Consider the following 56,482-nt stretch of genomic DNA (forward strand, 5'->3'; position numbering starts at 1 on the left):
GTGGCCGAACGACATACTCATCGGCCGGCAGAAGACCTGCGGCATTCTGCTGGAAGGCGAGCGTCTTGCCGATGGCCGGCAGGCGTTGGTGATCGGCATAGGCATCAATATCGCCAACAAGCCGGATGCGCCGGCCTATCCGGTGACCTGCCTTGCGGAACATGGCGCTGCCGTCGCGCCGGAAGTCCTGTTTGCCTATCTCTTCTCGGAAATGGCGGAGGTTCTCTCCATCTGGGACAGGGGCAGGGGGATCGGCGAGATTGTCGAATTGTGGCGCAAGGTCGCTTGTGGCATCGGCGAAAAAATTACGGTGAACCTGCCGGACCGTTCGATTTCCGGCCATTTTGCCGGAATCGATGATAAGGGAATGTTGATCCTCGACCGTGGCCCAGAGGGGCGCATGGCGATCGCCGCCGGCGATGTTTTTTTCGGGTGAGATGGAACTAGAAGAGTAATGGCGAAGAACGAAGAATTGGTATTTCTGCCCCTGGGCGGTGTTGGCGAAATCGGCATGAACCTGGCGCTCTACGGCTACGGCACGCCGTCGAACCGGCAGTGGATCATGGTCGATTGCGGCGTCACCTTTCCCGGTCCGGAACTGCCCGGTGTCGATCTCGTCCTGCCCGATGTCGGCTATATCGAAGCCGAGAAGAAGAACCTCAAGGCGATCATCATCACCCACGCCCATGAGGACCACTACGGTGGCCTGAACGACATCTGGCCCGGTCTAAACGTCCCGGTCTATGCTTCCGGCTTTACCGCCGGCATGCTGGAGGCCAAGCGCGACTACGAAGGCACGCGCGCCGAAATCCCGGTGACGCCGTTCAAGGCGGGCGATGTCATCAATGTCGGCCCGTTCTCGATCGAGGCCGTCGGCGTCAACCATTCCATTCCAGAGCCGATGTCGCTGGTGATCCGCACCCCGCTCGGCAATGTCGTCCATACCGGCGACTGGAAGATCGATCACAATCCGTCGCTCGGTCCGCTAACGGATGAGGCCCGGTTCCGCGCCATCGGCGACGAGGGGGTTCTTGCCCTGCTGTGCGACAGCACCAACTCCATGCGCGATGGCGTCTCCCCATCGGAAGAGGAAGTGTCCGAGGGCCTGCGCCAGATCATCGAGACCGCCGAGGGGCGGGTGGCCATCACCACCTTTTCATCCAATGTCGGCCGTATCCGGTCCATCGCCCAGGCTGCGGAAGCTGCCGGTCGCGAGGTGCTGCTGCTCGGCAGTTCTTTGAAGCGGGTCGTCGCGGTCGCGGACGATCTCGGGCTGATGGAGGGTCTCAAGCCCTTCATCGCGGAGGACGAGTTCGGTTTCATTCCCCGCGACAAGATCGTCATTATCCTGACCGGCAGCCAGGGCGAGGCCCGCGCCGCGCTGGCCAAGATAGCCCGCGACGAGATGCGCCATGTGGCTCTGACGGCAGGCGATACCGTCGTCTTCTCCTCGCGCACCATTCCCGGCAACGAAAAGGCCATTCTCGAGATCAAGAACGGTCTGGTGGAGCAAGGCATCCACATCGTCACCGACAGCGAGGCGCTTGTGCATGTATCCGGCCATCCGCGTCGCAACGAACTCCAGCAGATGTATGAATGGACGAGGCCGCAGATCCTCGTGCCCGTCCACGGCGAGGCCGCGCACCTGATGGCCCAGATGGAACTCGGCCTTCAGTCCGGCATCAAGACCGTGCCGCGTGTGCGCAACGGCGATATCCTGCGCCTCGCTCCCGGACCGGCGGAGGTCATCGATCAGGCGCCCTTCGGCCGCATCTACAAGGATGGAAAGCTGGTCGGCGATCTCGATGAGATGGGCATATCCAACCGACGAAAGCTCTCCTACGTCGGCCATGTGGCGGTCAACGTGCTGCTCGACAGCCGTTACGAGTTCATGGGCGATCCCGACGTCGTTCCCTTCGGCTTGCCGGAATACGACGACGAGGGCGAGGCCATGGAGGACACGCTTTATGATGCCGTTCTCGGTGCCGTCGAAAGTATTCCGAGGGCGCGCCGGAAGGATCTCGAAACCCTGCGCGAAGCGGTCCGCCGCGCTGTCCGCGCCGCCGCCAACGAGGCCTGGGGCAAGAAGCCTGTTGTCACCGTATTCGTGACCAAAGTCTGAGTGACGGGGGGCCGCGCGCTGGTATAGGTTCGCGCCGCTCACTTTCAGGAGATTGCCATGCTCGGACGAGTAAACCACGTCGCCATCGCCGTACCGGATCTCGGAGCCGCGACCGCATCCTACAGGGACACGCTCGGCGCCAGGGTCTCGGAACCGCAGTCCCTGCCGGAACACGGCGTGACGGTTGTCTTCGTCGAGCTGCCGAATACCAAGATCGAATTGCTGGAGCCGCTGGGCGCGGACTCCCCGATTGCAGCCTTCCTCGCCAAGAACCCGGCCGGCGGCATGCATCACATCTGCTACGAGGTCGAGGACATCCTGGCGGCCCGGGACAAGCTGGCAAGCGGCGGCGCCCGCGTTCTGGGCAGTGGCGAACCGAAGACCGGCGCCCACGGCAAGCCGGTTCTGTTCCTGCATCCCAAGGACTTCCACGGCACCCTGATCGAGCTTGAACAGGTCTGAAGTCAGCCGTTCCGTTTGCCCGCCGGCCGGAGCTGGCTTATATCTTGCCTGTTGCCGGCGGACATGATGCGCCCCGGCTGAAAACGGGAATCATATCGATGCAATTCGTTTCGGCCTTCGCCGTCTACTTCGTCATCTGGTGGATTACGCTCTTTGCCATTCTGCCGATCGGCATGAAGACACAGGCCGAGGTCGAAGAGGTGGTTCCCGGCAGCGTCGAAAGCGCGCCGGCGCGCTTCCGGGGCGGCAGGGTCGTCTTCTGGACGACGCTCGTGTCGGGCCTGATCTTTGGTGGCTGGTATGCCGCATCGACCTGGTTCGGGATCGGCATCGACAGCCTGCCGAACATCGTACCCAAATTCGATTGACCCGATTGAGGCCCGGCATCCGGCGCAGTCGAGTCGGGATGTCGCGCAAAGGCAAAAAAAAACAAGGTCCGAAGACCTTGTTCTAATTCTCGCGTGATCCTTCACCAATTAAGGGGCTGCGAACAAGCGCGCCTAAGATCTGATCCTCCCAAGACTTGACCGCGAATTAGACAAGAATTTAAGCTCCTTGCCTCTTTTGTAAGCTAAACTAGCCCAAGAAGTGCGCCTTGTCACCACATTTTTTGCAAATTTGCTACAGTTACCAAAAAAAATCCCCAACCGCGTAAATGTCGCAGCTTCGACATAAAACGCGTGCTTCGCCATCGTCTCCACAGTGCCGCAAATGTGTTCGGGCGAGGCTCCCCGACACCGGTGGACGCCTTGCCGGATGCGGGTTTTCTTCGTGAAAGGAAACCGCTATGTACGCTTCGGGAAGCACCCTCGTAATCGCTGATTCCGCCGATCTGGCGGGAAAACCAACGTCTGGAACCCTGTTATGCGTCTGTCGCGCTACTTCTTGCCGATCCTGAAGGAAAATCCGAAGGAAGCCGAAATCGTCTCCCACCGTCTCATGCTGCGTGCCGGCATGATCCGCCAGCAGTCCCAGGGCATCTATTCCTGGCTTCCGCTCGGCAAGCGCGTGCTCGACAAGGTCAACGGCATTATCCGCGAGGAACAGAACAGGGCCGGCGCCATCGAGATCCTGATGCCGACGCTGCAATCTGCCGAACTCTGGCAGGAAAGCGGTCGTTACGACGACTATGGCAAGGAAATGCTGCGCATCAAGGACCGGCAGGAGCGCCCCATGCTCTACGGTCCGACCAACGAGGAAATGGTGACCGACATCTTCCGGTCCTACGTCAAGTCCTACAAGGATCTGCCGCTCAACCTCTATCATATCCAGCTGAAGTTCCGCGACGAGATCCGCCCGCGTTTCGGCACCATGCGTTCGCGCGAATTCATGATGAAGGATGCCTATTCCTTCGACCTGACGATGGACGAAGCGGTTCATTCCTACAACAAGATGTTCGCCGCCTATCTCCGCACCTTCTCAAGGCTCGGTCTGCGGGCGATCCCGATGCGCGCCGATACCGGCCCGATCGGCGGCAATCACAGCCACGAATTCATCATTCTCGCCGATACCGGCGAATCGGAAGTCTTCTGCCACAAGAATTTCGTCAATTTCGACATTCCCTCGGAAGACACCGATTTCGACGATGTCGCCGGTCTGAAGAAGATCTTCGACCAGTGGACCTCGGTCTATGCCGCGACGTCGGAAATGCACGACGAGGCCGCATTCAATGCCATCCCCGAGACCGATCGCCTCTCGGCGCGTGGTATCGAGGTCGGCCATATCTTCTACTTCGGCACAAAATATTCCGAGCCGATGGGCGCCAAGGTGCAGGGTCCCGACGGCAAGGAACACACTGTCCACATGGGATCCTATGGCATCGGCCCGACCCGCCTTGTTCCCGCCATCATCGAAGCATCGCATGACGAGAACGGAATCATCTGGCCGGCCTCGGTCGCTCCGTTCGACGCGGTGGTTATCAACATGAAAGCCGGTGACGAACAGTGCGACGCGGCCTGCGAGCGGCTCTACCAGGCGCTTTCCAATGCCGGCAAGGACGTGCTCTATGACGACACGGACGACCGCGCGGGTACGAAGTTCGCCACAGCCGACTTGATCGGTGTGCCGACCCAGGTGATCGCCGGCCCGCGCTCGGTCGCCAATGGCGAAATCGAGCTCAAGGATCGCAAGACCGGTGCGCGCGAGACGATGACGGTCGAGGCGGCCATCAACAAACTGGTCGGCTGACGGCCGGGGCGAGGAGACCACATGACGAGTGCAGTCGCCGGCAACGCGACGGAAGCGGCCGAGCAGGGATCTGTCGGCCGGCCGTTTTCCGCCTTCGAGCGAATGGTTGCCTGGCGCTACCTGCGCGCCCGCCGAAAGGAGGCCTTCATCTCGGTGATCGCCGGTTTCTCTTTTGTCGGCATCATGCTCGGCGTCGCAACGCTCATCATCGTCATGGCGGTGATGAACGGTTTTCGGACAGAGCTGATCTCCCGCATCCTCGGCATCAACGGTCATATGATCGTGCAGCCTGTGGATGGCCCACTCGAGAATTATGCCGATCTCGCCCAGAAATTTTCCGCCATTCCGGGCGTGACCATGGCTCTGCCGCTGGTCGAGGGACAGACGCTCGCCTCCGGCCGCGCGGGCGCCGGAACTGGCGCGCTCGTGCGCGGCATCCGGCCGGACGACCTGACCAAGCTTTCCGAGGTTTCCGGCAATATCCGCCAGGGCGATCTGGTTGGTTTCGCTGCCGGGCAGGGCGTCCTGATCGGCTCGCGCATGGCCTCGGAACTCGGCGTCGGGGCAGGCGACACGATCACGCTCGTCTCCCCGGAAGGCGATGTCACCCCGCTCGGGGTCAACCCACGGGTCAAGTCCTATCCGATTTCCGGCGTTTTCGAGATCGGCATGTCGGAATACGACTCCTCGATCATCTACATGCCGCTCGAGGAATCCCAGCTGTATTTCAATGCCGAAGGCATCGTTCAGTCGATCGAGCTGTTCGTGTCCGATCCGGATGCCATCGACGAACTGCGCCCGAAGATCGAGGAGGCCGCCGGTCGCCAGATTTTCATCACCGACTGGCGCCAGCGCAACCAGACCTTCTTCTCCGCCCTGCAGGTGGAGCGCAATGTGATGTTCATGATCCTGACGCTGATCGTGCTCGTCGCCGCGCTCAACATCATCTCGGGCCTCATCATGCTGGTGAAGGACAAGTCCAGCGACATCGCCATCCTGCGCACCATGGGGGCGACGTCCAGTGCGGTGATGCGGATTTTCTTCATGACGGGAGCCGCCATCGGTACGGCGGGTACTTTTGCCGGCGTGCTGCTCGGTGTGCTCGTCTGTCTCAACATCGAATCCATCAGGCAGTTCTTTTCCTGGGTCTCCGGCACGGTCCTCTTCGATCCGGAACTCTATTTCCTCAGCCAGCTGCCGGCCGACATGAATTTCGGCGAGACGGTTTCTGTCGTCGTCATGGCGCTCAGCCTTTCCTTCCTGGCGACGATCTTCCCGGCCTGGCGCGCCTCGCGCCTCGATCCGGTCCAGGCCCTCCGCTACGAATAAGGAAACGTCCGATGGCCTCCAAGACTGTTCTTTCGCTTTCCGGCATCGACCGCCATTACGGCCAGGGGGACACCCTGCTCGGCATCCTGAAAGGGGCGGATTTCAATCTTCGTAGCGGCGAGACCGTGGCCCTGGTGGCGCCGTCTGGAACCGGCAAGTCTACGCTCCTGCATGTGGCGGGTCTGCTCGAACATCCTGATGCGGGCGAGGTCACCATCGGCGGCGTTGCCTGCCAGGGGCTCTCCGATGACCGCCGCACGGCGATCCGCCGCAATTCGGTCGGCTTCGTCTACCAGTTCCATCACCTCCTGCCGGAATTCTCCGCCCTCGAGAATATCATGATGCCGCAGCTGATCGCGGGACTTTCGAAGCAGGAGGCGCGTGAACGCGCGTCGCAGCTCCTCGATTACATGCGCATCGGTCACAGGGCCGATCACCGGCCGGCCGAATTATCCGGCGGCGAGCAGCAGCGCGTGGCGATTGCCCGCGCGGTGGCCAACGCACCGTTGGTCCTGTTGGCCGACGAGCCCACCGGCAATCTCGATCCGGAGACGGCATCCTACGTCTTCTCAGCGCTGGAGGCGCTGGTGCGCCAGTCGGGGCTCGCCGCCCTGATCGCCACGCACAATCATGAACTGGCGGCTCGGATGGACCGCTGCGTGACCCTGATCGACGGAAAGGTCGCGGATTACAGCGCCTGACGCAGGCCCCGCCGCCGGCTCGCTCTCTCTCTTTTTACATGGACCCGGCCTGATCGATCGGTCACGGCCCCGCGTGGCCGCAGATCTCTTCCTTTACGTCGCTGAGCGACCGTCATGACGTCGGCCGTCTTCCGGAACTCTGTTCCTGTTGCATTCGGCCGTCAGCTTTTTTTTGGTTGACATGTGAACATATGTGGAACAAAATAAAAACATAAAAAGTAGGAGAGAGCCATGACTGAAATTCTTCGTGATGTCGCCGCATTCGCCTCCATTACTATGTTCGTCGCCAGCATGTCGGTGTTTCTGATGGCGCTTTGACCATCGCACCATTTCTGTAGAGATCGCCGAGGCTTCGCCGAACCGGTCTGGACTTCACGGCTCGGTCGGTCGAAAATCGGACCGAGTCTTGGTAAGTTGAGGATCGGACAGAGATGGGTGATATGGCCGCCGCGGAAGCAGGTACGGGCGTCGTAAAAGGCGGTCCTGGCTTCGTCCACCTGAGGGTGCATTCGGCCTATTCCCTGCTCGAAGGCGCTCTGCCGCTCAAGAAGATCCTGGGCAAGGCCGTCTCGGATGACCAGCCCGCCATCGCGATCACGGACACCAACAATCTCTTCGTTGCGCTCGAATTTTCGCAAAAAGCGGTCGGGGACGGCATTCAGCCGATCATCGGCTGCCAGTTGTCGATCGACATGGAGGATGCCGACGGCGAAAAGCGCGTCGGTCATGGCGCAGGCTATCCGGCCATCGTGTTGCTTGCGGCCGACTCCGAAGGCGCGGAACGTCTCGTCGATCTTGTGAGTCGCGCCTATCTCGGCGGGGATTCAAGCCAGGCGGTACATATATCGGTCTCCTGGCTGGACGAGCTTGGGACCGGCGGCCTGATAGCCCTGACGGGCGCCGCCAAGGGGCCGGTGGATATGGCCTTGAAGGATGGGCATCGGCCATTGGCGGAAGCGCGGCTTTCGACTCTGAAGCGGCTGTTCGGCGACCGGCTTTATGTCGAATTGCAGCGCCATGGCGACTATGATCGCGGTCACGAGCGTCGCATGGTGTCGCTTGCCTACGCGCACGATCTTCCGCTCGTGGCAACGAACGAGGCCTTCTTTCCGACCCGGGCCGATTACGAGGCGCACGACGCCCTGATGGCGGTTGCCCATAACGCGATCGTGTCGGACGATAGCCGTTTCCGCCTGACGCCGGATCACTACCTCAAGAGCCGCAAGGAGATGTGCGAACTGTTCGCCGATCTGCCGGAGGCGCTCGACAATACGATCGAGATTGCCCGGCGATGCTCGTTCATCCTCGATACGCGCAAGCCCATCCTGCCGCGCTTCGCCGGTGTCGGCTCCGATGCGGAGGAGGCCGAAAGGGCAGAGGCCGAGGAGTTGCGGCGCCAGGCGGTCGAAGGCCTCGAACACCGCCTGTCCGCGCTCGGCATGGCCGCCGGCTTCGAGGAAAAGGATTATCGCGAACGGCTTGAGTTCGAGCTCTCGATCATCGAGCGCATGAAGTTTCCGGGTTACTTCCTGATCGTTTCGGACTTCATCAAATGGGCGAAGCAGCATGACATTCCGGTCGGCCCCGGCCGTGGTTCGGGCGCGGGGTCGCTCGTTGCCTATGCGCTGACCATTACCGACGTCGATCCGCTGCGCTTTTCGCTGCTGTTCGAGCGCTTCCTCAATCCCGAACGCGTCTCGATGCCGGACTTCGATATCGATTTCTGCCAGGACCGCCGCGAAGAAGTGATCCGCTACGTGCAGCGGAAATACGGGCGCGAGCAGGTGGCGCAGATCATTACCTTCGGTTCGTTGCAGGCGCGCGCCGCGCTTCGCGACGTCGGCCGCGTGCTCGAAATGCCCTACGGTCAGGTCGACAAGATCTGCAAGCTCGTGCCCAACAATCCGGCGAACCCGACGCCGCTTTCCAAGGCGATCGAGGAGGAGCCGAAGCTGCAGGAGGCTGCCGCCGAGGAACCGGTCGTTGCCCGCCTCCTCGACATCGCGCAGAAGATCGAGGGTCTTTATCGCCACGCTTCGACCCATGCAGCCGGCATCGTGATCGGCGACCGGCCGCTGTCGAAACTCGTGCCGATGTATCGCGATCCGCGTTCCGACATGCCGGTCACCCAGTTCAACATGAAGTGGGTCGAACAGGCGGGCCTGGTCAAGTTCGACTTCCTCGGCCTGAAGACGCTGACGGTTCTGAAAACGGCCGTCGATTTCGTCCGCCGCCGCGGCATCGAGGTCGATCTCTCGGCGATCCCGCTCGATGACAAGAAGACCTACGAGATGCTGTCGCGCGGCGAGACGGTCGGCGTGTTCCAGGTGGAAAGTGCCGGCATGCGCAAGGCGCTGATCGGCATGCGCCCCGACTGCATCGAGGACATCATCGCGCTCGTGGCGCTCTACCGTCCGGGACCGATGGAGAACATCCCGGTCTATAACGCCCGCAAGCACGGCGAGGAGGAGATCGAGTCCGTCCATCCGAAGATCGATTACCTGCTCAAGGAAACGCAGGGCGTTATCGTCTACCAGGAACAGGTCATGCAGATCGCCCAGGTGCTGTCGGGCTATTCGCTCGGCGAAGCCGACCTTCTGCGCCGCGCCATGGGCAAGAAGATCAAGGAGGAGATGGACAAGCAGCGCGCCCGCTTCGTCGACGGCGCCGTCGAGAACGGCGTGTCGAAGAACCAGGCGGATGTCATCTTCGACCTGCTCGCGAAGTTTGCGAACTACGGTTTCAACAAGTCGCATGCCGCCGCCTACGCCATCGTTTCCTACCAGACGGCCTATCTCAAGGCGCATTATCCGGTGGAATTCCTCGCCGCGACCATGACTTACGATATGGCCAACAGCGAGAAGCTGAACGACTTCAGGCAGGATGCAGGCCGGCTCGGCATTGCCGTCATCCCGCCATCGGTGCAGACGTCCTACCGTCGTTTCGAGGTCGGCGAGAACCGGATCTATTACGCCCTGGCCGCCATCAAGGGGGTCGGTGATTCCGCCGCGGAGCACATCGTCGAGGTCAGGGGCGACAAGCCCTTTGCTTCCATCGAGGATTTCTGCCTGCGCATCGATCCGAAGCAAATCAACCGGCGCGTCTTCGAAAGCCTGATATCGGCAGGCGCCTTCGATTGTTTCGGTCATGACCGCGCCCAACTGGTCAACGGTCTCGACCGCATTCTTGGTTATGCCCAGCGCGCCCAGGAGAATGCTGTCAGCGGCCAGTCCGACATGTTCGGTTCAGGTGGCGCGAGCGGACCGGAGCGCATCTCGTTTCCGGCCTACAATGCCTGGCTGCCCTCGGAAAAGTTGCTGCGCGAATTCCAGGTCCTGGGTTTCTATCTGACGGCCCACCCGCTCGATTCCTATCGGTCACTGCTCGAGAAGATGCGCGTGCAGACCTTCGCCGATTTCTCCCAGTCCGTGCGTCAGGGCGCGACGGCGGGACGGCTGGCGGGGACTGTCATCTCCCGCCAGGAGCGCAAGACCCGCACCGGTAACAAGATGGGCATTGTCACGCTGTCGGATTCTTCCGGTCAGTACGAAGCCGTGCTTTTCTCCGAGGGGTTGAATCAGTACCGGGATCTTCTCGAGGCGGGCAAATCGCTGGTCATCACGGTCCAGGCCGACGAACGCCCAGAGGGTATCGGTCTGCGCATCCAGACGGCGCAGTCGCTCGAGGAAAAATCCGTGCAGATGCAGAAGACGCTGCGTGTCTATGTGCGCGACAGCGGACCACTGAAGACGGTAGCGGCGCATCTCAACACGCGCGGCGACGGCCTCGTCTTCTTTATTGTCATCAAGGAGGACGGCAAGCGGGAGATCGAGGTTGAACTGAACGAGAAATACCGGATATCCCCGGAGATCGCGGCGGCCATGCGGGCCGCCCCCGGCGTGGTGGATGTCGAACTCGTCTGACCGATAGCCGGGGGCCCATACGGACACGCAAGGGTCCCGACGGGCACGGTCAGCCGGCCTCCGAGTCCTCTCCGACTTTCACGACGATCTGTCTTTTCCGTGCGGGTCGCTACCTCAACCTTTTCGGGCGAGATGGGTGATCGTGATGAAATCGGTTCCTGGGCCGGTTTCCGGGCTGATACCGTTGTCGGAAATGGTGATCGAACTGCCTTCGCTCAGCATTTCCTCGATGCGCCGACGGATGTCGTCGGGAATCTGGATGCGATCGAGGGCGCTCGCCGCATCGTGGATGGCGGTATCGCCGGCGGGAGCCGTGATGCCGAGACGCTTCATCATTTTCGGCGGCAGATCGTTTTCGAGCGTCACCGCATGCCATTCCGCCTTGCCCGAGAGCCGGTTGACGTCGGTCGCCTCGATGAAATGCGTACCGAGCGCGATTTCGGGATCGCTGATACCGATGGGAGCCTCGAAGACGGGCTTGAAATCCCGCCGCACCATGATCTGGCCCCTGGGCGGCTCGCCGCGGCCGGCGCTTTTGTAGAGCGCCTCGACGAATTCCGGCGTGATGAGTTCGCCCCTCGTCGAAAGTCCTTTCCAGCGCTTGAAGCCATTGACCGCCGAGATCGTCAGTTCGCCGATATGGCCGTCCGGCAGGCCTGCATCGAAACCGAGTTCGCGCAGAAGCGTCTGGGCGTCGAGAACCGTTTCGCGCATGCCGCGGCGCGTGATGAGTATCCGCAGCGGCGAGGATTGCTCTTCCAGTACGACCTTGGCGGATGCGCCGGCTTTCGGCAGAACGTCAGCCATCGCCACCTGCACGGGTTTCAGCGAGGCGTCGATGGTGGTCGGCCGCAGCTCTGCATCCGACAGAAGCATGCCGTCCGGGGCGGGTATGCGCGGTGAAAACAGCGTTCTGTGGCTGATGCTCACGGGTTGCACGGGTTCGTCGGTGATGATGACATGCGCGCCCCGCTCGGTCATGGAGAACAGCGCCTTGGCGAAGGCGGCGGGCAGGCGCACGCAGCCATGGGATGCGGGATAATTCGGCACGCTGTTCGATTCATGCAGCGCCACGCCGGACCAGGTGATACGCTGCATCCACGGCATCGGCGCGTTCGAATAGAGGTTGGATTCGTGATATTTGCGCTTCTCGAGGATCGAGAAGATGCCGGATGGGGTCGTATGCCCTTGCTTCCCGGTCGAGACCCTCGACGTCGCCACGACCTGTCCGCCGTCATAGACGACGAGCGACTGATCGCTCTTGGAAACGAAGATCTGCAGGGTGCCGCCATTTCCCGCCAGGGCCGGAGAGGTGAGCGCGGTCGCACAAAGAAGGCCGATGGAAACGGCAAGGGACTTGAACATACGAAACGATCCCATACGCAATACAGTTCCGGCTAAAATAATTGCCGAAGTTTAAGGAAAGTTTGAAGGGGTTGCGGCCATCACAACCTTGTGTTCCGGCACGCCGCTGGCGCGCTCATCCTGCCCGGGGACTGCAAGATCGGCTCGCGACAACTCGATCTTCCTGTCGAAACGCATTGTTCGGGCGAATGAGCTGAGCCGTTCTACTGCAATGCTTAATTTGGTGCGGTTTTTCTATGCCGGGCGGCCGGCGACAGGAGCTGGGGGCTTGCGAGAACAAGAAGAAGCGCGGCAAGCGGCATGGAGAAGCCGTAGCCGAGATGCTTGAAGCCCAGGGCACCAACGAGGCCTCCGAGGAAGAACATCGCGACCACGCGCAGGAGGATCCTGAGCTTGCGCATATCGGGCTGAACGCGCGGCAGCGCCGATTGCCGGCCGAAAAAACGGTAGGTGAGCTTGCCGAGTTCGATCCCGATGTCGGTTACCATGCCGGTCATATGCGTGGTGCGGATGCGGGCGCCCGAGATTTTCGTGATCGTGGCGTTCTGCAGGCCCATGATGAAGCAAAGCAGGGCCGCCACCCATATCCCGGCCTGCGGAATATGGCCGATCACCGGGCCGATGGCCCCGAAATTCAAAAGCAGGACGGCCTCGAATGCAATTGGATAGGCATATTGCTTGCGCCGGGCATTCCTGCGCCCCCAGTTGATGAGGATCGCCGAACCGCCGGCACCCGCCGTGAAGCTGAAAAGCATTATCAGCCCGGCGCCGACCAGCGTGAAAAGGCCGAGCGCCAGATTGTCGGCAACCGCCGAGATAACCCCGGACATGTGCGAGGTATATTGCCCGATCGCGAGAAAACCGCCGGCATTGGTTGCGCCCGCCACGAAAGCCAGCAAGGCTCCGAGGAGAAGATCGCTCGGCCCGGTGCGGCTATGGGCGGTGACGGTTCTGAAAATGCGAACTGGCAGGTGTCGATGCGGTGGCTGGCTCATGGGATCAGGTTGCCGACTCAGGCTTGTCGATGAAATGCGGAAGATCGCTGCCAAGATATACGACGGCGGCCCGTGCAGGAAATTCAAGTTTTGCCGTTTGTCATCCGTACAACGAAATGGAAGCGTTTTCCCGAGCCGGTGCCGATGTGCGTCGAGGCTGTGCGGCAAGCCCCATGCCGTTGCCGGCAGTCAGAGCTGGCATTACTTGTTGCCGCGGTCGAAGGTGTAGCCTGTCTGCACCGTGCCCTTTCCGAACTTGTCGCGAAGCTTGTCCATGGCGGCTTCCGCCTTGGCGCGTCGGCCGGCCTGTGCGTCGATCAGGTCGGGCGGGTCGGCGGTCGCGGCATCGGTAAGGTCCGTCACGCCGATGCCGATCAGGCGGTAGCGCGTGCCATCCGTTTCCTTTTCGAGCAGCGAGAGGCCGGTCCGGAAAATTCTGTCGGCAAGCTGCGTCGGATCGTCCAGCCGCCGGTTGCGCGTCCGGCCTTTGAAATCCGCTGTCTTGAGTTTCAACACAACGGTCTGGCCGGCAATCCCGCTTTTCTTCAGTCGCCAGGCGACCTTCTCGGACAAGGAGCGCAGGTGAACGACAAGATCCTCGTGGCGCCAGATATCTTCGAAGAACGTCGTCTCGGCCGAAACGCTCTTGGCTGGCTCGTTGAGATGGACCTCACGGTCGTCGATGCCGCGCGAGAGGCGGGAAAGCCTTTGGCCGATGGTGCCGTAGCGGCGCATCAGATCGGTTTCGTCCATCTCCTGCAACTGGCCGATGGTGCGGATGCCGTCCTTCTCCAGCGTCGCGGCAAAGGCTTTTCCGACGCCCCAGATCGTGGTGACGGGTCTCGGGGCCAGGAAGGAGAGCGCCTCTTCCTGGCCGATCACCGAGAAGCCACGCGGTTTCTGCAGGTCGGAAGCGACCTTGGCCAGGAACTTGCAATAGGAAAGGCCGATGGAAACGGTGATGCCGATTTCCCGCTCGACCTTGCGGGCGAAACGGGCGAGCACGCGCGCCGGCGGATCGTGATGCAGCCGCTCCGTACCCTTGAGTTCAAGGAAGGCCTCATCAATCGAGAGCGGCTGGACGAGCGGCGTCAGCTCCTCCATCATCGAGCGGATCTGTCGCCCCACACGGACATACTTCTCCATGTCCGGCTTGATGACCACCGCCTGCGGGCAGGCTTCCAGTGCCTTGAACATCGGCATGGCCGAGCGGACGCCATGGATACGCGCAATGTAGCAGCAGGTGGAAACGACGCCGCGTTTGCCGCCGCCGACGATGACGGGCTTGTCCGCAAGCTCTGGATTGTCGCGCTTTTCCACGGACGCATAAAACGCATCGCAGTCGATATGGGCAAGTGTCAGCCGATAGAGTTCCCGGTGGTAGAGAAGCCGCGGACTGCCGCAGGCTTTGCAACGCCTCAATCCTTCCGGCTGCCCGCGCAGGCAGTCGCGACAGAAGCCCGGAAAATCTGCATTGTCGGTCATCATTGCGAGAACAAAGGTTGAACATCGGAAGATTAGGCGCTAGCCTCCATCCTGACAAGTGAGGAGAGCGGTCTATGCAGCGGGATTTCTTCGCCCGAGCTTTGACACCGGATTTCTGGCCGGATTTCGAAAAGGTGATGGGACCCCAGGGGGCATGCTATGGCTGCTGGTGCACATATTTCCGGATGCCCGCGCCCGAGCGTCAGAAGGCCTCGGCCGATGAGAAGAAGGCTTTCATTCGCGCTCGGGTTGGACGGGAGCCGCCTCCCGGTATCATCGGCTACATCGATGGAGAACCCTTCGGATGGGTGCAGGTCGGGCCGAGGGCGGATGTACCGAACTGGAATTCACCGAGAACCGTGTCCCGCCCGCTGGAGGAGGCGGATGCGAAAGATCCCCGGGTATGGGCCGTTAGCTGCTTCATGATGACCAGCAAGAGGAGGGGGCAGGGTCTGAGCCATGCCTTGCTCGGCGCTGCCGTCGACTTCGCCAGGAAGAGCGGCGCCCGTCTTTTGGAGGCCTGTCCCATGCAGCGGGCCAAGCAGTCGAAATCGGTCAGTCTGTTTGTCGGGCCGGCCAATATCTTCGCAGCCGCAGGCTTTCGGGAGGTGGCCCTGCGTAAGGCCGGACGTCCGCTGATGCGGCTCGTGCTTGCCGACCCGGATCAGCCGGCGATGTGAGCGGCGACGAGGCTGCTGGCTTCCGCCCAGTCGCGCGCCTTGCGGACATGCTCGCCGGCGGCGGGGGCGAATTTGTGGATCTCGACCGGAGGGGGAAGATGGACGAGAAGGCATTCAGGCACATGCTCGCCGACAGAATGCAGATTGGACACCATGTCGTCGATGAAGGCGAGGGGGAGGGTTCGTCTTTTGTGAAGGCGTTCGACCAGGGGCCCCTTGGCTTCATCTGCCGCAATCATGGGATAGCGAAGGTCAAATCGGTCGAGCAGCCGTCTGCGGGCGGCGGCGTGTTTCGGCGGCATGGCGGTGAGAAACACGAGATCGGCCTGCCGGCTGATCCGGCCCAGCGCACCGACGGCTTCGGCAAACAGCGTTTGCCACGCTTCCTGGTCGGCAAAGAAGGCCTCGATCAGGGCGGTTACCACATCGTTCTCGAGAACGGTGTCATCAGCGGCGCTGACAATGTTGCCATGCAGCCGGAAGGAGCGGTGGATGAGGCGATGCCCACGGCTCTCGAGAAAGGTCTGGAAGGGGGTGACGAACTCAAGCACGACGTCGTCCACGTCGCAGACGACGAGCGGGCGGTCGGTGAGCGCTATGCCGTCGAGATCCGGCGCCATTCAGTATTCTCCCGAGCCGAGGGTCGGGCCGGTATAGTGCTGCGAGGCGCGGACCACGTCCTCCGGTGCCGTTCCCGTCGCTTCGCAGAAGGCGAGCAGCGTCGGTTCATGCGCCATCAGGAAATCCAGCATGCCGGCAAGGAAGGCCGGGTCCTTGATCGACTGGCGCAACTGATCGGGCCGCGTTCCGGACAGCGCAAGGAAACGCCCGAACATGTCCGGTTCGCCCGCGAGCCATGTCAGCACCGAGACTGCCGTTTCTTCGGCGGGAACGCCTATATTACTGTTTTTCATCGTTGCTTTCCGTATTGCCCCGGCGAGTTACCTATTTCTCAACCAAATCACCTTAGCATGTCGGGATACGGAAAGTGCAGACTGCTATCGGGAATTGACCGCTGGCGGGGCGCTGGAAGGGATCGAAGGACTGGTTTATGCCCAAGAAGGTAATGATTGTCGAAGACAACGAGCTGAACATGAAGCTCTTCCGCGATCTTATCGAGGCCTCCGGTTACGAGACGATCCAGACCCGCAACGGCATGGAAGCGCTCGATCTCGCCCGCAAGCACCGGCCCGACCTGATCCTGATGGACATCCAGCTTCCGGAGGTTTCGGGGCTTGAGGTAACGAAATGGCTGAAAGAGGACCCGGAACTGCATGTGATCCCGGTCATTGCGGTCACAGCCTTTGCCATGAAAGGTGATGAGGAGCGCATTCGTCAGGGCGGTTGCGAGGCCTATGTCTCGAAGCCCATCTCGGTGCCGAAGTTCATTGAGACGATCAAGACATATCTCGGTGACGCTTGAGGGGATGGTGAAGGATGACTGCGCGAATTCTTGTCGTCGATGACATCCCCGCCAACGTGAAATTGTTGGAGGCGCGGCTTCTTGCCGAATATTTCGACGTACTGACCGCCGACAATGGCCGCGACGCCCTCGATATCTGCGAGCGCACTCAGGTCGACGTCATTCTTCTCGATATCATGATGCCGGAAATGGACGGCTTCGAAGTCTGTGAACGGTTGAAGGCCAGCCCCCGAACTGCGCATATTCCGGTCGTCATGGTAACTGCGCTCGACCAGCCCTCCGATCGTGTGCGCGGCCTGAAGGCGGGCGCTGACGATTTCCTGACGAAACCCGTCAACGACCTGCAACTCATCTCCCGCGTCAAGAGCCTGGTGCGGCTGAAGACGCTCAGCGACGAACTCAGGATGCGTGCGGAAACCGCGCACGACATCGGCATGTTCGACCCCGTCCGCTTGAGTGACGGCCGGCTGGAAGAACAGGCGCAGATCCTGCTGGTCGACAGCCGCGCCGCCTCCCAGGAACGCATCATCAAGACCCTGAAGCCGATCGCGGTCGTCAGCGCGATGTCCGATCCCCAGGCTGCGGTCTTCGAAGCGGCGGAGAATTCCTTCGATCTGGTGATCGTCAACGGCAATCTGGAGGACTACGATCCGTTGCGCCTTTGCTCGCAACTGCGGTCCCTGGAGCGCACCCGCTTCATTCCGCTGTTGCTGATTACCGAGCATGGCGACGAACCTACGGTCATCCGGGCGCTCGATCTGGGCATCAACGACTATATCATGCGCCCCCTGGACCCGAACGAACTTGTCGCGCGCTGCCTGACGCAGATCCGCCGGAAGCGTTTCAATGACAGGCTGCGAAACAGCGTCAAGCAGACGATCGAGCTTGCCGTCACCGACGGGCTGACGGGCCTTCACAACCGTCGTTATCTCGACAATCATCTCAAGATGCTTTTTGCGCGGGCCAAGGCACGTGGCCGTCCTCTTTCCATCTGCATGACCGATATCGACCGCTTCAAGCAGGTCAATGACGGTTATGGCCACGATGCGGGTGACGAGGTGTTGAAGGAGTTTGCCTCCCGCATCCGTTCGACAGTCCGCGGTGCCGATCTCGCCTGCCGTTACGGCGGAGAAGAGTTCGTGGTGGTCATGCCCGACACGCCGCCGGATATTGCCGCGATGATTGCCGAGCGTTTGCGCGGCATCATCGAATCCCGGTCCTTCGCCCTGAAGTCGGCGGAAGGAAGCCTCGACGTTACGGCATCCATGGGCATCGCCTCGCTGGGGCAGGGGATCGAGACGCCCGAACAACTGCTGAAGCAGGCCGACCGCGCGCTCTATCAGGCCAAGGCTGGCGGCCGCAATCGCGTCGTCACATCGGCAGCCGCCTGAGAAACAGCCTCGCACTCCAATTTAAGCGGTTTCGATCCGTCGAGGGCTGTCAACCTCCCGTATTGGGGGATTGCGTCCGCGTTTTCCTTGAACCACTATCTTGAAAAGCAATGTGTCGCGCGATTTCCAGCCTTGGTCATCGCAAGGAAAATGACGCCGGTACAGTATCCGATGCCGACTCGATAAGCTCGCTTACTGGTTGTTTTTAAATTTCAGCTTTCTCGTAAGTCTTTCTCACGATTTTTTATGCATTTCGGAGTTTCTCCGGCATTTATTTGTGCTGGGAAATCGGTGCCATGTATCTGTATGGCGCTTCGAAACTGTGTCGTCGTGGCACGACAATGCGTTTTTTCTCAGATTTGCCCGAAAGTATTTTGGCTGAATATCGATGTGATCGGGAATATACCTATGTATTCGCCTTAATAAGAATAGTGCCGTTAGTGATGATTTTAACCATAGCGGTAACTCCAATTTAAAAGAGTTAAGAAAATGTTGATTTTTCGTCCGATTTGGAGGAAGTTGTCCTTAACAAGGAAAACGCCTCTGAAGAGGCAAGCGATACCCCATGATGCTCAGGTCCGCCGCATCTCCTGGGTCGTGGGGTCGGTCGGTTGACATGCAATATCAAAACGGTTCCTCGTGCCGTTTTTGCATGTTGACCGGCCCCCAATACGAAAGGCACCGCAGCCGATGAGGCGCGGTGCCTTTTTTGTTGGGCCGGATTTATTCCGGGGCAAATGTCGCGTGCCGGGCAGGCCCAGTTCATGTCCCGGTCCTGAAACGAAAAAAGCGCGTTGTCAGACAACGCGCCCGTTCCGCTGAAACCTGTCGGATCAAGTCTTACTTGATCTTGGTTTCCTTGAATTCGACGTGCTTCTTCGCGACCGGGTCGTACTTCGTCTTCGTCATCTTTTCCGTCATCGTACGGCTGTTCTTCGTGGTGACGTAAAAGAAGCCCGTGTCGGCCGTCGACAGCAGCTTGATCTTGATGGTTGTAGCCTTGGCCATGGTCGTCCTGCCTTTAATAAACGAAGCCGTGGACGACCGAGGTCCACGGCAAATCTGGCGCGAAACTACAAATCGCGCTCGAAAAGTCAAGTCCGTTTGGGTTTAAAAAACAATCTGCCCAGAGAAACAAGCACATAGAGAGCGAAGAAGCCCGCAATCGACCAGGCGAATCCGTGACTGCCCGAAATATCGATGGCAACGCCGATGGCTTGAGGCCCCGCAACCGTTCCAACCGCATAGCAGAAGACGAAGGCTGCATTGGCGGCCGCGAGGTCGGAGCCGGTGAGTCGCGAACCCAGGTGGCTGAGGCCGACCGTGTAGAGACCCGAGACGCTGCCGCCCCAGAAGAACAGGACGACGGCCATCAGCAGCCAGCTCTGGGACAGCCAGGGAAGCGCCAGCGAACCGGCAAGACCGACTGCGGCCATGCAGCCGAGCAGCACGCGGCGGTCCTTCATGTGGTCGGACAGCATGCCGAGCGGAATCTGGAAGACCATGTTGCCGATGCCCATCACGGTCAGCAGCAGAGCCGCCTGCGACTCGCTGAAACCGGAGCGGGTCGCGTAGATGGGAAATAGCGAAAGGCCGCCCGCTTCCACCGCACCGAAGACGAAGACAGCCGCCGTCGCAGTCGGTACCAGGAAGATGTAGCGGAAGAAATGCCGCTCCGGCTTTGTGTCGAGCGCCGGGCTCTCCCGCCTTGCGATGAAGATCGGAATCGCTGCGACGAGGATGGCGATCGCGCCGACGAGGAAGGGCAGAACGCCCTCGCTGCCGATCAGCGAGAAGAGAAGCGGACCTGTGGCGAAGCCGACGGACAGGACTGTCGCGTAGATCCCGAGCACAAGTCCCCGTCGTCGGGGCGGCGCTGCGGCGTTGATCCAGAATTCGGAGAGAATGAAGAGAGTGGTGGTTGCACCGTGAAAGGCGATGCGCAGCGGGAACCACATCCAGAACTGTTCGGCGTAATAGAAGCCGAGGCCGCTCAGCGCCGAGATGAGAACCGCCCAGAGCATGGTTCGGGCAACGCCGTAGCTATGGGCAAGCTTCATCGTCACCGGTGCGGCGGCCATGGCCGCTACACCCGCCATGGCGGAATTGAGCCCGATCAGGGTGGAGGGTATCCCGCGCTTCTCGAGAATGATGGACAGAAGGGGCAGTCCCAGACCGATGGCAATGCCGACCGACGAAATAGAAGCGACAGCGGCGATAAGAGAGGGCCAGTGGATCTCTTCGCGATGGCAGTTGTCGCCGTTGGACGGCTTTGTCATGAGGTGGCCCTTAAATCGTATCGCGGAAGAATCGCCCATGCCGGGAGAAGTAGAACGGTCCGTCGCTTCCAAAAGGTAAAGACGGATCGTCTTTCATCTGCAGTTTGACATCTTCCAGGATCGTCCTGGTGATGGCTGGCATGTTCAGACCGGAAACATCGTGCATGTCAAGCCATTGCAGGTCATGCAACTCGGCGGAATCGCGGATTGCGCCAGGGTCCACCTCGGCTTCGTCGCAGAACGTCAGGAAAAAGCGGGTATCGAACCGCCGGATATTGCCGGGCGGCGTGATGGCGCGTGCCACATAACGAAGGGTGCCGAGGTCGGCGTTGAAACGGCCATGCCTGTTGCCGCCTTCATCGATGCGCCCGATGACGAGCCCGGTCTCTTCGTCGAGTTCCCGCAACGCCGCCAGCGCCAGCGCGCGGCATCGACCGGCAAGCCGGGGATCGGAGGCCCCTCCCGCAAGCCTTGTCAGGACTGAAGGCTGCAGGTCGCGCAGGAAGGGCAGGTTGCGATCCTGTCGGTCGCGCCGGCCGCCGGGAAAGACGTAGAGGTCCGGCATGAAGGCATGTTTGCTGCCGCGCCTGCCGACGAGAACCCGGGGGCGGCTGCCGGCCCGGTCAATGAGGATCAGCGAGGCGGCATCCCTCGGCCGCAGCCTCGCATTGGAGGCCGAAGCCTTGTCCTGGGCCTCGAAGGGATGCGATGTCATGAACCGGTCTTCTGGCCAAATTCTCCCGGCTCGCCGGCATCGTCTCCGAACCCATGCATTCGCAGCGCCCATTGCAGGCCGATGACTCCGCCTTTGATCGGCTGGATCGTCAGAAGCGACGTGATGATGGCGATAGGCACCCAGATCGCCAGGTGCACCCAGTCGGATGCCGGAAAGACGAGATCGGTCATCATGAAACCGCCGAGCAGAACGTGGCCGAGCACGATGATGACGAGATAGGGCGGCAGGTCGTCGGCTCGATGGTGGAATATCTCCTCGCCGCAGGCCGCGCAGGTATCGACCGGTTTCAGATAGGCGCGGAACAACTTGCCGCTGCCGCAGGCCGGGCATGTATTGAGAAGGCCGCGTTTAATCGACTGCCAGAGTGGGCGTTCGGGCCGTGCCTCTTCGCCGAAGCGCATCGCCTCCTGCGTGTTTCCTGCCGTCATCCTCTCTCCCTCCATTTATTACCTCCGTGGCCGGTTGGGCCGTGTACCGGGCTTCCTCGCGGCGGCGCGCCGCGTCGATTTATGGAAGGAGCGGACCGCAACGGGCATGGGCCGGCCTTCGCTCAGCATTTCAAAGCGCAGGGCGCCGGCCAGAGGAATGGCCTCCACCAGCCTTACCTCGACGGCATCTCCGAGGCGGTAGCCGAGGCCCGTCCTCTCGCCGGAAAGTGCCTGATGCGCTTCGTCGTAGATGTAGTAGTCACGCCCGAGCGTCGAGACGGGAATGAAACCGTCCGCACCGAACTGCGGCAGGGCGATGAAAAGACCGGCCTTGGTGACGCCCGAGACCTGGCCTGCGAACTCGTCGCCGATCCGTCCGGCGAGATGATGGGCGATCAGGCGGTTGATGGTGTCCCGCTCGGCCGCCATCGCACGCCGTTCGAAGGTCGAAATCTCCGCCGCGATATCGTCGAGAGCCGCCTCTTCTTCGGGCGTGATGCCGCCTTCGCCGAGGCCGAGCGACCCTACCAGCGCCCGATGCACGATCAGGTCGGCGTAGCGACGGATCGGCGAGGTGAAATGGGCGTATTTCATCAGGTTCAGGCCGAAATGGCCGATGTTTTCCGGGCTGTAGATCGCCTGGCTCTGTGAGCGCAGCACCATCTCGTTGACCATCGTCTGGTGCGGCGTGTCGAGCGCTCTTGCAAGGATGCCGTTGAACGAGTTGGAGCGCAGGTTGCCCTTGGCGAGCGACAAGCCGATCGTGCCGAGAAACTCGCGCAGCGCCTCCTGCTTGGAGAGCGCCGGCGCGTCGTGGACGCGGTAGACCAGCGGCTGGCGTTTTTTCTCCAGCGTCTCGGCGGCGGCGACGTTCGCCTGGATCATCATCTCCTCGATCAGCTTGTGGGCATCGAGCCTGTCCGGCACATGCACCCGGTCGACGGTGCCGTCTTCCTTAAGGATGATCTTGCGTTCCGGCATGTCGAGTTCCAGCGGCTGGCGGCGATCGCGTCCGCGCTTCAGGATCGCGTAGGCGTGCCACAGCGGCTTGAGGATCGGCTCCAGCAGCGGTCCCGTCTTGTCGTCGGGCTTGCCGTCGATGGCAGCCTGCGCCTGCTGGTAGGACAGCTTGGCGGCGCTCTTCATCATGATCCGGTGGAAGGCATGTCCCGCTTTGCGTCCTTCCTTCGAGAACACCATGCGGACGGCAAGCGCCGGCCGGTCGACGCCTTCGCGCAGCGAGCAGAGATCGTTGGAAATTCGCTCCGGCAGCATCGGTACGACCCGATCAGGGAAGTAGACCGAGTTGCCGCGCTTCAGCGCCTCCCGGTCGAGCGCCGATTTCGGCCGTACGTACCAGGAAACGTCGGCGATCGCGACCGTGACGATCACGCCGTCCGGATTGTCGGGCGAGGGGTCAGGCTCCGCATAGACCGCGTCGTCGTGGTCCTTGGCGTCCGCCGGGTCGATGGTAATCAGCGGCAGGTCGCGCCAGTCCTCGCGATGCGACATGGTCGCGGGGTTGGCAGCCTCGGCTTCGGCAATGACCGATTGCGGGAAGATATATGGAATGCCGTGCGCATGTATGGCGATCATCGAAATCGCCTTTTCAGTGGCGACCGAACCGATCACCGAGAGCACGCGGGCGCGGGTCAGGCCGAAACGGCCGGAACGCAGGACTTCCACTTCGACGAGGTCTCCATCCTTGGCGTCGCCGAGATCGGCCCCGTCGATCTGCAGTTCCTCGCCGCGCCGGTCGATCGGCATAAGCCGTCCGCCGTTCGTGCCCGGCATCTCGCGATAGACGCCGAGCAGGGCGTTGCGGTGCTTGTCGAGGACCTTGATGATCCGGGCCGTATAGGCGGGGCCTGCCCGATCCTTTGACGGGAATATCTTGGCGAGCACCCGATCTCCGAGGCCGCCGACCGGCGCCTTGCCCTTGGCGCGGTCCGAACTCGACTGGCGAATGGCGACGGCCGGCGCGACGCCCAGTTCTTCGTTCCATTCAGCCGGGCGACCGATCAGCTCGCCGTCCTTGTCGCGCGTGGTGATGTCGAGAACGGTGACGGGCGGCAGCGCTCCGGGACGGGCTAGCGACTTGCGGCTTTTCTGCAGAAGGCCGTCGTCTTCCATCGCGCGCAGCAGGTCCTTGAGCTCGACGCGCGCCTCTCCCTTCAGGCCGAACGCCTTGGCGATCTCGCGCTTGGAAGCGCGGTCGGGATTGTCGGCGATGAATTCCAGCAACACTTCACGCGGCGGCACGGCCCCATGGATGATGGGTTGCTTGCCGTTCTTGGCAACGCCGGCTGCCTTCTCCGCGCGCCGCTCCCGCCGGTTGCGGGGAGCGGTGTCAGTGTCGGGATCGCGCGGTGGTCTTTTCAATTTCAGCTCTTCTTCGTCTTCGGTGCCGCCTTCGCCTTGGGCTTGGCGGCGGATTTCTTCTTGGGCGCGGCCTCGTCGGCATCCGCAGCCTTGGCCTTCGCTGCCTTGGCGGGAGCCTTCTTGGCCTTGGCCGGCTTGCCGCCGTCCTTGGCGGCCCGCTCGGCGATCAGCGCAAGCGCCTCTTCCATCGTCACGGACTGTGGGTCCTTGCCCTTCGGCAGCGTGGCGTTGACCTTGCCCCAGTTAATATAGGGACCATAGCGGCCATCGCGAACAGTAATTGCACCGCCATCCGGATGTTCGCCGATTTCTTTGAGCGCGGCAGGTGTGCCCCGCCCGCGGGCGCCGGCCCCCTTGCTCTGCTTTTCGGCGAGAACCGTGACGGCGCGGTTGAGGCCGATCGACAGAACGTCCTCGATGCTTTCCAGATTGGCGTAGGTGCCGTCATGCAGCACGAAGGGTCCGTAGCGGCCGAGACCGGCCGATATCATCTTGCCGGTTTCCGGATGCGCTCCGACGTCGCGGGGCAGGGACAAGAGCGCCAGCGCCTTCTCGAAATCGACGGTCGCCGGCGTCCAGCCCTTGGGCAGCGACGAGCGCTTCGCATCCTTCCCGTCGCCACGCTGGACATAAGGTCCGAAACGGCCGCTCCGAAGCGTGATCTCTTCGTCCGTGACGGGGTCCTTGCCGAGCGCCTTCGGTTCGTTTGCGCCCGAAGCCTCGGCCTCCCCGCCGTTTTCGGAGGAAAGCTGACGGGTATAGTTGCACTCCGGATAGTTCGAGCAGCCGACGAAGGCGCCGTACTTGCCGAGCTTCAGCGACAACTGGCCGGTGCCGCAGACCTGGCATATGCGCGGATCGGAACCGTCCTCGCGCTTCGGGAAGACGAGCGGCGCCAGGGCCTCGTTCAGCGCATCGAGCACATTGGTGACGCGCAGTTCCTTGGTGTCCTCGATCTGGGCGAAGAAATCCTGCCAGAAGTCGCGCAGCACCTGTTTCCAGTCGAGTTCGCCGGCGGAGATCTTGTCGAGTTTTTCCTCGAGATCGGCGGTGAAATCGTATTCCACATACTTGGTGAAGAAGCTCTCGAGGAAAGCCGTCACCAGCCGGCCCTTGGCCTGCGGAATGAGCTTGCGCTTGTCGATCGTCACATAGTCACGGTCGCGCAATGTGGCGAGCGTCGCCGCATAGGTCGAGGGGCGGCCGATGCCGAGCTCTTCCATCTTCTTGATGAGCGAGGCTTCCGAATAGCGCGGCGGCGGTTCGGTGAAGTGCTGGCTGGCGTTGACCTTCTGCTTGGCCAGCGCCTCGCGGGCGTTGATCTCGGGCAGGCGGCCGTCCTCGTCGTCGTCTCCGCCTTCGCCGTCTTCCCGCTGGTCCACATAGGCCGCGATGAAGCCGTCGAAACGGATGACAGAGCCGACGGCGCGAAGGCCGGCCTTCTCGCCGTCGCGGGTTGCAAGGATCTCGACCGTGGTCCGCTCGATCTCCGCCGATGCCATCTGGCTGGCGATGCCGCGCTTCCAGATGAGATCGTAGAGCTTCAGCTGGTCGGCGTCGAGGAAGCGGCGCACCTGATCGGGCGACCGGTTGAAATCGGTCGGACGGATGGCTTCGTGGGCTTCCTGTGCGTTCTTCGCCTTGGTGGAATAGAAGCGAGGCTTGTCCGGTACGTAACGCGCGCCAAACTGTTCGGCGACGGCGGCGCGGGCGGCATCGATGGCTTCGGGCGCCATCTGCACGCCGTCCGTACGCATGTAGGTGATGAGACCCACCGTCTCCCCGCCGATGTCGATGCCTTCATAGAGCTTCTGGGCGACCTGCATGGTGCGGGAAGCGGAGAAACCGAGCTTCGACGATGCTGCCTGCTGCAGGGTGGACGTGGTAAAGGGCGGGCCGGGATTGCGCTTGACCGGCTTGGCCTCGACGCTGTCGACGGCGTAGCGCGCGCCCTCCAGCATCTCCTTGATCCGGCCGGCATCTGTGCCGTTGGTAATGGAGTTGCGCTGGATGCGCTTGCCGTCGGCGGAAACGAGCTTCGCTTCGAACTCGTCGCCGCGGGGCGTCTTCAGGAGCGCCGAAATGTTCCAGTATTCTTCCGCGACGAAGAGCTCAATCTCGTTTTCGCGGTCGCAGACGAGGCGAAGCGCCACCGACTGCACGCGGCCTGCGGATCGGGCGCCGGGCAGTTTGCGCCACAAAACAGGGGACAGGTTGAAGCCGACGAGGTAGTCGAGGGCGCGGCGGGCGAGATAGGCATCGACCAAGGGAATGTCGATGTCACGAGGATGCGCCATCGCGTCGAGAACGGCCTTTTTGGTGATCGCGTTGAAGACGACGCGCTTCACCGGCTTGTCGCCCAGAACCCGTTTCTTCTTCAGCAGGTCGAGCACATGCCAGGAGATCGCTTCTCCCTCGCGATCCGGGTCGGTTGCAAGAATGAGGCCGTCTGAGGACTTCACGGCATCCGCAATGTCCTTGATGCGTTTCTGGGAGGCGCTGTCGACCTCCCAGAGCATTTCGAAATCTTCCTCGGGTCGAACGGAACCGTCCTTCGCCGGCAAGTCGCGCACGTGGCCGAACGAGGCCAGCACCTTGTATCCGGAGCCGAGATACTTGTTGATCGTCTTGGCCTTGGCGGGAGATTCTACGACTACGACATTCATTGTTTTTCTCTGCACCTCGATCAGTGCTTCCAATCCGGCGGCGTTCTTGCAGCCTGGCTTCGGGAACCCGTCCCGAAACCGGTTCCCCGAAATGGACAGGGATTCGGTCGCGGTCAAGGGGTAACGGACATTTTCTGCAGTATGCAACGCAATACAACCTATTGGAGATTAACTTGTGATTGCAATTTAGGATAAATGGGCTATCGTTTTCCGCAGATGTTTTGAGGGGGTGTTCGGTCGGCTCCGGACACAAATTGCGAGCTATGGAATGGTTTCGAAAATAAACGGTGCGGGCCGCGCGGACACGCGGGAGAACATAGCCTATATCAGGCAGATGCTCGGTGAGTTGCGCTCGGTCGCTGAGAGCGAGGGCGCCGAAATGCTCTGCTATCTCATCGAAATGGCTTATGTCGAGGCGGGCGACGTGCAGGCCGGCCGCCGTTCCCTGTCAATCCATCATGGAAATGGAAACAAGGCCACCGGCATGCCGGTGTAAGCGCCCGGCGATGTCGAGTTCGAGAAGCACCAGATAGACGGACTGCGCGGGCAATCCCGTGTGGCGGATGATGTCGTCCACCTCCACCGGTGTCGGCCCGAGCGCATCTATGATCCGTGTCCGGTCGGTTTCGCTGGGCGGCGGCGTCATCGGTCGCTCATGTTCTCCGCCGTCCGGTTCGTTTGCTTCCGGTTGGGAGAAGAGGTCGATCGCCGAAATCGGAGCGAGCGCTTCCAGAACATCCCCGGCGCGGGTCGTCACCGTGGCGCCATCCTTCAGCAAACCGTTGGTGCCCTCGCAGCGCGGGTCGAGCGGCGAGCCGGGGACGGCAAAGACCAGCCGGCCGAACTCGCCGGCGAGCCTTGCCGTAATCAACGAGCCCGACCGGGCGGCGGCCTCGATCACGACAACGCCGAGCGAGACACCGGCAATCAGCCGGTTGCGACGGGGAAAGTCCCGCGCCCGGGCCTCCCAGCCGAAGGGCATTTCCGAAATCGCAAGACCTCGTCCGTCGCAGATTTCCCGGAAGAGATCGAGGTTTTCGGGAGGGTAGGGCTGGTCGAGGCCGCCGGCCATGGCGGCAATCGTTCCGGTATCGAGACTGGCGCGATGGGCGGCCGTATCTATGCCGCGGGCCAGGCCGGATATGATGGAATATCCGGTACGCCCGATCTCGCGGGCCATCATGGCTGCAAATTTAGCACCGCTGATCGAGGCATTGCGTGAGCCGACGATACCGACGCTCGGCAGCGTCGCCGTCGCAAGATCGCCCTTGACGGCCAGCAGGGGAGGCGCCCCGTCGATCTGCCGCAATGCGGGAGGATAGTCGGGTTCGCCGATGCCGAGAAAGCGGGCGCCGAAACGCGCGGCCGTCTCGAGTTCCCTGAGGGCTTCGCTTTCGGAGGCGATCCGGATCGCGCGGGTCGATCCGCCGCGCCGGGAGAGCTCCGGCAGAGCTTCGATGGCGGTTTCCGCCGAACCGAAATGATTGATGAGGTCGCGGAAGGTGGCCGGGCCGACATTGTCGCTGCGAATCAGCCGAAGCCAGGCGATCCTTTGCCGGTCGGTGAGCGCAATCCCTTTTCGTCTTGCGCCGCCTGCCGGCATGCAGTCATCCCTTCTGCCCGATCTTGCTTTCCGTCCCGGCGATCAGCCGCTCGATATTCGGTTTGTGCCGCCAGTAGGTGATGACGGTCATGGCCGAGGTGACGAGAGAAGCTTCATGCGCGCCCAGTATCCACAGGACAACCGGAATGACAAGGGTTGCAACCAGAGCGGATAGTGACGAGTAGCGGGAGAGATAGGCGATCGACAGCCAGACGATGGCGAAGACCACGACCATCAGCGGCGCGACCCCGAGCAGGGTGCCGATATAGGTTGCGACACCCTTGCCGCCCTTGAAGCCGAGCCAGACCGGGAAGAGATGGCCGATGAAGGCGGCGAAGCCTGCCAGCAGCCCGGCATTCTGGCCGAACACGGCCTGCGCGATCACGGCGGCGGCCGTCGCCTTCAGTGCGTCGAGCAGGAGCGTCGCGGCGGCAAGTTTCTTGTTGCCGGTTCTGAGCACATTGGTCGCGCCAATATTGCCCGAGCCGATCGAGCGCAGGTCGCCGAGGCCGGCCATACGCGTCAGCACAAGGCCAAAGGGAATGGAGCCTAAGAGATAGCCGAGGCTGAGCACGGCGATCAGCGCCGGCCAGCCGATGGCGAGATAGTTCACTTCGGGCACGATTTTCTCCCCCTTCGCTTACATCGTTAGAGCGAATGCACGCACTTGCCGGCGACATAGGTCGCAACCGCCCGGCCCGAGAAACGGGCGTCCTCGAACGGCGTGTTCTTGGAGCGCGACAAGAGCAGGTCCTTCGCCACCAGCCACGGCTCATCGAGATCGACGAGGGCGATGTCGGCATTGGCGCCGGGCTTCAGCGTACCCGCGTCGAGCCCGAAAATCTGAGCGGGACGGGTCGACATGGCGTCGATCAACCGCATCAGCGGAACCTGGCCATTGTGATGGAGGCGCAGTGCCGCAGACAGCATGGTCTCGAGCCCGATGGCGCCATCTTCCGCTTCCCCGAAAGGCAGGCGCTTGGTATCGACACCCTGCGGGTCATGCGACGAGACGATAATGTCGATCTTGCCTTCGGCCAGTGCCTGAACCATGCCCATCCGGTCATCCTCGGAACGAAGCGGTGGATAGAGCTTGAAGAAGGTGCGGTATTCGCCGATGTCGTTTTCGTTGAGTGTCAGATGATTGATGGAGACTGCGCAGGTGACGTTCGCGCCACGCTTGCGGGCCGCCTCGATGGCCTCGACCGATTCCGGTACGGAGATCTGCGCCGCATGGTAATTCGCCCGGGTCAGGCCGGCGATCCTGAGATCGCGTTCCAGCGGAATGATCTCGGTTTCCTTCGGCACGCCCGACAGCCCGAGCCAGCTCGCCAGAAGTCCTTCGTTCATCACGCCGTTCGCCGCGAGATATTTCTCCCGCGTTTCGAGCGCGATGATGGCGCCGAACTCCCGCGAATAGGTCATGGCGCGGCGCAGCACCTGCGTATCGTACAGTCCGTGGCGGCCATTGGTGAAGACGACGGCGCCGGCTTCCCGCAAAAGGCCCATCTCCGTCATCTCGTTGCTGGTGAGCCCCTTGGTCAGGGCCGCTGCCGGATAGACGTTGACGACGGCCTTGTCGCGGGCGGTCTTGCGGACGAATTCCACCAGCGCGATGTCGTCGATCACCGGATCGGTCTCGGGCATCATGATGAAGGAGGTGACGCCGCCGGCGGCGGCCGCGCGGCTGGCCGATGCGATGGTTTCGCGGTGTTCCGAGCCCGGCTCTCCGACGAAGACGCGGGCGTCGACAAGACCCGGAATCGCGGCGAGGCCGGCGCAGTCACGGACGTCCGCACCGGTGGGGATGCCCTGATTCTGCGCGTCGCTGCTCGCTGCCGCGATGCGGCCGTCTGCATCGACAATGATCGTGCCGATTTCGTCGAGATCGCGCGAAGGATCGACGATCCGGACATTCTTCAAGACGAGAGGCCTGCTCATGCGCCCATTCCTTCCGTGCGCGGACCCTGGTTCTGGGAAACGAGCAGCGCTTCCATGACGGCCATGCGGACGGCGACGCCCATTTCGACCTGTTGTTCGATCACGCTCTGGGGGCCATCCGCCACTTCCGAGGCGATCTCGACCCCGCGGTTCATGGGGCCGGGATGCATGACCAGCGCATCTTCCTTCGCCGCCTTCAGTTTCTCGGCATCTAGGCCGTAGAAATGGAAGTATTCGCGCACCGAAGGCACGAAGGCGCCGGACATGCGTTCGCGCTGCAGGCGCAGCATCATCACGACGTCTGCGTCCTTCAGGCCTTCTTTCATGTCGTGATAGACCTCGACGCCCATGTCGGCGATCCCGGTGGGAAGCAGGGTCGCAGGAGCGACGACCCTAACCCTGGCGCCCATGGCGTTCAGCAGCAGGATGTTGGAGCGCGCGACCCGCGAATGCAGCACGTCGCCGCAGATAGCAACGATGATGCGGGAGAGCTTGCCCTTGGCGCGTCGGATGGTCAGCGCGTCGAGCAGCGCTTGCGTCGGATGCTCGTGCTGTCCGTCACCGGCGTTCACCACCGAGCAGGCGACCTTCTGGGCAAGGAGCGCTGCAGCGCCGCCCGAGGAGTGCCTGACCACCAGAACGTCCGGCCGCATGGCGTTGAGCGTCATCGCCGTATCGATCAGGGTCTCGCCCTTTTTGACGGAGGAATTGCCGACCGACATGTTCATCACGTCGGCGCCGAGGCGTTTTCCTGCCAGCTCGAACGAGGATTGCGTCCGGGTAGAGGCTTCGAAGAAGAGATTGATCTGGGTAAGGCCGCGGAGCGTGGAAGTCTTTTTCTCGCGCTGGCGGCTGATTTTGACGGCTTCGTCGGCCTTGTCGAGCAGATAGGTAATATCCTGTTCGGTAAGGCCCTTGATGCCAAGAAGATGGCGGTGGGGAAAGAAGACCATGGACGTCCTCCTGAGATGTCACGCGGTCTATAAAGATTGCCGGGCCAGGGGGCAAGCATATGCTATGTGGATAGTGAAGCCCTCCCCATGTTAAACGAGCGCTTTTCCGCTAGAAGATCGGCATGACCCCAATGAACCGGACTGAAGAAAAACTCGCTGCCCTGAACCAGCCGAAGCCCTGGTCCGGTGTGAATGCCTATCGTTCCGATCCGCTGCTCGTCGATCTGACGGCTGGTCTGCCGCGCAGCCTTCGCGAGGAATATGACGTCATCGGCAAATATGTGACCTCGCATGAGGCGCAGGAACTCGCCCGCATGGCAAACCAGAGCCCGCCGGTGCTGCGCACCCATGGCGTGCGCGGCGAGCGGCTTGACGTGGTCGAGTTCCACCCCGCCTGGCATGCGCTGATGCGGCGCTCCATGTCCGTCGGCCTGCATTCCTCGGTCTGGGAGAACGTCGCGGACGCCCGCGGGCGCGAGCACAAGGCGCGCGCCACCCGCTTCTTTCTGACCGCCCAGCTCGAATGCGGCCATCTTGGACCGTTGACCACGACCAGCGCATCGGTTGCAGCCCTCGTGTCCGCGCCGCATATCCAGAAGGAATGGGCGCCGAAGATTCTGTCGCGGAAGTATGATTCGTCCAACAAGCCGCCGTTGCAGAAGACGGCCGTGACGCTCGGTATCGGCATGACGGAAAAACAGGCCGGCACCGATGTCCGGGCGATTTCGACCTCGGGAGAGCGGGTCGGCGAGGGCATCTATCGCCTCTCGGGCCATAAGTGGTTCATGTCCGCGCCGATGAGCGACGGTTTCGTCATGTTGGCGCAGACGAAGGACGGCATGGGCTGCTTTCTCGTGCCGCGCCTGCTGGAGGATGGTTCCGCCAACGGCCTGGAGTTCCAGCGACTGAAGGACAAGATCGGCAATCGTTCGAACGCAACGGCCGAACTCGAATTTTCCGATGCCTTCGGCTATCTGCTCGGCACGCCGGGTGACGGCATCCGCACCATCCTCGACATGGTGACGCTGACGCGGCTCGACTGCGCGCTCGCTTCTGCCGCCATCATGCGGGCTTCCATGGCGGAAGCCGTGCATCATGTCCGTGGCCGCTCGGCCTTCGGCAAGAAACTGATCGACCAGCCGATCATGACCCGCGTTCTCGCCGACATGGCGCTCGACGTTGCCGCCGCCACGACGCTGGCCTTCAAGCTTGCCGACACCTTTGACCGCGCCCGGGAGAACCCGGTGGACGCAGCCTATGCCCGCGTCATGACGCCAGTGGTGAAATACTGGATCTGCAAGATCGCGCCTGCGCTGATCTACGAGGCGATGGAATGCATCGGCGGCAGCGGCTATATCGAGGAAAGGCCGATTGCCCGCCATTATCGCGAGGCACCGGCGACTGCGCTCTGGGAAGGCGCGGGCAATGTCATGGCGCTCGACGTGCTGCGCGTCCTCGAGCGCGGCAAGGATCTGATCGACACGCTCTTTGCGGGTTTCGAACGGGATCTCGGCCCTTCCGGCAAGAAGACCGTCGAAGTCCTGCGTGCGGCGACCGCGCTTGCGGAGCGGGACGAAGGCGCGGCGCGCCTGCTGATCGAGCAGATGGCCCTCGTCGCCGCGGCGGCCGAACTTTACCGGCTGGGCGCCGGCAAGATCGCGGATGCCTTCCTCGAATCGCGGCTTGCGGGCGGATGGCGTCACACCTACGGCGTGCTCGATGCCCGTTTCGACGCGCACTACGTCCTCGATCTTCTCTATCCGGCCGCGAGTTAACGGCTTCCGGAGCCTTTCTCATCTTGTCTCTGTCGTGGACCGGGGATAGTCTTTCCGGTGTCCGAGCGCATGTGCCGTCTCCGGCCCTTTGGCGCCTTTTCCCCCGATGATCCGATCGCAATCGCCTGTTGCCGTGCCGGCGAAGGAGACATTCATGAATCATGTTCTGAACGAAGGCGAATATCGCCTTGAAAACATTGCTGCCCGCCGCGACGATCTCGTCATGATCTCCGGCTGCTCCGGCGGGGGCAAGTCGACATTGCTCGAAGAATTGTCGCGGCGCGGCTTTGCCACATGCGACGAACCGGGGCGACAGGTGGTCCGCGAACAGCTTTTCATCGACGGTGACGCGCTGCCATGGACGAACCTTTCCCTCTTTGTCGAACTGACCGTCTCGCGTTCGATCAATTTCATGACGGAAGCGAGCCGCAGGGGAGGGCGAACCTTCTTCGATCGCGGGATCGTCGATCAGATTGCCGGGTTGGAACAGGCTGGGCATGCCGTTCCCCCGACATACCTCCGGGCAGTGGAAAGCCTGCGCTACCGTCGCCAGGTCTTCCTGCTGCCGCCATGGCCGGAGATCTACAGGAACGATGCCGAGCGGCGCCACGATCTCACCGCCGCCATTGAGGCATTTCACCATCTGGAGAATGCCTACCGTCGCTTCGGCTACGATCTGGTCGAGGTGCCGAGAATGGATGTCAGGCAACGGGCGGACTTCATTCTTTCCATGCTCCCGTAACGGGAAGGAGGGTGCGAGTTCGCCATGCCCACACTCTGCTTTCCCCTGTAACGACCGGTGGATTTCCGGCTTTCCTGATGGACGCTCTTGCGTTATCCCCAGGCGCCGTTAACCTTAACAAATGGTTTACGTTGCGTCGCTCCGGTTAAGGGGTCAGTTTCCGGACAGGGACAGGCCGGACCAGCGGGGCGCGACAGAGCGGAATGACAAGAGTGACTTTGGTTTTGGTCATGATGGCGTTTTTCGCGGTGCTTGCGCTGGATATCGCCGTTCCGGCCATGGTTCTGAGCGCAATGGCTCTGCTGCGGGGGACCGTGTGCTACTGGCCGTCGCCACGGCTGTATGAGGAGAGGGCGGCATGAAGACCTTCCTGATTCTGTGGGCTGCCCCCATCGTTCTGCTCGGTAGCTGGTACGGGCTTTCCTACTACGACATGAGCTTCGGTATCTTCATGCTCACCCGGCAGGCGCATGATCTCGTCTTCCAGGTCTACGGCCAGATCCTTGGCATTCCGCCGGAAACCATTCCGCCGCTGGTCGCGCGCGCCATCGCCTTCGACAGCCTGCTGGTTTTCGCCATTATCGGCTTTCGTCGCCGCAGGAAGATCCTCGCATGGTGGAAGGCCCGTCAGGTCTCTTCGGTTCGTGAGGATCTGCGCAGTGTCGACAACCTGTCGAGTGCGCCCTGAAGGATGAAGCTTGCTGCAGCCGAGTCGATCCGCTCGCTGCGCTTGGCCCTGGAAACGTCCATTTCCAGAAGCGCCCGTTCCGCTGCCACCGTCGATAGCCGTTCGTCCCAGTAGACGAAGGGAATATCGGTCTTTTCCGACATCGAACGCACGAAGGCGCGAGTGGCCTGGACGCGCGGTCCGGCCGAGCCGTCCATGTTCATCGGCAGTCCGATGACAAAGGCGGCGATCTTTTCCCTGACGGCGAAATCGATCAGGATTTCCGCGTCCTTCGTGAATTTTGTCCGCTTGATTACCGGACGTGGGCTTGCGAAACGAAGACCGATATCCGACATGGCAAGACCGATGGTCTTGGTCCCGAGATCCAGTCCGGCGACCGGTCGTCCGGGTGGAAGGGTTTCGGCGAGTTCCTCGATTGTCAGTGTCGTCATCGCCTTTTCCTTGCCGCGCGCCGCGGTCGCTACTTTCCGTCACGGCCATATGCCATATTTTTATCCGACGAAACAATTTCGCCTTCCTGTCCCCCAAAGGAGAATTCCATGAAAATCACCTGGCTCGGCCATTCCGCCTTCCGTCTCGATACGGCCAAGGCAAGCATCCTTATCGATCCGTTCCTCACGGGAAACCCGGGTTTCGCCGGTCTCGACCTCAAGGATGCAACGGCTGGCGTCACCCATATCCTTCTGACCCACGGTCATGGGGACCATGTCGGCGATGCCATTCGTCTGGCCAATGAAACCGGCGCAACCGTGCTCGCCAATGCCGACCTTGCCGCCTGGCTCGGTTCCAAGGGCGTTTCGAAGATCGAGGCGGGCAATACGGGCGGCACGGTCGCCTTCGACGGCTTTACCGTGACCTTTACCAATGCTCTGCATTCCTCCGCCCAGATCACCGAGGACGGCGTTTCCCACGCGCTCGGCAATGCCAACGGCCTGATGCTGCACATCGATGACGAGCCCTCGCTGCTGCACATGGGCGATACCGATATCTTTTCGGACATGAAGCTCATCAACGAACTGCACCAGCCGGATATCGGCCTCGTGCCGATCGGCGACCGCTTCACCATGGGTGGCGCCGTGGCGGCGCTCGCCTGCCAGCGCTTCTTCGATTTCCACACGGCAATTCCCTGCCACTACGGTTCCTTCCCGATCATCGACCGGACGCCGGAGAAATTCGTGGCCGGCATGGAGGGAACGAAGACGAAGGTGGAGACGCCGAAGCCCGGCCATAGCCTTGAAGTCTGAGAAATCCCCGTTGCGCCATGGCCTGCCGGCCATTATAGCGAAGGAAACATAAGACCTGGAGAATACCGATGTCCGTTGATCTCAAGACCGTCAAGCGTGTGGCACATCTGGCCCGCATCGCCCTCAACGAGGAAGAAGCACAGCGCATGATGGGAGAGCTCAACGGCATCCTCGGCTTCGTCGAACAGCTTTCCGAGGTCGACGTGACGGGCGTTGAACCGATGACATCGGTTACTCCCATGGCGATGAAGAAGCGCTCCGACGTGGTGAACGACGGCGACAAGGCCGAGGACATCGTCGCCAACGCGCCGGAAACGGATCGCAACTTCTTCCTGGTGCCGAAGGTCGTCGAATAGGCCTTTGCGCTTCGCGACAATCGCATCCGCCCTGCATTCCATCTCTGGCCGCTTCCCGAGCGCCGCTATTTTGAAGTGAACCGACATCATGAGCGAACTGACCAGCCTTACCATTGCCGAAGCCCGCGCCAAGCTGGCCGCGAAGGAGATCAAGGCCCTCGAACTGACCGAGGCCTACATTCAGGCGATCGAGGCGGCCAATGACGTCATCAATGCCTATGTCACCGTCACGCCGGAAAAGGCGCGCGAGATGGCCAAGGCTTCCGACGAACGCATTGCGGCCGGCAAGGCTGGCGCGCTGGAAGGCATTCCGCTCGGCATCAAGGATCTTTTTGCCACCAGGGATATCCACACCCAAGCCTGCTCCGACATCCTGAACCGTTTCAAGCCGAAATACGAATCGACCGTGACTCAGAACCTCTGGGATGACGGCGCGGTCATGCTCGGCAAGCTCAACATGGACGAGTTCGCCATGGGCTCTTCCAACGAGACCTCTCACTACGGGCCGGTGGTCAATCCGTGGAGGGCGAAGGACTCGAACGAGAAGCTGGTTCCCGGCGGCTCGTCCGGCGGTTCGGCCGCTGCCGTTGCAGCACAGCTCTGCGCCGGCGCCACTGCAACCGACACAGGCGGTTCGATCCGCCAGCCGGCCGCCTTTACCGGCACCGTCGGCATCAAGCCGACCTATGGCCGCTGCTCGCGTTGGGGCGTCGTTGCCTTTGCATCCTCGCTCGACCAGGCCGGCCCGCTCGCCCGTGACGTGCGCGATGCCGCCATCCTGCTGAAGTCCATGGCCTCGACCGATGCCAAGGACACGACGTCCGTCGACCTGCCTGTGCCGGATTACGAAGCCGCTCTCGGCCAGTCGTTGAAGGGCATGAAGATCGGTATCCCGAAGGAATACCGCGTCGAGGGTATGCCGGACGAGATCGAGACGCTCTGGCAGCAGGGCATCGCTTGGCTGAAGGAGGCCGGTGCCGAGATCGTCGATATCTCCCTGCCGCACACCAAATACGCGCTTCCCGCCTATTACATCGTCGCTCCCGCCGAGGCCTCTTCGAACCTGGCGCGTTACGACGGCGTGCGCTACGGCCTGCGTGTCGACGGCAAGGATATTGCCGACATGTACGAGAAGACCCGCGCCGAAGGCTTTGGCACCGAGGTCAAGCGCCGCATCATGATCGGTACCTATGTGCTTTCGGCCGGCTACTACGATGCTTATTACCTGCAGGCCCAGAAGGTCCGCACGCTCATCAAGCGCGACTTCGAACTTGCCTTCCATGCGGGTGTCGACGCGATCCTGACGCCGGCAACCCCGTCTTCCGCCTTTGCCATCGGCGACAAGGAACTCGCCGCCGATCCGGTGAAGATGTATCTGAACGACATCTTCACGGTGACGGTCAACATGGCGGGTCTGCCGGGCCTTTCCGTTCCGGCCGGTCTCGACTCGAAGGGCCTGCCGCTCGGCCTCCAACTCATCGGAAAGCCTTTCGAGGAAGAAACGCTGTTCCGGACTGCTCACGTCATCGAACAGGCGGCCGGAAAGTTCAGCCCGGCCAAGTGGTGGTAATCGACCGATCCTCCGTTCTGAAAGAATTGCGGCGCCGGAAGGCGCCGCTTTGGTTTGGTCACCTGTTGTCGGGCTGTGACCTGACCAGCACGAGACCGCGTTCGGTGATGCGGTAGGGTTTGCCGCCTTGCGACTTGATCGCCTTCTTCTGCTTGAGCTTGCGAAAGGCGATGACGTCGAGGCCGCTGAACACCCAGCCTTCGCGGGTGAAGAGCTGGATCTTCTCGATTCTGCGGTTGTCGTCCCGGATAAGTTCTATGCGCCCGCCCTGAGCGAGCAGGTGCAGGATGCGCTGTTCGGCGCGGGAAATGTCCATGGTCGTGTGATTCCGTAAAGGCGCTCTTTCGCGAGCGCACACAAAAACGATCCGGCGCCATCAGGCGTCGGGGCTTCGTTTTCGGGCCCTTGCGCGCGGATCGGCAGCGATCGCGGGCAGGGCCTTTACCGGGACTCGGACGAACCGAACATCAACACTCCATAAGTTGCATCGTGAAGATGCGTATCGGGATGGCGCAGGTCAAGCCGGTCGGCTTCCGTGGCGCTTCTTTTCCGCTTCTGCGGCTCGCCGGCCACACTATTCGTGACATCAATACATTGAATGATTAGCTAATTAACTAAATAGAAAAATCTAAGATTGCAGGGAGGGGTGACGACGCTGCCGGGTCGCGGACTGGAAAATCCCGCGTTGCAATGCTCTACTGAGTGAGGAAGGGTGGGACGTGGATGTTTACGATACGCAATGCGCGCCGCGACGAGGCCGATCTCCTGGCGCTGATCGGATTTCGGGCCTGGGAGAAGGCGATGATCCCTGTCGGCGAGAGCAGGGCCATGGTCGATAACGCCCGAACGGCCTTTCTGAATTTCACCCGCTCCGAATGGCTGACCATTTCCGTTATTGAGAAGAGCGGAGTTCCCGCCGGCTGGGCCGCGCGCGAGGAACTGGACGAGAATATCACGGATCTGTGGATCGATCCGGAGCATCAGCGTCAGGGGCTGGGCTCTGCGCTTCTGGAGGAGGTGGAGCGCGAGATCGTGCGCCAGGGGTTCGCCCGGGCAAGCCTTCAGACCCATGCGAGGAATCAGGAGGCCGTCGATTTCTTCGAGAAGCATGGTTATGCCGTGCACTGGCTGACGACCGCCTACAATCCGAAGCTCGATCGCGACGTTCAATCGGTCGGCATGTCCAAGCAACTCGTGGCCGTCGAGCCGCGCGGATACGGACAGGAGTTTTAGCTGCGGCCCAGCAATCGATGCAGGACTTCCGCCGCCGCGCCGCTTTCGCGGGCGACAAGCGCGACGGACAGGGCGAACATCTGCAGGATGAAGAATGCCGGCAGGGCTGCCGGAAACGGCGATTTGCGCGTCTTGTGGCGAAGCAGTCTCTGGGCGAGCAGCGCCCCGGTGCCGCCACCGAGAAAGGCGAGCGCGAGCAGTGTCGTTTCCCGCACGCGCCAGTCGCCGGTGCCGGCCGCCCGCTTGTCCCACCAATAGATGCAGAATACGCGCCATTGTAGAGCGCGGCGACGGCAAGCAATATCGGGATCGTTTCGTTGGTCATCCGTCGATGCTGCCTGAGGCCGATTAATGTTCGGTGTCCGGGCCGGCTTCATCTATTCCCCGCAGGCCGGAGAAGCCTTGCGCCACCGCCACATTTGTTCTACCTCACGGGCTTGAAAACTCCACATGACACGAGCATCCGATGACCCTAGTTGACACGCGCACGCCCGATCCGAAACGCCTCATTCCCGGTGCCACCGGCGACTGGGAAGTGATCGTTGGCATGGAGGTCCACGCCCAGGTGACGAGCAATTCGAAGCTCTTCTCCGGCGCCTCGACCACCTTCGGCAATGCGCCGAATTCCAACGTGTCGCTGGTGGATGCTGCCATGCCCGGTATGCTGCCCGTCATCAACGAGGAATGCGTCAAGCAGGCGGTTCGCACCGGCCTTGGCCTCAAGGCGCAGATCAACAAGCGTTCGATCTTCGACCGCAAGAACTACTTCTATCCGGACCTGCCGCAGGGCTACCAGATCTCCCAGTTCAAGGACCCGATCGTCGGCGAGGGCAAGATCACCATTTCGCTCGGACCGGACCGTCAGGGCCAGTTCGAGGACATCGAGATCGGCATCGAGCGCCTGCATCTGGAACAGGACGCCGGCAAGTCGATGCACGACCAGCATCCGACCATGTCCTATGTCGACCTCAACCGCTCGGGCGTCGCGCTGATGGAAATCGTCTCCAAGCCCGACATGCGCTCCTCGGACGAGGCCAAGGCCTACATGACCAAGCTCCGCTCGATCGTCCGCTACCTCGGCACCTGCGACGGCAACATGGACGAAGGCTCCATGCGTGCCGACGTCAACGTCTCCGTGCGCAAGCCGGGCGGCGAATTCGGCACGCGCTGCGAAATCAAGAACGTCAACTCCATCCGCTTCATCGGTCAGGCCATCGAATACGAGGCGCGCCGCCAGATCGCCATCCTGGAAGACGGCGGTGTGATCGAGCAGGAGACCCGCCTCTTCGATCCCAACAAGGGCGAGACACGCTCCATGCGCTCCAAGGAGGATGCGCACGATTATCGCTACTTCCCCGATCCGGATCTGCTGCCGCTCGAATTCGACGACGCCTTCATCGAGGAACTGAAGAAGGATCTCCCGGAACTGCCCGACGACAAGAAGGCCCGTTTCGTGCGCGAACTCGGCCTGTCGATCTACGATGCCTCCGTTCTGGTGTCGGAAAAGGCGATCGCCGACTATTTCGAGGAAGTCGCGGCCGGCCGTGACGGCAAGACGGCGGCGAACTGGGTCATCAACGACCTGCTCGGAGCGCTGAACCGTACCGGCAAGAGCATCGAGGAAACGCCGGTATCTCCGGCCCAACTCGGCGCGATCATCGACCTCATCAAGGCCGAGACCATCTCCGGCAAGATCGCCAAGGATCTCTTCGAGATCGTGTTGGCCGAGGGCGGCGATCCTGTCGAGATCGTGGAAACCCGCGGCATGAAGCAGGTGACCGATACCGGCGCCATCGAAAAGGCCGTCGACGAGATCATTGCCGCCAACCCGGATCAGGTCGAGAAGGTCAAGGCCAAGCCGACGCTCGCCGGCTGGTTCGTCGGACAGGTGATGAAGGCGACCGGCGGCAAGGCCAACCCGCAGGCCGTGCAGGCGCTGGTCAAGGCCAAGCTCGGCATCGAGGAGTAATCCCTTGTATTTCGTTCGCACCGCGAGCGAGCGTGACGTCGGGCAGGTGAGAACCCTGCTCGACGAAACTTTTCATGCGACCTACGATCCGTTCTACGGTGCCGACAGGGTGCGGCAGATGGTCGATGGCTGGCATTCCGCAAACGCCATTCGCGCGCGCATCGGCAAGCCTGGGGCAGAATTTCTCGTCGCCGATAGCGGCCGGGAGATCGGCGGCCTCGGCTATGCCGCCATGTATCCCAAGATGGCGAAGACCGTCATGCTGCATCAGCTCTATGTCCGGCCGTCCTGTCAGAACGAGGGGATCGGCCGCGACATCTTCGCGGAGTTGGAGACCTGCTTTCCCGAAGCTGAAATCATGCGGGTCGAGGTGGCGTTGCCGAATGTCCGGGCAATGTCCTTCTACGAGCGTCTCGGCTTTTCCGAGGTCGACCGCATGGAGGAGTGGGGCGCACCGAATTCCGGCCTGCCGGCGATCATCATGGAAAAACGGCTGGAGTTCTGATCCAGCCCGCACGACTGTTTTCCGGTGGCGCCTAGGGGCTTCGCGGGCGAAAATTGTCGTGCAAAATCCGTTGTCGTCACACAACCGTCCCGTAGCGCTCTATAGCTTCGCCAAAAACGGACGGGAAAGGAAGACCGCATGCAGGCGCCGGATATCACGATCAGGGAAGCAGATAGGCATGATGTGGCCGCCATTGCCGCCATCCTGGCGGCAGACACCCTCGGTGGCCATGGGGATTCGACGGACCCGGCTGCGCTTCCGGGCTATCTTGCCGCCTTCGACCGCATTGCCGCTTCCCCCTGCGAGACGCTCTATGTCGCCGAGCGGAACGGGGAGGTTGTCGCGACCTGCCAGACGCTGGCCACCACCACGCTGTCCGGCCGCGGCGGTACGTCGATGATCGTCGAAACCGTCTTCACCCGCCCGGATTGCCGGGGGCAGGGCATCGGGGCGATGATGATCCATCACTGCGTCGATCAGGCAAGACGTCAGGGCATGCGTCGCGTGCAACTGACATCCAATGCGGCGCGCAAGGATGCCCATCGTTTCTACGAACGGCTTGGTTTTACCCAGAGCCATCTCGGCTTCAAGCTGCAGCTGAAATGACCTTTCGTGCCTCGCGAATCACTAGACAACGGCGCTGCAAGGCTGCATAAGCGGAAGACGTTTTTAGCAAGCGCCTTGCCCGTCGGCAAAGCCCAAGGAAAAGACATGAAGCAGCTTCTGTTGGAACTTTTCACCTGGTGGAACGGTCAGACCATGGGAACGCGTTTCTTCACCTGGCGCCATGGCAAGCGCGTCGGCGAAGACGAGTTGGGAAATGTCTACTACGAGGGTGGTACCACGTCTTTCGGCCTTCCGCGCCGCTGGGTCATCTACAAGGGCTATGCCGACGCTTCCAAGATTCCGACCGGTTGGCATGGTTGGATGCACTACCGCACCGACGTGCCACCGACCAAGGAAGACTACAAGGCTCGTGAATGGCAGAAGCCGCACCGTCCGAACCAGACCGGCACCGCACTTGCCTATCGTCCGCCGGGCTCTCTCGCCGTCCCGGGCGAGCGTCCGCGGGTCACCGGCGACTATGACGCCTGGACGCCCGGCAACTGACACCCGATTTGGCCACAATTGGACTCTAGGGCCAAGGTTACGCGGCCCTTTTTCTTTATGGGTCGTCGGAAAACGAGAAGCGGGAGATTGGCGGATATGAAGCGTTCCGGGTTGGGCTCGGCCACTGGTGTCATCTGCGCGGCGGTCATGGCCGTCGGCGTCGTTGCTCTGGTCGGAAACGAGCCCGCGAGAGCGGCCCGCATCACCAATCCCGTGGCTGAATTCGCCGGCATCGACAAGATTACCGGACGCATCACGTCCTTCGACGTCTATATCGACGAGACCGTGCAGTTCGGTGCCCTTCAGGTCACGCCCAAGGTCTGTTATTCGCGCGACGAGACCGAGGCACAGAAGATCGATGCCTTCGTCGAGGTCGATGAAATCACCCTGGACCGCAAGATACGCCGCATCTTTTCCGGCTGGATGTTCGCCGACAGTCCGGCGCTCAACGCCGTCGAACACGCGATCTATGACGTCTGGCTGACCGGCTGCAAGCAGGCTTCGGACGTTCCGGCACCGCCAAAGACCAACTGAGCAGTTGCCCGAGGCCGGATTGGCGCCCTGGTACCGTCAGAAGGGCAGGGTCTCCGACTGCATCGCCTTGTCCAGCAGTTTCAGATAGTCTTCCTTCGGCACATCGATCGCGCCGAATGTCTTCAGGTGTTCGGTGGTGAACTGGGTATCGAGCAGGGTAAAACCGCGCGCCTTCAATCGCTCCACCAGATAAACCAGGCAAATCTTCGAGGCATTCGTCCGGCGTGAGAACATGCTCTCGCCGAAAAAGGCCGAGCCCAGCGATACGCCGTAGAGGCCTCCGACCAGTTCATCGCCTTCAAAGGCTTCGACCGAATGGGCATGGCCCAGCCGGTGGAGTGCGCCATAGAGTTCGCGGATTGTCTGGTTGATCCATGTGCTTGGGCGGTCTTCGACCTCCTCCGCGCATTTGGCGATCACGGTGTCGAAGGCCGTGTCGAAGCGGATGTCGAAGGGTTTCTGGCGGATGGCCTTGGCGAGGCTTTTGGAAACATGGAACTGCTCCAGCGGCAGGATGCCGCGCAGTTCCGGCTCGACCCAGAAGATCTCCGGATCGTCGGCCGCGTCCGACATGGGGAAGAGGCCGATGGAATAGGCGCGCAGCAGAAGTTCGGGGGTTATCCTCTGATCCCTGCTGCGGCGCCCTGCCATTCTTCTTTCACCTCATGCGGAGGTCCTGGCCAGATAATCTTCCAGCCAGTGGATGTCGTAATCGCCGTTCGCGATGTCCTGGTTGGCCACCAGGTCCTGGAAGAGCGGCAATGTGGTCTTGATGCCGTCCACGACGAATTCGTCGAGCACACGGCGCAGACGCATCATGCATTCGACACGGGTCCGTCCATGAACGATCAGCTTGCCGATCAGGCTGTCGTAATAGGGCGGAATCTTGTAGCCGGCATAGGCACCGGAATCGACGCGAACGCCAAGCCCGCCGGGAGCATGGAAATGCGTGATCGTGCCCGGTGAAGGAACGAACGTGCGCGGGTCCTCGGCGTTGATGCGGCACTCGATCGCATGGCCGGAGAAGGTGATCTCGTCCTGCGTGACGGAGAGGCCCGCGCCGGAGGCGACTCGGATCTGCTCATGCACCAGGTCGATGCCGGTGATGGCCTCGGTGATCGGATGTTCCACCTGCAGGCGGGTGTTCATTTCGATGAAATAGAACTCGCCGTTTTCATAGAGGAACTCGATCGTGCCGGCGCCCCGGTACTTCATCTTCTTCATGGCGTCGGCGCAGATCTTGCCGATCTTCATGCGTTGCTCGACGTTGAGCGCCGGGGAGTTCGCCTCTTCCCAGACCTTCTGGTGGCGGCGCTGCAGTGAGCAGTCGCGTTCGCCCAGATGGATCGCATTGCCTTCGCCGTCACCGACCACCTGGACTTCGATATGACGCGGCTTGCCGAGGTATTTTTCCATGTAGACGGCCGGGTTGCCGAAGGCCGCAGCCGCTTCCGTCCGTGCCGTATTGAAGGCCTCTTCCAGTTCGCCCTCGGTCTTGGCGACCTTCATGCCGCGGCCGCCGCCGCCTGCGGTTGCCTTGATGAGGACCGGGAAGCCGATCTTGCGGGCGGTTTCCAGGACATTTTCAGACGTGACCTCGCCATCGGAGCCCGGAACGACGGGGATACCGAGTTCGACGGCTGTCTGCTTGGCCGTGATCTTGTCGCCCATCAGGCGGATATGTTCGGCAGTCGGCCCGATGAAGGTGATGCCATGGGCTTCCAGGATGTCGGCGAACTTGGCGTTCTCGGACAGGAAGCCGTAGCCGGGATGCACGGCGTCAGCGCCAGTGATTTCGCAGGCCGCGACAATCTGATGGATGTTCAGATAGCTGTCACGCGACGGTGGCGGGCCTATGCACACGCTTTCGTCGGCCAGGCGGACATGCATCGCATCGGCGTCGGCCGTGGAGTGAACGGCAACGGTGGCGATGCCGAGTTCCTTGCAGGCACGCAGGACGCGCAGCGCGATTTCGCCGCGATTGGCTATGAGGATCTTGGAAATGGTGCTCATCGGCTTACTCGACGACGACCAGCGGCTCGCCATATTCGACCGGGCGACCATCTTCCACGAGGATCTCTACGACCTTGCCGGAGCGCGGTGCAGGGATCTGGTTCATGGTCTTCATGGCTTCGATAATCAGGAGGGTCTGGCCTTCCTTGACGATCGAGCCGACTTCGACGAAGGGACGGGCACCCGGTGCCGGGGCGAGATAGGCGGTGCCCACCATCGGAGCCGTCACGGCATTGGCAAGGTTGCGGGCCGGTTCGGCGACAGCTGCAGCTGTGGCAGCCGCAACGGGGGCGGCAGCCGGAGCCGCGACCTGGTACGACGGCATCTGCGGCATTGCCATCATCTGCGGTGCTGCCCGCGATACGCGGATGCGCAGGTCTTCCTGCTCGACTTCGATCTCGCTGAGATCCGTCTCGTTGAGGATGTTGGCCAGATCACGGATCAGAGCCTGATCGATTCCCGATTTCTTTTCAGCCATGGAATGGGGTCCTGTATTCTTGTTATTGCGTGATGTTCTTCAGCGCGTGCAGCGCCAGGATATAGCTATGGGGGCCGAAGCCGCAGATCATGCCCTTCGCGGCGGGCGCTATCATCGATTTATGGCGGAATTCCTCGCGCGCATGGATGTTGGAGATATGGACCTCCACCACCGGTATCGAAACGGCCCGGATCGCATCGTGGAGCGCGATCGATGTGTGGCCGTAGGCGCCGGGATTGATGGCGATGCCTGCGGCCTTGTCTCCGGCTTCGTGAATCCAGTCGACGAGTACGCCTTCATGATTCGATTGCCGGAAATCGACGGCGAAGCCGAGTTCATTTCCGGCCGTCTTGCAGTCCGTCTCGATATCGGCAAGCGTCTTGCCGCCGTAGATCCCGGGCTCCCGCTTGCCGAGGGCATTGAGATTAGGGCCGTTCAGGACGTAAATGATCTTGCTCATAGGCGGTTCCGTCGACTTTCAACCGCCTCCTATAGACTGGCAGACCCGCAAGGGAAAGCCCCTTCCGGGCAAACGACGGAGCGTTCCCCCGGAAAACACGGGATGCGAGCGGAGAAGGCGGCGTTGACGCCCGTCAGCAGGTGGCCTTGCCGCAGGTGCGGACATTGGCAAGCTTCTGTTCGATCGCCTCGGAGCCGATGGCGCCGAACACGGCCTCGTTGCCGACGATGTAGGACGGTGTGCCGGTGATGCCGAGGCTGGTGGCCAGCTGGTAGGCTTCCTTCACCTGGTCGTCATTGGGGCTTGCCGCCATCTTCGCGCGGATCTGCTCCTCGCTCACGCCGAGCGAGGCGGCGACGTCGAGGGCGGCCTGTTCGTCCGCGCGTCCCTTGCCACCGAGGAGAGCGCGGTGGAAGTCGCCGTATTTTTCAGGTGCGATCTGGCGGAATGCGTAGGAGACCTTGTGCGCGGCGAGCGAATCCGGTCCGAGGATCGGGAATTCCTTGAGCACGAAACGCACATTCTTGTCCTTCGACAGGATGTCGTCCATGTCGGAGAGCGCCCGCTTGCAGTAACCGCAGTTGTAGTCGAAGAACTCGACCACAGTCACGTCGCCCTTCGGATTGCCGAGCGAGATGTCGTGCTCGGAGGAGAACAGCGCATCCTTGTTGTCGCCGACGGCGGCCGAGGCCTGCTGCTGGCGCGCCTCGTACTGCTTCTTTTCGAGAGCGTCCTGCACGTCCAGCATGATTTCCGGGTTGGCGATCAGGTATTCCTTGATGAATTCGCCGATTTCCTTCTTCTCGGCGTCATCGAGTGCGAGCGCGGCTGTCGGCAGTATCGCCGGCAGGATGACGAGCGCCGTCGCGGCGAGATTCCTGAACGTCAGGGTCATGTCTTTCCTCTTGATCCTTTTCCGCCGCAGCGGTGTCTGGCTGTCGGAGCGCTTGTCGGGGGAGCGCTGCGTTGTGCAATAGCGTAGCGGCGGCCCATGGCAAGGGAAATCGGAAAAATGGCCGCAGCGTCGCGCTCTCACCATTGTGAACACCGGAATAATGCGGCAAATGTCTGGCGCCCAGAAGAAAGAGTTGAAGACGTGATTTCCATTTCCAGACGCAGTGCAGTCGAGCCCTTCCATGCCATGGATGTCCTTGCCGAGGCGACGAGACGGCGCCAGGCCGGTGCGCCTGTCATCTCCATGGCTGTCGGCCAGCCGGGCCATCCTGCGCCCCAGGCAGCACTGGCCGCGGCCCGCGAAGCGCTTGCCCACGGACGTATCGGCTACACCGACGCGCTCGGCCTCCTCGAACTCAGGGAAAAGCTGGCCGGTTACTACCGGCGTCGCCACGGCGTCTCGCTCGACCCCTCCCGGATCGCCGTCACGACGGGGTCCTCGGCGGGCTTCAATCTCGCCTTCCTGACGCTCTTTGATGCGGGCGATGCGGTCGCGATCGCAAGGCCCGGCTATCCTGCCTATCGGGCCATCCTTTCGGCGCTTGGCCTCAAGGTGGTGGAAGTTCCGGTCAATGCCGGCACCGGCTTCACTCTGACGCCGGAAAGCCTGGAGGCGGCCCAGAGGGAAGCCGGGCTGCGCCTCAAGGGCGTTCTGCTCGCAAGCCCTGCCAACCCCACGGGCACGGTGACCAGCCCCGCGCAATTGCGCGCGGTCTACGATTATTGCAAGGGGCAGGGTATCAGCCTGATCTCCGACGAGATCTATCACGGCCTCACCTACGCCGGCGAAGAAGCGACGGCGCTCGAATTCGGCAATGAGGCCATCATCATCAACTCCTTCTCGAAATATTACTGCATGACCGGTTGGCGGATCGGCTGGATGGTCCTTCCGGAAGAGGCGGTCAGGCCGATGGAGTGTCTGGCGCAAAGCCTCTATATCTCCGCGCCGGAGCTCTCGCAGGTGGCCGCGATTGCCGCCCTGGAGGCCGGGGGGGAACTGGAGCATTACAAGGCGAGTTGTGCCGCAAATCGCGAGTTTCTGCTGAAGCGCCTGCCCGAACTCGGCATGCCCTTGCTTTCGCCGATGGATGGCGCCTTCTACGCTTACGTCGACGTGTCCCGCTTCACCAATGACAGCATGGCTTTTGCGCGCCGTATGCTGGCGGAAATCGATGTAGCGGCGACGCCCGGCATGGATTTCGATCCTGTCGACGGCCATCTTGCGCTGCGCATGTCCTATGCCGGAACCATGACTGAAATGGTCGAGGCCACCGACCGTATCGCCCGCTGGATTACCTAAAAGAGTCAGCATTCAAGGCGTTACCGCCGTTTCCGGACTCATTTTGTGAGGCTGTTTTGCTAGCACAAGCCTGAATAAAGAAAAGGCCCCGCATTGCGGGGCCTTTTTTGTTCTGTTCATTCGCCGGCTTCGGCTCAGAAGAAGCCGCGCTTCTGCCACCAGCCGCCCTTTTTCGGCTTCGGCGGCTCTTCGCCATCTTCGGACGACTTTTGGGACGTTACGACCGGTTCGGAGGAGGTCAGGTTCGATCCGCGATTGGCGCGAGCCGGCTTGGCTTCATCCGGGATCTCGGCCGTCTCCGCGGCGTCTTCCTGGGGCTCTTCCGCCGCTTCTACCGGAACATCCGCGGTGGCTTCCTGCTCTTCCGCGATTTCCGGCAAGGGAGCGGGCGTTTCCGCCGCAATGACCGGCTCCTCGACAGGGGAGGCGGTGACCTTGGCCTTGCGGCTCCGGCGCGGCTTCGGCGCCACCGGCTCCTCGGCGGATTCGACTGCCGCCATGGCAGCGGGCTCCTCGGCCGCGCTCTGCTCGGCGATGTCCTCGATCAGTGCGGCTTCGGTGTCGGAATCGTCGGCCTCGCCTTCGTCATCCGTTTCGCCGGATGCCTCGGCGCCTTCCTCGCCCGGACGGTTGCGACGACCGCCGCGCTTGCCGCGACGGCGGCGCTTGCGCTTCTGGCTATCGTCACCGGAGGTTTCGCCATTGGCGTCGGTGGCCTCGACGGCTGCGTCGGACGCACCTTCCTCGTCGCCTTCATCCTCGGCGCCATCGCCTTCGTCGGAAAGGCCGTCCTCATCGCCATCGCCGGCCGATGCCGCAAGGTTGCCCTGGCCCTGGCCGTTCTTGTTACGGCGGCGGCGACGGCGCTTGCGCTTGCGGCCGCCCTGCTGCTCTTCGCCGTTCCCGTTGGTCGAGGGCTGCGCTGCCGAAGCGGCTGCAACGACTTCCTCTTCCTCTTCGTCCTCCGGTTCCGGCACGTATTCGTCTTCCTCCGGCTCCGGCAGAAGCTGCATCAGGCTTTCGATCCTGACCGGATTGGCGACGGCTTCGCCGCGGTCGATGGCGAAATGCTGGTGCCCGACCGATTCGTCGGAATCGATGGTGATCGTCACCCCGAACCGGCGCTCGTAATCGACGATCGTGCCGCGCTTCTGGTTGAGCAGGTAGAGAGCGGTTTCCGGCGTCGTGCGCACGGTAATGTCGTGGGTCGTGCTTTTGAGCAGGAACTCCTCGACACCGCGGAGCACATGCAGGGCAACCGACGACTGAGAGCGGATGAGACCGGTGCCGCCGCAATGCGGGCAAAGCTGGGTCGTCGATTCGAGAACCGAAGCGCGGATACGCTGGCGCGACATTTCGAGCAGGCCGAAATGCGATATCCGGCCGACCTGAATGCGGGCGCGGTCGTTCTTGAGGCAGTCCTTGAGCTTCTTCTCGACGGCGCGGTTGTTGCGCTTTTCTTCCATGTCGATGAAGTCGATGACGATCAGACCGGCAAGGTCGCGCAGGCGAAGCTGCCGCGCCACTTCTTCCGCCGCTTCAAGATTGGTCTGCAGCGCGGTGTCTTCGATCGAGTATTCCCGCGTCGAGCGGCCGGAGTTGACGTCGATCGCAACCAGCGCTTCGGTCTGGTTGATGATGATGTAACCGCCGGATTTCAGTGTCACCTGCGGCTGCAGCATGCGGTCGAGCTGGGCTTCGATGCCGGAGCGAGAGAAGATCGGGTGAAGATCGCGATAGGGCTGAACCACCTTAGCGTGGCTCGGCATCAGCATCTTCATGAAGTCTTTCGCTTCGCGATAGCCTTCCTCGCCGGCGACGATGATCTCGCTGATATCCTTGTTGTAGAGGTCGCGAATCGAACGCTTGATGAGCGATCCTTCTTCATAGACGAGGCAGGGAGCCGTCGAATTGAGCGTCAGGGTGCGGACGTTTTCCCAAAGACGCATCAGATATTCGAAGTCGCGCTTGATCTCGACGCGGGTACGGTTTGCGCCGGCGGTGCGGAGAATGACGCCCATGCCCTGCGGCACGTCCAGCTCGCGGGCGATTTCCTTGAGGCGCTTGCGGTCCTGCGGATTGGTGATCTTGCGGGAAATGCCACCGCCGCGCGCCGTGTTCGGCATCAGCACGGAATAACGGCCGGCCAACGACAGGTAGGTGGTCAGCGCCGCACCCTTGTTGCCGCGCTCTTCCTTGGCGACCTGCACCAGCAAGATCTGCCGGCGCTTGATAACTTCCTGAATGCGGTATTGCTTGCGCGGCTTGCGTATGACGCGGTCCGGAACCTCTTCCATCGCGTCTTCGGCGCCGACGGATTCGATCTCTTCCTTCTCCTCGACGTGATCGTCGTCATCGTCGTCGAAATCGTCGTCGCGGCCCCGGCGGCCATCCGCATCCTCGGAGATTTCGTCCATGTCGACCATCGCCGCCATGGTGTCGCTGCCGCCTTCGTCTTCGGAGGAGGCTTCGGCAGCCTGCGCTTCCGGCTCGGCAGTCTTCTTGGCGCGCGGCTTGCGGGTGCGCTTCGGCTTCGCCTTGGGCTCCGGCGCTTCCTCGGCAACGGCTTCCGCCGCAACCTCTTCCGTCTTGATTTCGGACTGTTCGTTATCGGCGGCCGTAGCGGCTTCTATCGTTTCGATGACCGAAGCAATGCCGGTATCGGGCTGGTCCTGGGTGGAAAGATCGACCGGAGCCGGCAAAGGCTCGTCGCCCTCGACGTCGTTCTCCTTGCGATGCTCCTCGGCCTCGGCGTGGAGGAGGGCCTGCCTGTCGGCGAGCGGGATCTGGTAGTAGTCCGGATGGATTTCTGCAAAGGCCAGAAAGCCGTGGCGATTGCCGCCGTAATCGACGAAGGCCGCCTGGAGCGAGGGTTCGACCCGGGTCACCTTGGCGAGATAGATATTGCCTCTGATCTGCTTCTTGTGCTGTGACTCGAAATCGAATTCTTCAATGCGGTTACCGCGTACGACAACAACGCGCGTCTCTTCTTCGTGAGACGCGTCTATTAACATTTTGTCTGCCATTTAAGCTGTGCTCCTCGGCGCTGCCGAAAAGGAGATCACCCGCTCGCTGTACTATGGTGCGGATGGTGCTTTGCGGGCTTTGCGCCGGATATAAAGGTCTCCGTCCGGAGGAGTGTGCTGCGAGCAATTGAACGGCTTTCGGGAGACTGAGGTGTCCCGGCTCGCCCAATTTGTTCAATCCCTGCTGCAACGACATTAATGACCGAACGAAAACGACAATGACATAGGCCCCTCGGGACCCGATGAGTGCTCTGGTGAAGAGCTTTTGGTGGAAGCCACCTGTTACAGGTGCCGGCCGGGCCGGCGTGTTGAACCAGTTTCAGGACAAAAGTGCAGAAACGGCGGATGAATGTCCGGCTAACCAGGCGCCAAGTCCTTGCAAGGTTGGCAGCCGCTGCGGCGATTCTATCCCGTGGGCACTCTTAACCCTCATGTGCGTTGTATGTTTTCTCTGTCACAATAGCAAGGGGAAACGGAATTATGCCATAATATCGATTGATTAGCGGGCAAGACTGCCAACCGGTCGATTCTATACCTGGATACGGCCACGCGCATTGCTGGGGACAATGGCGGCGGACGGTCGGAAACCCGGTTGAACGCCGGTCGATTTTGATGGTTTACAAGGTTGTGGCGGATCGCGGCGGCATGGTGATCCGCGGCGATCGTGACGGGGAAACGGATTGTCAGTCATTCGAACCTTTGCAGGCCGGTTCCTGCCCGCTTTCGGTCCAGGTCGGGCCGGGTTCCTCAGGGGCTTACGGCTGGCTGCCGTCGTGGCGCTTTTTGCCGGTGCCGGGGCCGATGCGATGGCCGTACAGGCCGGGCAGGGCGATCCTTTGCTCGCCTATGCCGCACGCATTGCCGGCGACCGTGCCCGCACCCGCATCGTCATCGATTTCGATCGCAAGCCCGATGTCGAGGTTCGCTATATGGCGAAGCCGGACAGGATTGTGGTCGACATGCCGGCAACCGCGTTTACTTTCCCGAATGCGGACCTGAAACCGACCGGCCTTTTCCGCGATATCCGTTTCGGCGCGATGGATGCGAATTCCGCGCGTCTGGTGCTGACGGCTGAGCGACCGGCGAAGCTTGCGGCCGCGGAGATCAAGGAAGACGAGGGCGGCAACGGTTACCGGTTGGTGCTCGACGCGGAAATGGTGTCGCAACCGGATTTCGATGCTCTCGTCGCCTCCCAGTCCTGGGCGGTCGGGGCAACGGCCAAGGCGGACCTGCGCGGCGATCGCGTCGCGGCTCCCGATCCTGCGGAAGATGACGATTTCGTGATCGCGATCGACGCGGGACACGGCGGCATCGATGCGGGGGCTGCCGGCGCAGAGACGAAGACGCCCGAAAAGGAGATCACGCTTGCCTTCGCAAGGGCGCTGGCGGAGCGGCTGAAGAACGAAAAGGGGATCAAGGCGTTTCTGACACGCGAGGGCGACGAGTTTCTGTCGCTGTCGGAGCGCGTCACCATCGCCCGCCAGCATAAGGCCGATCTGCTGATTTCCTTTCATGCCGACACGCTGCGCCAGAGCGGCATTCGCGGCGCCACGGTCTACACGATTTCCGATACGGCTTCCGACCACATGGCAGCGGCGCTGGCGGAGCGAGAAAACCTCTCCGATGCGGTCGCCGGCGTCGATCTGACGAGTGAGCCGACCGAGGTCACCGATATCCTGCTCGATTTGACGCGGCGCGAGACACAGGCGTTCTCCGTCTCGCTGGCGAATGCCGTCATCGGCTCTTTCGAGGGGCAGGTGCAGCTTATCAACAATCCGCATCGCTCCGCCGGTTTCAGGGTTTTGCAGGCTCACGATGTCCCCTCGATCCTGCTGGAACTCGGGTTTCTTTCCAACAAGGATGATGAGAAGTTGTTGCTCGATCCCCAGTGGCGCGAGAAGATCGCGACATTGCTGGCCGATGCGATCAGGCGCTATCGGGCGCCGGTCGTCGCCAATGGCGGCTAGGTCCGCCATCCTGTGGGTGAAACGGGGGGAAGGGGATGCGGCCCTATTTTCCTCACAATCGGGCCGTTACTCGCAAATGAAGCGGCGATTGCCTTGATGCGCAGGAATCAATGCTTGTCGCTGTGTCTTGCCAAGCTGGGCACGACGTGCAAAACGCCACGGCATGTGCGATGCTTGCCATTGCGCTCCGAACCGAAGTCATCGCGGTAGCTCGAATATGATCAGACTGATTGGATATTTCTTCGGACTGGCATCCGTCCTCGCCCTCGGCGTCGCGGCTGCCGCTGCCATTTATCTGGCCGGCGTGACGAAGGATCTTCCCGACTATGAAGTCCTGTCGAGCTATGCGCCACCGGTGACAACGCGATTCCATGCCGGTAACGGCGCCCTCATGGCGGAATATGCGCGCGAGCGGCGGCTGTTCTTGCCGATCCAGGCGATTCCGGACCGCGTCAAGGCGGCCTTCCTTTCCGCCGAGGACAAGAACTTCTACAATCACCCGGGCGTCGACATCTACGGTCTCGGTCGCGCCATCCTCGTCAACCTGCAGAATTTCGGCTCCGGCCGCCGCCCCGTTGGCGCTTCGACGATCACCCAGCAGGTCGCCAAGAACTTCCTCCTGTCGGCGGACCAGACGATCGACCGCAAGGTGAAGGAAGCCATTCTGTCCTTCCGCATCGAGCAGACCTATTCGAAGGACAAGATCCTCGAACTTTATCTGAACGAGATCTTCTTCGGCATGAATGCCTACGGCATCGCCGGCGCGGCTCTGACCTATTTCGACAAGTCGGTGACGGAGCTGACGATCGCCGAAACCGCCTATCTCGCCTCCCTGCCCAAGGGGCCGTCCAACTATCATCCGTTCCGCCACACCGAAGCCGCTCTCGAGCGCCGCAACTGGGTCATCGATCGCATGGTGGAGAACGGTTTCGTCTCCCATGACGACGGCGAGGAAGCCAAGAAGCAGCCGCTCGGCGTCACGCTGCGCCGTTCCGGCTCTTACCTGTTTGCCTCGGATTATTTCTCCGAGGAAGTGCGCCGCCAGATCATCGAGAAATACGGCGACAAGGCGCTCTACGAGGGCGGTCTGTCGGTGCGGACCTCGCTCGATCCGAAAATTCAGATCGCCGCACGCAAGGCGTTGCAGGACGGTCTGCTGAGCTATGACGAACGGCGCGGTTATCGCGGCCCCGTCAAGACTATCGATATGGCCGGCGACTGGGGCGTGGAACTGTCCAAGATCGATGGCCTGAGCGATGTCCCGGAATGGAAACTCGCCGTCGTCCTCGAGACTTCCGCGTCGCGGGTCGACATCGGCCTGCAGCCGGCCAAGGCGGCCGACGGCAAGGTCGGAGCCGACCGCCAGACCGGCCGTATTGCCGCCGAGGACATGGACTGGGCCTATCGCTCGGCAACCGGCGACCGCAAGACGGCCAAGTCGCCGGAAGGCGTCCTGAAGCCGGGCGACGTCGTTTATGTCGAAGCTCTCGGGGATGCCAAGCCGGGCAGCTATCGGCTGCGCCAGCCGCCGAAAGTTCAGGGCGGACTTGTCGCCATGGATCCCCATACCGGCCGCGTGCTCGCCATGGTCGGCGGCTTCTCCTATGCCCAGTCGGAATTCAACCGCGCGACCCAGGCCATGCGTCAGCCGGGCTCCTCCTTCAAGCCGTTCGTCTATGCCGCCGCGCTGGACAATGGCTATACTCCGGCTTCCGTTATCATGGACGCGCCGATCGAGTTCGTGTCCGGCGGCCAGGTCTGGAGACCGCAGAACTACGGTGGCGGTTCTGCCGGCCCCTCGACGCTTCGTCTCGGCATCGAGAAGTCGCGTAACCTGATGACGGTTCGCCTTGCCAATGACATGGGCATGAACCTCGTTGCTGAATATGCGGAGCGCTTCGGCATCTACGACAAGATGAACCCGGTTCTCGCCATGTCGCTCGGCTCCGGCGAAACGACGGTACTGCGCATGGTGTCGGCCTATGCCGTGCTGGCCAACGGCGGCAAGCAGATCAAGCCGACGCTCATCGACCGTATCCAGGACCGCTACGGCAAGACGATCTTCCGTCACGAAGAGCGCACCTGCGAGGGCTGCAATGCGGACGAGTGGCAGAACCAGGAAGAGCCGACCGTTGTCGACAACCGCGAGCAGGTCCTCGATCCGATGACCGCCTATCAGATTACCTCCATCATGGAGGGCGTCATTCAGCGGGGCACGGCTGCCGGCAAGATCAAGCTCGACCGTCCCGTCGCCGGCAAGACCGGCACGACCAACGACGAAAAGGACGCCTGGTTCGTCGGGTATACTCCGGATCTGGTGGCTGGCCTTTATATCGGCTTCGACAATCCTGCACCGCTCGGCCGTGGCGCGACTGGCGGCTCGATGTCCGCTCCGATTTTCAACGAATTCATGCAGGTAGCCGTCGCCGGCACGCCGCCGGGCATGTTCCACATTCCGGAAGGCATGAGCCTTATCCCGATCAACCGGAAGACCGGGATGCTGGCCGCGGAAGGCGATCCCGACACCATCGTCGAAGCCTTCAAGCCGGGCACCGGCCCGGCCGACACCTTCTCCGTCATCGGTATGGACGGTTATGTCGCGCCGGAAGAGATCCTCAGGGATTCGCCACAGGCCAACCAGGCCGTAACCTCCGGTTCCGGCGGCCTGTTCTGATCCGTCTCCAGATCCTGAATGCCGAGGCCGCCTCTTTACATCGGGGGCGGCCGACACTATTCACCCCTCAGCAATTCGATCCGAGGTGAAATCAAGCGAAATGCGTGCAGAAATCGAGAATGTAGTCGACGAAATCAAGCAGGCCATAAGCCTGCTGAGGAGGCATCTTTGACTGGGACCAGGCGATAAGACGACTGGACTGGTTGAACAACAAGGCAGAGGACCCGAACCTCTGGAACGATGCCCAGGAAGCGCAGAAGCTCATGCGCGAGCGCCAGCAGCTCGATGAGAGCATCGCAGGCGTGAAACGTCTTGAACAGCAGATGAAGGACAACATCGAGCTGATCGAGATGGGCGAGGAAGAGGGTGACGAATCGATTGTCACCGAGGCCGAGCAGGCGCTGAAGGCGTTGAAGGCTGAATCCGGCCGCCTGCAGGTCGAGGCCATGCTATCCGGCGAAGCCGACGGCAACGACACCTATCTGGAAGTTCATTCCGGCGCCGGTGGCACGGAGTCCCAGGACTGGGCCAACATGCTGCTGCGCATGTACATCCGCTGGGCGGAAAAGCAGGGCTTCAAGGTCGAGGTGCTGGAAGTGCATGACGGCGAAGAAGCCGGCATCAAGTCCGCGACGATCCTCATCAAGGGCCACAATGCCTATGGCTGGGCGAAGACCGAGTCCGGTGTTCATCGTCTCGTGCGCATCTCACCTTATGACTCGAACGCGCGTCGGCACACGTCCTTCTCGTCGGTCTGGGTCTATCCGGTCGTCGATGACTCGATCACCATCGAGATCAACGAAAGCGATTGCCGCATCGATACCTATCGTTCG

At 61.7% G+C, this 56,482-nt stretch carries 53 protein-coding genes (2 of these 53 running past the window's edge); 29 read left to right on the forward strand and 24 right to left on the reverse strand.

All coding sequences use genetic code 11. The features are described 5' to 3' along the window. The 8 genes from J5N58_RS11785 to dnaE all read left to right on the forward strand — a co-directional run. Window positions 1–436 carry the 3' portion of a biotin--[acetyl-CoA-carboxylase] ligase gene (locus J5N58_RS11785; RefSeq protein WP_244710960.1) on the forward strand. The gene continues 326 nt to the left of window position 1, outside the view, so only the last 436 of its 762 coding nucleotides appear in the window; its start codon lies beyond the left edge, outside the window; its stop codon occupies window positions 434–436. A gap of 18 nt (window positions 437–454) precedes the next feature. After that, window positions 455–2,122 (forward strand): ribonuclease J, encoded by a 1,668-nt coding sequence (locus J5N58_RS11790; protein ID WP_112828917.1) that lies wholly within the window; start codon window positions 455–457, stop codon window positions 2,120–2,122. 57 nt (window positions 2,123–2,179) lie between these two features. After that, window positions 2,180–2,584, forward strand: coding sequence for a methylmalonyl-CoA epimerase (gene mce, locus J5N58_RS11795; protein WP_112828916.1), 405 nt, complete (start codon window positions 2,180–2,182; stop codon window positions 2,582–2,584). A gap of 98 nt (window positions 2,585–2,682) precedes the next feature. Then, window positions 2,683–2,952: a DUF1467 family protein gene (locus J5N58_RS11800; protein ID WP_112828915.1), complete on the forward strand. Its 270-nt coding sequence runs from the start codon at window positions 2,683–2,685 to the stop codon at window positions 2,950–2,952. A 496-nt stretch (window positions 2,953–3,448) separates the two neighbouring features. Beyond that, a complete protein-coding gene (gene proS / locus J5N58_RS11805; protein WP_112828914.1) occupies window positions 3,449–4,771 on the forward strand; it encodes a proline--tRNA ligase in 1,323 nt (440 codons plus the stop codon). Window positions 4,772–4,792: 21 nt separating this feature from the next. Beyond that, window positions 4,793–6,100: a lipoprotein-releasing ABC transporter permease subunit gene (locus J5N58_RS11810; RefSeq protein ID WP_244710886.1), complete on the forward strand. Its 1,308-nt coding sequence runs from the start codon at window positions 4,793–4,795 to the stop codon at window positions 6,098–6,100. 11 nt (window positions 6,101–6,111) lie between these two features. Continuing rightward, complete coding sequence (locus J5N58_RS11815) at window positions 6,112–6,801, forward strand: ABC transporter ATP-binding protein (RefSeq protein ID WP_113444039.1); 690 nt, start codon at window positions 6,112–6,114, stop codon at window positions 6,799–6,801. A gap of 440 nt (window positions 6,802–7,241) precedes the next feature. Then, window positions 7,242–10,724: a DNA polymerase III subunit alpha gene (dnaE, locus tag J5N58_RS11820; protein WP_244710962.1), complete on the forward strand. Its 3,483-nt coding sequence runs from the start codon at window positions 7,242–7,244 to the stop codon at window positions 10,722–10,724. A gap of 114 nt (window positions 10,725–10,838) precedes the next feature. On the opposite strand, the gene J5N58_RS11825 is transcribed toward dnaE, so the two are convergent. The 3 genes from J5N58_RS11825 to J5N58_RS11835 form a co-directional block, all read right to left on the reverse strand. Continuing rightward, on the reverse strand, window positions 10,839–12,089 hold the full coding sequence (locus J5N58_RS11825; protein ID WP_113444038.1) for a L,D-transpeptidase family protein: 1,251 nt from the start codon (window positions 12,087–12,089) through the stop codon (window positions 10,839–10,841). Between the two features lie 215 nt (window positions 12,090–12,304). Beyond that, the gene (locus tag J5N58_RS11830) at window positions 12,305–13,084 is read right to left on the reverse strand and encodes a YoaK family protein (RefSeq protein WP_112828910.1); all 780 of its coding nucleotides are present in this window, start codon (window positions 13,082–13,084) and stop codon (window positions 12,305–12,307) included. Window positions 13,085–13,285: 201 nt separating this feature from the next. Beyond that, window positions 13,286–14,572: a DNA polymerase IV gene (locus J5N58_RS11835; RefSeq protein ID WP_113437992.1), complete on the reverse strand. Its 1,287-nt coding sequence runs from the start codon at window positions 14,570–14,572 to the stop codon at window positions 13,286–13,288. Between the two features lie 71 nt (window positions 14,573–14,643). Here J5N58_RS11835 and J5N58_RS11840 point away from each other — a divergent pair, with 71 nt between their 5' ends. Continuing rightward, a complete protein-coding gene (locus tag J5N58_RS11840) occupies window positions 14,644–15,249 on the forward strand; it encodes a GNAT family N-acetyltransferase (protein WP_113448712.1) in 606 nt (201 codons plus the stop codon). On the opposite strand, the gene J5N58_RS11845 is transcribed toward J5N58_RS11840, so the two are convergent. Next, window positions 15,234–15,869 (reverse strand): hypothetical protein, encoded by a 636-nt coding sequence (locus tag J5N58_RS11845; protein WP_244710888.1) that lies wholly within the window; start codon window positions 15,867–15,869, stop codon window positions 15,234–15,236. The two genes, J5N58_RS11840 and J5N58_RS11845, sit on opposite strands and share 16 nt — an antisense overlap. After that, the gene (locus tag J5N58_RS11850) at window positions 15,870–16,163 is read right to left on the reverse strand and encodes a DUF3572 domain-containing protein (RefSeq protein WP_244710890.1); all 294 of its coding nucleotides are present in this window, start codon (window positions 16,161–16,163) and stop codon (window positions 15,870–15,872) included. It lies immediately after the preceding gene. Window positions 16,164–16,300: 137 nt separating this feature from the next. Between J5N58_RS11850 and J5N58_RS11855 the strand changes: the two genes are divergently transcribed. Together J5N58_RS11855 and J5N58_RS11860 are read left to right on the forward strand one after the other, a co-directional pair. Next, window positions 16,301–16,672, forward strand: a complete 372-nt coding sequence (locus J5N58_RS11855; RefSeq protein ID WP_099057498.1) for a response regulator — start codon at window positions 16,301–16,303, stop codon at window positions 16,670–16,672. Window positions 16,673–16,686: 14 nt separating this feature from the next. After that, window positions 16,687–18,063, forward strand: a complete 1,377-nt coding sequence (locus J5N58_RS11860; protein ID WP_112828905.1) for a PleD family two-component system response regulator — start codon at window positions 16,687–16,689, stop codon at window positions 18,061–18,063. An 840-nt stretch (window positions 18,064–18,903) separates the two neighbouring features. Here the strand turns inward: J5N58_RS11860 and rpmG are convergent. The 6 genes from rpmG to topA all read right to left on the reverse strand — a co-directional run bounded on the left by rpmG (window position 18,904) and on the right by topA (window position 26,554). Continuing rightward, entirely contained in the window at window positions 18,904–19,071 is a 168-nt protein-coding gene (rpmG, locus tag J5N58_RS11865; protein WP_006727600.1) for a 50S ribosomal protein L33, read from the reverse strand. Between the two features lie 86 nt (window positions 19,072–19,157). Further along, window positions 19,158–20,342 carry an MFS transporter gene (locus tag J5N58_RS11870; protein ID WP_113466731.1) on the reverse strand — a complete coding sequence of 395 codons (1,185 nt, stop codon included), beginning with the start codon at window positions 20,340–20,342 and terminating at the stop codon, window positions 19,158–19,160. A 10-nt stretch (window positions 20,343–20,352) separates the two neighbouring features. Next, window positions 20,353–21,057 (reverse strand): NUDIX hydrolase, encoded by a 705-nt coding sequence (locus tag J5N58_RS11875; protein WP_244710892.1) that lies wholly within the window; start codon window positions 21,055–21,057, stop codon window positions 20,353–20,355. After that, a complete protein-coding gene (locus J5N58_RS11880) occupies window positions 21,054–21,506 on the reverse strand; it encodes a DUF983 domain-containing protein (protein WP_112828902.1) in 453 nt (150 codons plus the stop codon). Before J5N58_RS11880 ends, J5N58_RS11875 begins: the two co-directional genes overlap by 4 nt. An 18-nt stretch (window positions 21,507–21,524) precedes the next feature. After that, on the reverse strand, window positions 21,525–23,783 hold the full coding sequence (rnr, locus tag J5N58_RS11885; RefSeq protein WP_244710965.1) for a ribonuclease R: 2,259 nt from the start codon (window positions 23,781–23,783) through the stop codon (window positions 21,525–21,527). Window positions 23,784–23,890: 107 nt separating this feature from the next. After that, the gene (topA, locus tag J5N58_RS11890; protein WP_113437997.1) at window positions 23,891–26,554 is read right to left on the reverse strand and encodes a type I DNA topoisomerase; all 2,664 of its coding nucleotides are present in this window, start codon (window positions 26,552–26,554) and stop codon (window positions 23,891–23,893) included. Between the two features lie 268 nt (window positions 26,555–26,822). Between topA and J5N58_RS11895 the strand changes: the two genes are divergently transcribed. Next, window positions 26,823–27,050 carry a hypothetical protein gene (locus J5N58_RS11895; protein WP_112828900.1) on the forward strand — a complete coding sequence of 76 codons (228 nt, stop codon included), beginning with the start codon at window positions 26,823–26,825 and terminating at the stop codon, window positions 27,048–27,050. Here the strand turns inward: J5N58_RS11895 and dprA are convergent. The 4 genes from dprA to J5N58_RS11915 are packed head-to-tail and all read right to left on the reverse strand — an operon-like array spanning window position 27,003 to window position 31,051. Beyond that, complete coding sequence (gene dprA, locus J5N58_RS11900; RefSeq protein ID WP_112828899.1) at window positions 27,003–28,157, reverse strand: DNA-processing protein DprA; 1,155 nt, start codon at window positions 28,155–28,157, stop codon at window positions 27,003–27,005. The two genes, J5N58_RS11895 and dprA, sit on opposite strands and share 48 nt — an antisense overlap. Window positions 28,158–28,161: 4 nt before the next feature. Further along, window positions 28,162–28,779: a glycerol-3-phosphate 1-O-acyltransferase PlsY gene (gene plsY / locus J5N58_RS11905; RefSeq protein WP_113425970.1), complete on the reverse strand. Its 618-nt coding sequence runs from the start codon at window positions 28,777–28,779 to the stop codon at window positions 28,162–28,164. A 26-nt stretch (window positions 28,780–28,805) separates the two neighbouring features. Further along, on the reverse strand, window positions 28,806–30,098 hold the full coding sequence (locus tag J5N58_RS11910) for a dihydroorotase (RefSeq protein ID WP_113425969.1): 1,293 nt from the start codon (window positions 30,096–30,098) through the stop codon (window positions 28,806–28,808). Next, window positions 30,095–31,051, reverse strand: a complete 957-nt coding sequence (locus tag J5N58_RS11915; protein WP_112828896.1) for an aspartate carbamoyltransferase catalytic subunit — start codon at window positions 31,049–31,051, stop codon at window positions 30,095–30,097. The genes J5N58_RS11910 and J5N58_RS11915 overlap by 4 nt, the downstream gene beginning before the upstream one ends. 122 nt (window positions 31,052–31,173) lie before the next feature. Here J5N58_RS11915 and J5N58_RS11920 point away from each other — a divergent pair, with 122 nt between their 5' ends. The 4 genes from J5N58_RS11920 to J5N58_RS11935 all read left to right on the forward strand — a co-directional run bounded on the left by J5N58_RS11920 (window position 31,174) and on the right by J5N58_RS11935 (window position 34,256). After that, entirely contained in the window at window positions 31,174–32,826 is a 1,653-nt protein-coding gene (locus J5N58_RS11920) for an acyl-CoA dehydrogenase family protein (RefSeq protein ID WP_244710894.1), read from the forward strand. Window positions 32,827–32,980: 154 nt separating this feature from the next. Further along, on the forward strand, window positions 32,981–33,568 hold the full coding sequence (locus tag J5N58_RS11925) for an AAA family ATPase (protein WP_244710896.1): 588 nt from the start codon (window positions 32,981–32,983) through the stop codon (window positions 33,566–33,568). A 212-nt stretch (window positions 33,569–33,780) separates the two neighbouring features. Further along, on the forward strand, window positions 33,781–33,930 hold the full coding sequence (locus J5N58_RS11930; RefSeq protein WP_244710970.1) for a hypothetical protein: 150 nt from the start codon (window positions 33,781–33,783) through the stop codon (window positions 33,928–33,930). Then, window positions 33,927–34,256, forward strand: a complete 330-nt coding sequence (locus tag J5N58_RS11935; protein ID WP_112828893.1) for a DUF6105 family protein — start codon at window positions 33,927–33,929, stop codon at window positions 34,254–34,256. Before J5N58_RS11930 ends, J5N58_RS11935 begins: the two co-directional genes overlap by 4 nt. Here the strand turns inward: J5N58_RS11935 and ruvX are convergent. Next, window positions 34,196–34,687: a Holliday junction resolvase RuvX gene (ruvX, locus tag J5N58_RS11940; protein WP_113456924.1), complete on the reverse strand. Its 492-nt coding sequence runs from the start codon at window positions 34,685–34,687 to the stop codon at window positions 34,196–34,198. The two genes, J5N58_RS11935 and ruvX, sit on opposite strands and share 61 nt — an antisense overlap. A 108-nt stretch (window positions 34,688–34,795) precedes the next feature. Between ruvX and J5N58_RS11945 the strand changes: the two genes are divergently transcribed. The 3 genes from J5N58_RS11945 to gatA all read left to right on the forward strand — a co-directional run bounded on the left by J5N58_RS11945 (window position 34,796) and on the right by gatA (window position 37,426). After that, window positions 34,796–35,500, forward strand: a complete 705-nt coding sequence (locus tag J5N58_RS11945) for a metal-dependent hydrolase (RefSeq protein ID WP_112828891.1) — start codon at window positions 34,796–34,798, stop codon at window positions 35,498–35,500. Window positions 35,501–35,568: 68 nt separating this feature from the next. Continuing rightward, window positions 35,569–35,856 carry an Asp-tRNA(Asn)/Glu-tRNA(Gln) amidotransferase subunit GatC gene (gatC, locus tag J5N58_RS11950; protein ID WP_112828890.1) on the forward strand — a complete coding sequence of 96 codons (288 nt, stop codon included), beginning with the start codon at window positions 35,569–35,571 and terminating at the stop codon, window positions 35,854–35,856. Between the two features lie 88 nt (window positions 35,857–35,944). Next, entirely contained in the window at window positions 35,945–37,426 is a 1,482-nt protein-coding gene (gene gatA, locus J5N58_RS11955) for an Asp-tRNA(Asn)/Glu-tRNA(Gln) amidotransferase subunit GatA (RefSeq protein ID WP_112828889.1), read from the forward strand. A gap of 58 nt (window positions 37,427–37,484) precedes the next feature. Here gatA and J5N58_RS11960 read toward each other — a convergent pair whose 3' ends face one another. After that, window positions 37,485–37,742 carry a YjhX family toxin gene (locus J5N58_RS11960; RefSeq protein WP_112828888.1) on the reverse strand — a complete coding sequence of 86 codons (258 nt, stop codon included), beginning with the start codon at window positions 37,740–37,742 and terminating at the stop codon, window positions 37,485–37,487. A gap of 407 nt (window positions 37,743–38,149) precedes the next feature. On the opposite strand from J5N58_RS11960, the gene J5N58_RS11965 reads away from it, so the two are divergent. Beyond that, a complete protein-coding gene (locus J5N58_RS11965; RefSeq protein WP_112828887.1) occupies window positions 38,150–38,659 on the forward strand; it encodes a GNAT family N-acetyltransferase in 510 nt (169 codons plus the stop codon). On the opposite strand, the gene J5N58_RS11970 is transcribed toward J5N58_RS11965, so the two are convergent. Continuing rightward, the gene (locus J5N58_RS11970; protein WP_244710898.1) at window positions 38,656–39,036 is read right to left on the reverse strand and encodes a DUF1294 domain-containing protein; all 381 of its coding nucleotides are present in this window, start codon (window positions 39,034–39,036) and stop codon (window positions 38,656–38,658) included. The genes J5N58_RS11965 and J5N58_RS11970 overlap by 4 nt on opposite strands. A gap of 89 nt (window positions 39,037–39,125) precedes the next feature. Between J5N58_RS11970 and gatB the strand changes: the two genes are divergently transcribed. From gatB to J5N58_RS11995, 5 genes are all read left to right on the forward strand, one after another. Beyond that, a complete protein-coding gene (gatB, locus tag J5N58_RS11975; RefSeq protein ID WP_113338808.1) occupies window positions 39,126–40,628 on the forward strand; it encodes an Asp-tRNA(Asn)/Glu-tRNA(Gln) amidotransferase subunit GatB in 1,503 nt (500 codons plus the stop codon). Between the two features lie 4 nt (window positions 40,629–40,632). Further along, window positions 40,633–41,133 carry a GNAT family N-acetyltransferase gene (locus J5N58_RS11980; protein WP_112828884.1) on the forward strand — a complete coding sequence of 167 codons (501 nt, stop codon included), beginning with the start codon at window positions 40,633–40,635 and terminating at the stop codon, window positions 41,131–41,133. A gap of 138 nt (window positions 41,134–41,271) precedes the next feature. Continuing rightward, complete coding sequence (locus J5N58_RS11985) at window positions 41,272–41,739, forward strand: GNAT family N-acetyltransferase (protein WP_113425965.1); 468 nt, start codon at window positions 41,272–41,274, stop codon at window positions 41,737–41,739. A 105-nt stretch (window positions 41,740–41,844) separates the two neighbouring features. Further along, a complete protein-coding gene (locus tag J5N58_RS11990) occupies window positions 41,845–42,243 on the forward strand; it encodes an NADH:ubiquinone oxidoreductase subunit NDUFA12 (RefSeq protein ID WP_112828882.1) in 399 nt (132 codons plus the stop codon). A 147-nt stretch (window positions 42,244–42,390) separates the two neighbouring features. Beyond that, window positions 42,391–42,777, forward strand: a complete 387-nt coding sequence (locus J5N58_RS11995) for a DUF2155 domain-containing protein (RefSeq protein WP_244710968.1) — start codon at window positions 42,391–42,393, stop codon at window positions 42,775–42,777. A gap of 36 nt (window positions 42,778–42,813) precedes the next feature. Here J5N58_RS11995 and aat read toward each other — a convergent pair whose 3' ends face one another. The 5 genes from aat to J5N58_RS12020 form a co-directional block, all read right to left on the reverse strand. Continuing rightward, complete coding sequence (aat, locus tag J5N58_RS12000) at window positions 42,814–43,428, reverse strand: leucyl/phenylalanyl-tRNA--protein transferase (protein ID WP_112828880.1); 615 nt, start codon at window positions 43,426–43,428, stop codon at window positions 42,814–42,816. Between the two features lie 12 nt (window positions 43,429–43,440). After that, entirely contained in the window at window positions 43,441–44,790 is a 1,350-nt protein-coding gene (gene accC / locus J5N58_RS12005) for an acetyl-CoA carboxylase biotin carboxylase subunit (protein ID WP_113425964.1), read from the reverse strand. A gap of 4 nt (window positions 44,791–44,794) precedes the next feature. Continuing rightward, complete coding sequence (accB, locus tag J5N58_RS12010) at window positions 44,795–45,268, reverse strand: acetyl-CoA carboxylase biotin carboxyl carrier protein (RefSeq protein ID WP_112828878.1); 474 nt, start codon at window positions 45,266–45,268, stop codon at window positions 44,795–44,797. Window positions 45,269–45,290: 22 nt separating this feature from the next. After that, complete coding sequence (aroQ, locus tag J5N58_RS12015) at window positions 45,291–45,728, reverse strand: type II 3-dehydroquinate dehydratase (protein ID WP_113486784.1); 438 nt, start codon at window positions 45,726–45,728, stop codon at window positions 45,291–45,293. 133 nt (window positions 45,729–45,861) lie between these two features. Continuing rightward, complete coding sequence (locus J5N58_RS12020; RefSeq protein WP_244710900.1) at window positions 45,862–46,623, reverse strand: DsbA family protein; 762 nt, start codon at window positions 46,621–46,623, stop codon at window positions 45,862–45,864. 201 nt (window positions 46,624–46,824) lie between these two features. Between J5N58_RS12020 and J5N58_RS12025 the strand changes: the two genes are divergently transcribed. Then, window positions 46,825–47,982 (forward strand): pyridoxal phosphate-dependent aminotransferase, encoded by a 1,158-nt coding sequence (locus tag J5N58_RS12025; RefSeq protein ID WP_244710902.1) that lies wholly within the window; start codon window positions 46,825–46,827, stop codon window positions 47,980–47,982. 134 nt (window positions 47,983–48,116) lie between these two features. Here the strand turns inward: J5N58_RS12025 and J5N58_RS12030 are convergent, their stop codons facing one another. Then, a complete protein-coding gene (locus J5N58_RS12030) occupies window positions 48,117–51,008 on the reverse strand; it encodes a ribonuclease E/G (protein WP_244710904.1) in 2,892 nt (963 codons plus the stop codon). Window positions 51,009–51,814: 806 nt separating this feature from the next. Between J5N58_RS12030 and J5N58_RS12035 the strand changes: the two genes are divergently transcribed. The 3 genes from J5N58_RS12035 to prfB form a co-directional block, all read left to right on the forward strand. Then, window positions 51,815–52,975, forward strand: coding sequence for an N-acetylmuramoyl-L-alanine amidase (locus tag J5N58_RS12035; RefSeq protein WP_112828940.1), 1,161 nt, complete (start codon window positions 51,815–51,817; stop codon window positions 52,973–52,975). Window positions 52,976–53,192: 217 nt separating this feature from the next. Continuing rightward, window positions 53,193–55,649, forward strand: a complete 2,457-nt coding sequence (locus J5N58_RS12040; protein ID WP_113438974.1) for a penicillin-binding protein 1A — start codon at window positions 53,193–53,195, stop codon at window positions 55,647–55,649. 100 nt (window positions 55,650–55,749) lie between these two features. Then, a protein-coding gene (prfB, locus tag J5N58_RS12045; protein ID WP_162708228.1) for a peptide chain release factor 2 occupies window positions 55,750–56,482 on the forward strand; the annotation gives its coding sequence in 2 pieces (ribosomal slippage) (window positions 55,750–55,818 and window positions 55,820–56,482; 1,128 coding nt in all); it runs 396 nt beyond the window's last position.

The sequence above is a fragment of the Paenirhizobium cremeum genome (genome assembly GCF_022884085.1).
Classification (GTDB): domain Bacteria; phylum Pseudomonadota; class Alphaproteobacteria; order Rhizobiales; family Rhizobiaceae; genus Allorhizobium; species Allorhizobium cremeum.

Bases quoted from the DNA above. Each gene is read 5' to 3' on its own strand.
- J5N58_RS12040 (WP_113438974.1), top strand. From the start codon at position 53,193: ATGATCAGACTGATTGGATATTTCTTCGGACTGGCATCCGTCCTCGCC.
- J5N58_RS11875 (WP_244710892.1), bottom strand. From the start codon at position 21,057: ATGACATCGCATCCCTTCGAGGCCCAGGACAAGGCTTCGGCCTCCAAT.
- J5N58_RS11870 (WP_113466731.1), bottom strand. From the start codon at position 20,342: ATGACAAAGCCGTCCAACGGCGACAACTGCCATCGCGAAGAGATCCAC.
- J5N58_RS11845 (WP_244710888.1), bottom strand. From the start codon at position 15,869: ATGGCGCCGGATCTCGACGGCATAGCGCTCACCGACCGCCCGCTCGTC.
- J5N58_RS11995 (WP_244710968.1), top strand. From the start codon at position 42,391: ATGGCCGTCGGCGTCGTTGCTCTGGTCGGAAACGAGCCCGCGAGAGCG.
- J5N58_RS11910 (WP_113425969.1), bottom strand. From the start codon at position 30,098: ATGAGCAGGCCTCTCGTCTTGAAGAATGTCCGGATCGTCGATCCTTCG.
- gatA (WP_112828889.1), top strand. From the start codon at position 35,945: ATGAGCGAACTGACCAGCCTTACCATTGCCGAAGCCCGCGCCAAGCTG.
- J5N58_RS11985 (WP_113425965.1), top strand. From the start codon at position 41,272: ATGCAGGCGCCGGATATCACGATCAGGGAAGCAGATAGGCATGATGTG.
- rpmG (WP_006727600.1), bottom strand. From the start codon at position 19,071: ATGGCCAAGGCTACAACCATCAAGATCAAGCTGCTGTCGACGGCCGAC.
- accC (WP_113425964.1), bottom strand. From the start codon at position 44,790: ATGAGCACCATTTCCAAGATCCTCATAGCCAATCGCGGCGAAATCGCG.
- ruvX (WP_113456924.1), bottom strand. From the start codon at position 34,687: ATGACGACACTGACAATCGAGGAACTCGCCGAAACCCTTCCACCCGGA.
- dprA (WP_112828899.1), bottom strand. From the start codon at position 28,157: ATGCCGGCAGGCGGCGCAAGACGAAAAGGGATTGCGCTCACCGACCGG.
- J5N58_RS11970 (WP_244710898.1), bottom strand. From the start codon at position 39,036: ATGAAGCCGGCCCGGACACCGAACATTAATCGGCCTCAGGCAGCATCG.
- J5N58_RS11915 (WP_112828896.1), bottom strand. From the start codon at position 31,051: ATGGTCTTCTTTCCCCACCGCCATCTTCTTGGCATCAAGGGCCTTACC.
- J5N58_RS11800 (WP_112828915.1), top strand. From the start codon at position 2,683: ATGCAATTCGTTTCGGCCTTCGCCGTCTACTTCGTCATCTGGTGGATT.
- J5N58_RS11850 (WP_244710890.1), bottom strand. From the start codon at position 16,163: ATGAAAAACAGTAATATAGGCGTTCCCGCCGAAGAAACGGCAGTCTCG.
- J5N58_RS11880 (WP_112828902.1), bottom strand. From the start codon at position 21,506: ATGACGGCAGGAAACACGCAGGAGGCGATGCGCTTCGGCGAAGAGGCA.
- J5N58_RS11790 (WP_112828917.1), top strand. From the start codon at position 455: ATGGCGAAGAACGAAGAATTGGTATTTCTGCCCCTGGGCGGTGTTGGC.
- J5N58_RS11855 (WP_099057498.1), top strand. From the start codon at position 16,301: ATGCCCAAGAAGGTAATGATTGTCGAAGACAACGAGCTGAACATGAAG.
- accB (WP_112828878.1), bottom strand. From the start codon at position 45,268: ATGGCTGAAAAGAAATCGGGAATCGATCAGGCTCTGATCCGTGATCTG.
- mce (WP_112828916.1), top strand. From the start codon at position 2,180: ATGCTCGGACGAGTAAACCACGTCGCCATCGCCGTACCGGATCTCGGA.
- J5N58_RS11920 (WP_244710894.1), top strand. From the start codon at position 31,174: ATGACCCCAATGAACCGGACTGAAGAAAAACTCGCTGCCCTGAACCAG.
- J5N58_RS12035 (WP_112828940.1), top strand. From the start codon at position 51,815: ATGGCCGTACAGGCCGGGCAGGGCGATCCTTTGCTCGCCTATGCCGCA.
- aroQ (WP_113486784.1), bottom strand. From the start codon at position 45,728: ATGAGCAAGATCATTTACGTCCTGAACGGCCCTAATCTCAATGCCCTC.
- J5N58_RS11965 (WP_112828887.1), top strand. From the start codon at position 38,150: ATGTTTACGATACGCAATGCGCGCCGCGACGAGGCCGATCTCCTGGCG.
- topA (WP_113437997.1), bottom strand. From the start codon at position 26,554: ATGAATGTCGTAGTCGTAGAATCTCCCGCCAAGGCCAAGACGATCAAC.
- J5N58_RS12030 (WP_244710904.1), bottom strand. From the start codon at position 51,008: ATGGCAGACAAAATGTTAATAGACGCGTCTCACGAAGAAGAGACGCGC.
- proS (WP_112828914.1), top strand. From the start codon at position 3,449: ATGCGTCTGTCGCGCTACTTCTTGCCGATCCTGAAGGAAAATCCGAAG.
- gatC (WP_112828890.1), top strand. From the start codon at position 35,569: ATGTCCGTTGATCTCAAGACCGTCAAGCGTGTGGCACATCTGGCCCGC.
- J5N58_RS11815 (WP_113444039.1), top strand. From the start codon at position 6,112: ATGGCCTCCAAGACTGTTCTTTCGCTTTCCGGCATCGACCGCCATTAC.
- J5N58_RS11835 (WP_113437992.1), bottom strand. From the start codon at position 14,572: ATGATGACCGACAATGCAGATTTTCCGGGCTTCTGTCGCGACTGCCTG.
- J5N58_RS11830 (WP_112828910.1), bottom strand. From the start codon at position 13,084: ATGAGCCAGCCACCGCATCGACACCTGCCAGTTCGCATTTTCAGAACC.
- J5N58_RS11935 (WP_112828893.1), top strand. From the start codon at position 33,927: ATGAAGACCTTCCTGATTCTGTGGGCTGCCCCCATCGTTCTGCTCGGT.
- J5N58_RS11840 (WP_113448712.1), top strand. From the start codon at position 14,644: ATGCAGCGGGATTTCTTCGCCCGAGCTTTGACACCGGATTTCTGGCCG.
- gatB (WP_113338808.1), top strand. From the start codon at position 39,126: ATGACCCTAGTTGACACGCGCACGCCCGATCCGAAACGCCTCATTCCC.
- J5N58_RS11825 (WP_113444038.1), bottom strand. From the start codon at position 12,089: ATGTTCAAGTCCCTTGCCGTTTCCATCGGCCTTCTTTGTGCGACCGCG.
- aat (WP_112828880.1), bottom strand. From the start codon at position 43,428: ATGGCAGGGCGCCGCAGCAGGGATCAGAGGATAACCCCCGAACTTCTG.
- J5N58_RS12020 (WP_244710900.1), bottom strand. From the start codon at position 46,623: ATGACCCTGACGTTCAGGAATCTCGCCGCGACGGCGCTCGTCATCCTG.
- J5N58_RS11960 (WP_112828888.1), bottom strand. From the start codon at position 37,742: ATGGACATTTCCCGCGCCGAACAGCGCATCCTGCACCTGCTCGCTCAG.
- J5N58_RS11990 (WP_112828882.1), top strand. From the start codon at position 41,845: ATGAAGCAGCTTCTGTTGGAACTTTTCACCTGGTGGAACGGTCAGACC.
- J5N58_RS11810 (WP_244710886.1), top strand. From the start codon at position 4,793: ATGACGAGTGCAGTCGCCGGCAACGCGACGGAAGCGGCCGAGCAGGGA.
- J5N58_RS11860 (WP_112828905.1), top strand. From the start codon at position 16,687: ATGACTGCGCGAATTCTTGTCGTCGATGACATCCCCGCCAACGTGAAA.
- J5N58_RS11925 (WP_244710896.1), top strand. From the start codon at position 32,981: ATGAATCATGTTCTGAACGAAGGCGAATATCGCCTTGAAAACATTGCT.
- J5N58_RS11945 (WP_112828891.1), top strand. From the start codon at position 34,796: ATGAAAATCACCTGGCTCGGCCATTCCGCCTTCCGTCTCGATACGGCC.
- dnaE (WP_244710962.1), top strand. From the start codon at position 7,242: ATGGCCGCCGCGGAAGCAGGTACGGGCGTCGTAAAAGGCGGTCCTGGC.
- J5N58_RS11895 (WP_112828900.1), top strand. From the start codon at position 26,823: ATGGTTTCGAAAATAAACGGTGCGGGCCGCGCGGACACGCGGGAGAAC.